Source organism: Kluyvera genomosp. 3, from assembly GCF_011765685.1.
In the GTDB taxonomy this organism is placed as follows: domain Bacteria; phylum Pseudomonadota; class Gammaproteobacteria; order Enterobacterales; family Enterobacteriaceae; genus Kluyvera; species Kluyvera georgiana_A.
The window spans coordinates 4,562,637-4,620,307 of sequence record NZ_CP050321.1; the positions used below are offsets into that span (position 1 = coordinate 4,562,637).

The following is a 57,671-nucleotide window of genomic DNA, read 5'->3' on the forward strand; positions in this document are numbered from 1 at the left end:
GTGAAGCGTAAACCCGGTTAATCTCGCTGCGGTCCAGTAGCAGTAGCTGATCCAGCAAATGAACGCCCCAGTCAAGCACCATCCCTCCGCCCTGCGCCGGGCTGTGCCGCCAGTCTCCAGGAATGCCGTTAGCGCCCTGCACCCGAGATTCAAGATGAAAAATCTCGCCGATCGATTTGTCCTGCTGTAGGCGGCGGACGATCAGGTAGTCATCGTCCCAGCGACGGTTCTGATGCACCATAAAAACACGTCCGACTTTTTCCGCAACGGCCAGCACCTCCTGGAACTCCAATGTCGTCAGGGTCACGGGCTTTTCGCATATCACATGCTTACCGGCTTCCAGCGCTCGAATGGCCAGCGCTTTGTGCACGTCGTTAGGTGTGGCAATCAGGACCAACGCGACATCTTTATCGTCAAGCAGCGCATCAAAACTCGGATACGCGACCAGGCCATGTGATAGAGCCAATCGCAGACGGGAAGCGTTAATATCAAACGCGCCTTTTACCCGTATCCGTTCGCTGGCATGCGCCAGATTGACGTGATACGCCCCCATACCGCCATAGCCGACAATCGCCATCTGTAGAAAGTTACCGTCCATCGCTATACCCACCACATATTCAACGGCTGTTCACGAATCAATATCGATTGCAAATGAGTGACCGCCCGCGCAAACCCTTCCTCCACCGACATCAACGGGTCTTCATGCTCAATGCTGACCACGTAGTCATAACCCCATGTGCGCAGCGCGCTCATGATATCCGCCCATTGCTGGATGCTGTGACCATAACCCACCGTGCGGAAATTCCACGCGCGCGTGCGGACATCGCCGTAGGGCTGCATATCAGTCAGGCCATACATGTTGATATTGTCCTGATCCAACCAGGTATCTTTGGCATGGAAGTGATGAATCGCCCCCTTTTCACCCAGGATCTTAATGGCCGCGACCGGATCGATACCCTGCCACCACAGATGACTGGGGTCTAGGTTGGCGCCAATAGCGTCGCAGGTTGCTTCACGCAGTTTCAGTAGGGTATACGGCGTGTGGCACAGAAAACCGCCATGCAGCTCAATGCCAATTTTCACCTGATGCGCCTGCGCCAGCAGGCCAATTTCCCGCCAGTAGGGGATAAGCCTGTTTTCCCATTGCCAGGTCTTAATATCGCTGTACACCGTCGGCCAGGCCACTACCGGCCAGTTGGGCGCCGTTGCATGCTCATCGCTTCCTGCTGTTCCGGAAAATGTATTCACTACCGGCACACCCAGCAGCGACGCCAGCTTAATCGTTTTGCGTAACAGGGCATCGGCCGCTTCGCGCTCAGCTTTTACCGGCGAAATAGGATTATCGTGACAGCTCAAGGCGCTGATAATGATTCCCCGGGATTGGAATTTTGCTAAATACGCTGCCCGGCTGGTTTCGCTGGCTAATAGCTCATCGATAGGGCAGTGGTGGTTTCCCGGGCAGCCGCCAGTGCCCACCTCCACAGCATCCAGTCCCGCTTGCTGGACTTTATCCAACATTTCATCCAGAGAGAGGTCGGCAAATAATGGAGTAAATACACCAAGTTTCATTTTTCCGCTCCTGAAATCGGGTAGTGGTTTTTATCTTTACCATACACGGGATAGCGGTTACCGCGTGGCGCACAATATTCCACGCCATTACAGATAATTTTCTGGATATGCGTGTTGTAATAGGTAGGATAGCTTTCATGGCCGGGCTGAAAATAAAATATTCGCCCGTTACCGCGCTTATAAGTAATACCACTGCGAAAAACGTTCCCGCCCTCAAACCAGCTTAAAAGCAGCGTTTCATCCGGGACAGGAATATCAAAATGTTCACCGTACATTTCTTCTTTTTCGAGCACAAAGCTTTCAGGAATTCCTTTTACAATATCATGCGTGGGATCAATAACAAAAATACGCTCCTGTTCATCGGCTTCACGCCATTTCAGGTCGCAGCTGGTTCCCATGAGTCTCATGAATATTTTTGACATATGCCCGGAGTGCAGGACAATCAACCCCATTCCTTTCAGCACCCGTTGCTGAATACGTGCCACGACGCTATCGTCGACTTCATTATGGGCAATATGCCCCCACCAGATTAAAACATCCGTCTCATTCAGCACCGCGTCGGTTAAACCATGTTCGGGTTCATCCAGCGTTGCCGTTCGGGTCGTAAACCCCGCTGCCTGCAAAAAAGAGGCGATTTGCCCGTGGATACCTTGCGGGTAAACGGCAGCAATCGCCGGGTCCTGCTGCTCATGACGATACTCATTCCAGACCGTAACGCGAGTCATTAGATCATCCCCTCTACGAAAAATAGACCGGCTGCCCCGTTTCGGCAGATTGGTAGATGGCTTCGAGAATTTGCGTCACCACCAGCGCCTGCTGCGGCGTCACCACTAACGGGCTGTCGTGACGTACGGCGTCAATCCAGGCCTGGGCCTCCAACAACGCGGGGTCATCATCGGCGGCATCGTAAAAGTCAACGCCATCGCTACCCAGTTGAATCTGTTTTTCAAACGTCGCGCCATAGGCTTCGCCATTAATCCGTAAACCGTCCTGCATATCCGCCCCCCCTCTGGTGCCTGAAAGTGAGGTTTTTGCTTCACCGGTATCCAACGTATTAAGCGCCCAGCTCGACTCCAGAACGATCGTCGCACCGTCTTCCATGGTGATAAAACCGAACGCCGAGTCTTCGACGGTGAATTTCTGCGGATCCCAGGGCCCCCAGGCATTAGCGGCATCTTTCATTGAGGACAATTTATGGTAGGTATTGCCCACGACATATTTGGGCCGGTAATTGTTCATCATCCACAGCGTCAGGTCCAACGCATGGGTGCCAATATCAATCAGCGGGCCGCCGCCCTGCGCTTCTTCGTCCAGAAAAACGCCCCATGTGGGTACCGCGCGGCGGCGAATAGCTTTGGCTTTCGCGTAGTAAATCTCTCCCAGTTCACCGTTTTCGCATACCCGATGCAAATAACGGGAGTCTTTACGAAAGCGGTTCTGGTAGCCCACGGTTAGCTTTTTTCCGGTACGCAACGCCGCATCCACCATTGCCTGAGCTTCGGCCGCGGTTTTTGCCATCGGCTTTTCGCACATCACGTGCTTACCGGCTTCCAGTGCGGCAATAGAAATAGATGAATGCGAAATATTTGGCGTGCAGACATGAATGACATCAATATTTTTATCGGCCAGCAGTTCACGATAGTCAATATAGACCTGAGCGCCCTCCGCGCCATATTCTTGTTGGGCTTTCTGCGCGCGTTCAATTTCAATATCACAAAACGCCACGATTTCAACATCGGGAAGCTGGGCGAGCGAGGGAAGATGTTTACCATTTGCAATACCGCCGCAGCCAATAATACCGATTCGGATCATACTCCGGTAACCTCCGTTTAATTTATGTACACTAACATGGTACAAAACAACGGAGACTAATTCGTCCCGGCTTTTAGCTCATTTTATCCCGGATATTGACTTTTTATATTGGCGCGGCGCGACCCCCGTATCCTGTTTAAAAACGTGATGAAAATTTTTAACGCTAGTAAAACCAACGCGTTCCGCCACTTCCGAGATAGAAATATCTTCATTGAGTAACAACCACTTGGCTCTATTCAGGCGGTAATTATGTAAAAAACGAATAAATGTGGTACCGGTATTGTTTTTAAAGAAACGGGTAAAATAGCAGACGTTAAATCCCATAAATTTGGCTATATCATCCAAAGTTAGAGATTCATGATAATGATGTTCAACGTAGGAGAATATGCGATCCAGCCGGGCCAGAGTCTTTTCTGATTTAAAGGCCGCTGCGGCATTCAGGGGGCGCGCTGGGTGATGCTGGCTTATCGGCACCTCCCGGTAAATCAAAGCAATCATCTCCAACAGCCGGGCCTTAATCACATACTTGTAGCCAACGGTCCGTTCTTCATCCTCCCGATTAATCGCCAGCAGTAGATTCTGCATCGCCAACGTTGTCGCGGATGGCCATTGCTGGCTGTGGGTACACATTGTTGATAACCGATGTCGCAGACCTGGCTGGCCGTCGAGTTGCAGGGCTTCATCACCATGAAAAAGAAAGGCGTCAAACTGGACAACAATTCTCTCGCTATTGGGTGATGCCAGAAAGTAATGCGTGTCTCCGGCATTGATAAACTGAATCTCGCCTGCACGCATCACGATCGGAATATCGTTGACGCCAAGATGAAGCACACCGCGGGTGACATAGATTATCTCCACCATTTTATGCCAGTGGGGATAAGCCAGTACTTCACCTTTATGGACAAAGCGCCGAAACGGAAACTCACGCGCAAGATGGGGTATCTCAAGGTAGTGACTCACTGTCATTGTCTCCCTGACGTATCCTTACTTACTGCTCGCTAATAAAATACCCCTCACCAAAGGAGAGGGGTATTGAAAGCATTACTCTGCTATTTTCTTCTTCGCCGCCCGCTTCGCTTTAGTGGCGGCAGCTATCTTCTGCGTCTTCGCCGAAGGCTTTTTGGCCTTCTTCGCCGCCCCCTTTTCGCTGGAAGCAGGTTTCGCTTTCGCCTTACCTTTCTTCTCGCCGCGGAAGGCGCTGTCCGGTTCGAAGTTCACGCGCTTGCCAACCTGACGGCGTTTACCGCCCGGTTTGCCACCCGCTTCTTTCTTCGATTTTTCGCGTGCGGTTTTACCAACGTTGCGCGGGCCGCGCTCGCTGGAGATCAGCGAGAAGTCGATTTTGCGCTCGTCCATATTCACCGCTTCGACGCGAACTTCTACACGGTCGCCAAGGCGATAAGTCTGGCCGCCGGATTCACCGATCAGACGCTGGCCAACCTGGTCAAAGCGATAGTAGTCGTTATCGAGCGAGGAGACATGCACCAGGCCATCGATAAACAGCTCATCCAGACGGACGAAGAAGCCAAAGCCGGTGACGCTGGCAATCACGCCGTTAAAGACATTGCCCACCTGATCCTGCATAAAGTCGCATTTCAGCCAGTCGGAAACGTCACGGGTCGCTTCATCAGCGCGGCGTTCGGTCATCGAACAGTGCTGACCGAGTTGCAGCATCTCCTCCATGGAATAGTGGTAGCCGCCGGTCTCGGTGCTGTTGCCTTTATGCCCCTGCTCTTTCGCCAGCAGATACTTGATGGCGCGGTGCAGCGACAGGTCAGGATAACGACGAATCGGTGAGGTAAAGTGCGCATAGGATTGCAGCGCCAGACCGAAGTGACCGCGGTTTTCCGGATCGTAAATCGCCTGCTTCATCGAACGCAGCAGCATGGTTTGCAGCATTTCGGCATCCGGTCTGTCGGCAACGGATTCCAGCAGCTCAGCGTAGTCGCGCGGCTCCGGTTTGTTGCCGCCCGGCAATTCCAGGCCCAGTTCCGACAGCACGGAACGGAACGCGGTGATCGCTTCAGTCGTTGGCTTGTCGTGAATACGGAACAGCGCAGGCTCTTTGGCTTTCTCAACGAAACGCGCCGCCGAGATGTTGGCCAGGATCATGCACTCTTCAATCAGCTTGTGCGCGTCGTTACGCTGGGTCTGTTCAATACGCTCGATGCGGCGATCGGCGTTGAAGATAAACTTCGCTTCTTCGCTTTCAAACGAGATCCCGCCGCGCTCGGCACGCGCCTGATCCAGCACTTTGTAGAGGTTATGCAGCTCTTCAATGTGTTTTACCAGCGGCGCGTACTGTTCGCGCAGTTCCTGATCGCCCTGCAGCATGTGCCAGACTTTGGTATAAGTCAGACGCGCATGCGAGCTCATCACCGCTTCATAGAATTTAAAGCCCGTTAAACGCCCTTTGTTTGAGACGGTCATTTCACAGACCATACATAAACGGTCAACCTGCGGGTTCAGCGAACACAGGCCGTTGGAGAGCACTTCCGGCAGCATCGGGACGACCTGCGTGGGGAAGTACACCGACGTCCCGCGGCTGCGGGCTTCGTTGTCCAGCGGTGTCGGAGGACGAACGTAGTAGCTTACGTCAGCAATCGCGACCCACAAACGCCAGCCGCCGCCGCGTTTTTTCTCACAGTAGACCGCATCATCAAAGTCGCGGGCGTCTTCGCCATCGATGGTGACCAGCGGTAAATCGCGCAGATCAACGCGGCCAATTTTGGCCTCTTCCGGCACTTCTTCTTTTAATCCAGCTACCTGCGCTTCTACCGCTGGCGGCCAGACATAAGGAATTTCATGGGTGCGCAGCGCCATTTCAACGGCCACGCCGGTCCCCATGTTATCGCCAAGCACTTCGACGATTTTGCCGATCGCTTTGGTACGACGGGTTGGGCGCTGGGTCAGTTCGACCACCACCACAAAGCCCATACGCGCCCCCATCAGCGACTCTGGCGGGATAAGAATATCAAAGCTCAGACGGCTGTCGTCCGGGACCACAAAGCCGACGCCCGCATCGGTAAAGTAACGGCCAACAATCTGTGCGTTACGCGGCACCAGCACGCGAACGATGCGCGCTTCGCGACGGCCTTTACGGTCCGCACCCAGCGGCTGCGCCAGCACTTCATCGCCGTGCATGCACATCTTCATCTGCTCACTGGACAGGTACAGGTCATCCTTGCGTCCTTCGACGCGCAGGAAGCCATAACCATCGCGATGGCCGATAACCATGCCTTTTAGCAGATCCAGGCGTTCCGGCAGCGCGTAGCACTGGCGGCGGGTGAAGACCAGTTGCCCGTCACGCTCCATCGCGCGCAGGCGGCGGCGAAGCGCTTCGATTTGCTCTTCGCCTTCAATATTCAGCTCAGCGGCCAGTTCTTCACGATTAGCCGGTTTTTCACGTTTTGTTAAATGTTCGAGGATAAATTCCCGGCTAGGGATAGGATTAGCGTATTTTTCAGCTTCGCGTTGCTGGAAAGGATCTTGTGACATCTCGGTTCCTCCGTTGTCATCTCTGGTGAAGATATTCGTCACTCCACCAGCAATAATTTGTATAGCGGTTGATTGTGTTCAACCAAATCGGCCAGTGTGTAGTTATCCAGCTCCTTGAGAAAACTTTGCACGGCTTGAGATAACGCCTGTTTCAAACGGCAGGCAGGCGTAATGTGGCAAAACTCACTACTGCAGTTCACCAACGACAGTGGTTCGAGTTCGCGCACCACGTCCCCCACGCGAATATCCTTAGCCGGTTTACCCAGTCGGATACCGCCATTTTTCCCGCGCACCGCCGTCACGTACCCGGCGCGGCTCAGCTGATTGATAATTTTAACCATATGGTTACGCGACACGCCGTAGACCTCGGTTACCTCCGAGATGCTGGTCATATTGCCTTCCGGCAGCGATGCCATGTAAATCAGCGCGCGTAGTCCATAATCGGTAAAACTTGTTAACTGCACATCAACCTCAGGGAAAAGGGGAAAAACAGGATGAGCCTGTTGATATTAATTATATTGATGATAAACCAGCCAGCCTGTGAGCCGCTAATTTATTTCTTTCGGGAAGGAAAAAAGCGAGGGTTTAACGCACGATTAAGCCGGATGACGACGCTTTGCGTCTTATCCGGCCTACAAAGCGAGTAGGCCTGATAAGCGCAGCGCCATCAGGCGCTGCACCATGAACCAAAATTACGCGTCGAACGGGTCGCGCAGAATCATGGTTTCAGTACGGTCTGGGCCAGTTGAAATAATATCAATCGGCACGCCGGTCAGTTCTTCAATACGCTTGATGTAGTTCAGCGCTGCCTGCGGCAGGCCACTACGTTCCTTCACACCAAAGGTGGTTTCAGACCAGCCCGGCATGGTTTCGTAGATTGGCTCGATACCTTCCCAATCATCCGCCGCCAGCGGGGTGGTGGTCACTTCGCGGCCATCCGGCATGCGGTAGCCCACGCAGATCTTCACTTCTTTCAGGCCGTCCAGAACATCCAGCTTGGTCAGGCAGAAGCCAGACAGGGAGTTGATCTGCACAGCACGACGTACGGCAACCGCGTCCAGCCAGCCGGTACGACGACGACGGCCGGTGGTAGCGCCGAATTCGTTACCCTGCTTGCACAGGAATTCACCGGTTTCATCAAACAGTTCGGTCGGGAACGGACCGGCACCCACGCGAGTGGAGTACGCTTTGATGATACCCAGTACGTAGTCAACATAGCGCGGGCCAAGGCCAGAACCGGTTGCTACGCCACCTGCGGTGGTGTTGGAAGAGGTTACGTACGGATAGGTACCGTGGTCGATATCCAGCAGCGTACCCTGCGCGCCTTCGAACATCACGAAGTCACCGCGTTTACGCGCCTGGTCCAGCAGGTCAGAAACGTCAACCACCATGCTGGTCAGGATGTCGGCAACCGCCATCACGTCGTCCAGTACTTTCTGGTAGTCAACTGCGTCAACTTTATAGAAGTTCACCAGCTGGAAGTTGTGATATTCCATCACTTCTTTCAGTTTGTCGGCGAAAGTCGCTTTATCGAAGAGATCGCCCACGCGCAGACCGCGACGAGCCACTTTATCTTCGTAAGCCGGGCCGATACCACGACCGGTCGTACCGATAGCTTTGGAGCCACGCGCTTTTTCGCGAGCGTTATCCAGTGCGACGTGATAGTCGAGGATTAACGGGCATGCTTCGGAAAGCAGCAGACGTTCGCGAACCGGGATACCACGGTCTTCCAGGCCTTTCATCTCTTTCATCAGCGCAGCCGGAGACAGCACAACACCGTTACCGATGATGCTGGTTACATTCTCGCGGAGAATACCTGATGGAATAAGATGGAGGACGGTTTTTTCACCGTTGATTACGAGAGTATGGCCTGCGTTGTGGCCACCCTGATAGCGAACAACATATTTTGCACGCTCAGTCAGAAGATCGACGATCTTCCCTTTACCTTCGTCACCCCATTGGGTGCCCAGTACGACGACGTTGTTACCCATTTTTCAAAATCACCCATTGCTTAAAAATGGATTCTACCATCGCTTTTTCAGATATACAGCACTTTTTCACCACAAAATGGCACTTTGGCGCTGGCTTTTTAATCAGCCAATCGTTTTCGTCAACATGTAGTAGATCACCACGCCAGCAACCACAAGACCGCCGCCAAATCGACGTAACATCGTATCCGGTAATTGGGTCATCGTAGAAATCATCTTACGCCACGCTTTCGGATAGAGCATCGGACCGAGGCCCTCGAGAACTAACACCAGCGCAAGGGCCAGCCAGATTGTGGAATTCATTTTTCATCCTTATAAAAGAAAACCACCGGCTCCCGAAGGAGGCGGTGGTTTTATTCAGGCGACCGCGCGCTTAGCGAGCGGTGGTACCCGGGTTTTTCATATAGCGGAAGAAATCGCTATCCGGGCTCAGCACCATCACGTCCTGATTGCTGTCGAAGCTCTTCTCGTAAGCACGCAGGCTACGGATAAAGGCGTAGAAGTCCGGGTCCTGGCTGAAGGCATCAGCGAACAGCTTAGCCGCTTCGGCATCGCCTTCACCGCGCAGGATACGACCCTGACGCTCCGCTTCTGCCAGCGTCTTCGTCACTTCATAGTCGGCGGTAGCGCGCAGTTTTTCTGCCTCTTCCTGACCCTGAGAACGGTGACGACGAGCAACGGCTTCACGCTCGGCACGCATACGGTTGTAGATAGCTTCAGACACTTCGGTCGGCAGGTTGATCTGCTTGATACGCACATCGACCACTTCAATACCTAACGCCGCCATACTGTTCGGGTTAATGGTTGGCCCTTTGATGTTCGCCTGCTGCTCAACGCGCTCTGCGGCTTCCGCAATCGCGCTATCGGCTGCCGGAGTCGCCACTTCATCTTCCGCACCGGAAGAACCGGAGTTCAGGGCATCGCGAACTTCCAGGGTCAGACGACCGCGGGAGTCGGTAACGATGTCTTTCACGTCCAGACGACCAATTTCAGAACGCAGACGGTCAGAGAACTTACGCTTCAGCAGCACTTCGGCCTGGGAGACGTCGCCGCCGCCGGTCGCCAGGAAGTAACGGCTAAAGTCGCTGATGCGCCACTTGATGTAGGAATCGACGATCAGGTCTTTCTTCTCTTTGGTCACGAAACGATCGGCCTGGTTATCCATGGTCTGGATACGCGCGTCCAGCATTTTCACCGACTGAATGAACGGCACCTTAAAGTGCAGGCCCGGCTCATAAATCAACGGTTTCTTATCGCTGTCGCGCACCACGCTGCTGAACTGGAACTTAATTCCGCGCTCGCCTTCTTTAACCACGAAGATAGAGGTGTACAGCACTACCAGCACGATGATGATAATCGCAATAACTGACTTACGCATCGTTATTCCCCCTGACGCTGGTAGTCGTTACGCTGCGCGTTGGCGCGGCGTTGGTCCATGATATTGCCCTGACTGGCAGACGAGGTGTTGCTCGCGCTACTGCTGGAAGAGGACGCAGGCGGCAGGCGCAACAGGTTATTCGCACCACTGCTATCGCTCTTTGCTGCCGGGGCGTTGCCGCCTTTCAGCATCTGATCCAGCGGCAGCACCATCAGGTTGCCGTTCTTGTTGTCGCTAACCAGCACTTTGCGGGTATGGCTCAGCACTTTCTCCATGGTCTCGATATACAGACGCTCGCGGGTAATCTGCGGAGCAGCTTTATATTCCGGCAGGATCTTGGCAAAGCGAGCCACTTCACCCTGTGCTTCCAGCACGGTCTGAGTCTTATACGCACGCGCTTCTTCCAGAATACGCTGCGCCTGACCGTTAGCACGCGGCTGAACTTCGTTGGTGTACGCTTCAGCTTCACGGATGTACTGCTGCTCGTTCTCACGTGCGGCAATCGCATCATCGAAGGAAGACTTCACTTCTTCCGGCGGACGAGCGGCCTGGAAGTTGACGTCCAGCAGGGTAATACCCATGTTGTACGGACGAATGGTCTCTTCCAGCTCGCGCTGGGTATCGCTACGAATAACGGTACGACCTTCGGTCAGGATACGGTCCATGGTGTATTTACCGATGACGCCACGCAGGGCGCTGTCGGTGGCCTGGCGCAGACTGTCGTCGGCGCTGGTCACGCTAAACAGATAGCGCTGCGGATCGGTCACACGGTACTGCACGTTCATTTCGACGCGCACGACGTTTTCATCGGAAGTCAGCATCACGCCAGACGCGGCCAGTTCGCGTACGGCTTCCACGTTCACCGGTGTCACTTCATCGATGAAGGTCGGCTTCCAGTTCAGACCCGGCTCAACCAGGTGGCTGAACTTACCAAAGCGCGTCACAACACCGCGCTCGGCTTCTTTAATGGTATAGAACCCGCTGGCCGCCCAAATGACGACCACGGCAGCTGCCGCGATACCGACAATGCGTCCGCCCATCGGGCTGCGTGGCCCCTGAGACGAGCCGCTGCCGGAACCGCCCTTACCGCCCCCAAAACCACCGAGCTTCTTGCTCAGCTTACGGAAGATATCATCCAAATCCGGCGGCCCCTGATCGCGACCGCCTTTATTTCCATTCCCCCCGGAGTTGCCGCCTTGGTTATTGCTGCTTCCCCACGGGTCGCGGTCTTGTCCGTTATTACCGGGCTGATTCCACGCCATGTTTATGCTCCATATTTGTTATGCGGTGATATACCTTTTCCCAGTCCAGATCATTTGGCTGATAACCGCGACGCCGTCCTGGTTGTCGCGGTCGCGCTGAGGCGACCTGAACCGCTGGGTGCCCAAAGGGCTAATGTTTTCAGGCAAGCTGCACGGTCAGACGACGTAGTCTGCCAGTGTCGGTTCTTGTTTACAGAGGCGACGCCAGTCGACAATCGGCATACGAACCTGCAGATTGACGCAGCCATCTTCCTCCATCCACTCTTTTTCGATTGCCTGAAGCTGATAAAAGCGACTACGCAAACGCCCTTCCTGCGGAGGTAAACGCAACGTATGCTGCGCCACTTCGCCGGCCAGTCGTTCGGTCAACGCCTGAAAAAGGAGTGGTATCCCTACCCCGGTTTGTGCAGACAGCCACACCCGGATAGGTTTGTTCTCTTCATCACGGTCGATACGCGGCTCAAAATCGTCGAGCATATCGATCTTATTCATCACCAGCAGGGTCGGAATCTCGTGCGCGTCGATCTCTTCGAGAACGGTATTTACCGCATCGATGTTTTCCTGCACACGAACGTCCGCGGCGTCAATCACATGCAGCAGCAGCGTGGCTTCGCGCGTTTCCTGCAATGTGGCCTTAAATGCCGCCACCAGGTCATGTGGCAGGTGGCGAATAAAGCCTACGGTATCGGCCAGCACCGTTTCACCCACATCCGTCACGTCTATACGACGCAGCGTCGGATCAAGGGTGGCAAACAGCTGGTCAGCGGCGTAGACCTCTGCCTGCGTGATGTGGTTAAACAGCGTCGATTTCCCGGCGTTGGTGTATCCCACCAGCGATACCGTCGGAACATCGGCCTTCACGCGCGAGCGTCGCCCCTGCTCGCGCTGTTTCTCCACGCGCTCAATGCGCGAGAGGATTTGCATAATGCGGTTACGCAGCAAACGACGGTCGGTTTCGAGCTGGGTTTCACCCGGGCCGCGCAAACCGATACCGCCTTTTTGTCTTTCAAGGTGCGTCCAGCCGCGCACCAGGCGCGTGGCCAGATGGCGCAGCTGCGCCAGCTCAACCTGCAGCTTACCTTCATGGGTACGCGCACGCTGAGCAAAAATATCTAAGATCAGACCGGTACGGTCGATAACCCGGCATTGACACAGGGCCTCAAGGTTACGCTCCTGTGCTGGGCTAAGTGCGTGATCGAACAGCACAACGGAAGCACCTGTCGCTTTGACGGCTTCCGCAATCTCGACAGCCTTACCTTCACCAACAAAATATTTTGGGTGCGGCGCTTTACGGCTACCAGTAATCACCTGCATTGCTTCGACACCGGCGGAAGAGACCAGAGATTCAAACTCCTGGAGGTCTTCCATATCTTTGTCTTGCGTAAAATAGATGTGTACCAGCACCGCCTGCTCACCGGCGTCATAACGGTCAAACAAGCGTTATATCTCCTGAAATACCAGCGGGGAACCCAGACATGCTGGCTCCCCGACATGGATTAACAGCCATCAACCTTATTCGGTTTCTTCGCTGTCTTGCTGTGCAGAACCCTGCGCGTTGCTACCGTGATGGTAGTTGCTACCGGTGCCGCCGCCAGCATTGTTGCTGTGATGGGAAACCGGACGGGACGGAACAACGGTAGAAATTGCGTGCTTATAGACCATCTGGCTGACCGTGTTTTTCAACAGGATCACGAACTGATCGAAAGACTCAATTTGCCCTTGCAGCTTAATACCATTCACCAAATAAATAGAAACTGGAACACGTTCCCGACGCAGTGCGTTCAGGAACGGATCTTGTAAAGATTGCCCCTTAGCCATTCTCTCTTTTCCTTATATGCTTATTTGTACTTATACACGCCATCCCTCAAGCCGCTTCTGCGTTATCTGCTTTGATACAGCCCGAACGATGTTGCGTATGAACCTTACGATTCCGAAAATTGCGCACGATACGACTCAATTGTACACATTCAGTCTACACTAGCACCCACTACCTGTAATAGTTGGTTAAACGCCTGCTCCGGCTGTTCACTATCTAACCAGTGAACCCCTTCCCAACCGCGTAACCACGTCACCTGGCGCTTGGCTAGCTGTCTCGTGGCACAAACTCCTCTATAAACCATTTCATCATAGGTAATTTCGCCTTCAAGGTATGACCACATCTGGCGATATCCCACACAACGAATGGAAGGCATGTCCGTATGCAAATCTCCACGGGCAAATAGCGCCCGCACTTCTGCTTCAAAACCCGAAGCCAACATCTGATGAAAACGCTGCTCAATGCGCTGATGGAGCAGTTCACGGCTCGCCGGGGCGATGGCGAACTGATGCACCTTGTAGGGCAGAGCGTCTCCTGACGTTTGCGTCAGCTCCGTTAAAGTTTTACCCGAAATGAAAAAAACTTCCAGTGCTCGGGAAAGTCTTTGCGGATCATTCGGATGAATGCGCTCGGCGGCAACGGGGTCAATTTCCCGTAGCTGCTGGTGCAGCGCTCCCCATCCTCGCTCTGCTGCCTGCTGCTCAATGCGGGCCCGGACTTCCGGGTCAGCCGAGGGCAGCGGTGATAAACCTTCAAGCAACGCCTTGAAATACAACATTGTTCCACCGACCAGCAGCGGAATTTTCCCTGCGGCAGTGATCTCGGCCATCTGCGCCAGCGCATCACGACGAAAATCCGCCGCCGAATAGGCCTGCGCAGGGTCAAGGATATCCATCAACCGATGCGGGGCAGCAAGCTGCTCTTCCGCGCTCGGCTTTGCAGTACCGATATCCATCCCTCGATAGATGAGGGCGGAATCCACACTAATCAACTCTACTGGCAAAACTTTACGCAGCTCAATGGCTAACGCCGTTTTGCCCGAGGCAGTCGGCCCCATCAAAAAAATTGCCTTAGGCAGGCTCGCCTCGGTTACGTCACTCATGTCTCAGGGCGTTCATCGCAGAATCTAAATCAACGGGTTGTAACAAACCACCCGGCGGAGCTTTGACCAGCTGCGGGCAAAGACGTTCAACGTCAGCCAGCATCGCGATGGCCTGCGCGGTATTCCACTGCGCGTGGTCGCTTGCCAGATGACGGGCCAACCACTGCGCCACGTTACCGGCATCAACCTGAGTTTTCTCCACCAGGTAGCCTATCAGTTCAGGAATCAAGATTTGTAAATTTTGTTGTCGTAAGGGTAAAGGCACGGCGCGAATCGTGACGTGCTGCCCTTCCAGCAGGATTTCGATGCCCAACTGGCCCAGCATTTCCCGCGCATTTTCCAGGGTTTTCCGCTCGTTCTCTGACGCTTTCAGGCGCAGAGGAATGAGCAGCGGCTGGGCGCAAATGGTGGTTCCGCTGGGGGTCAGTTGCGCCTGACGCAGCCAGCGTTCTGCGACCGGTAACGACAGCAGATTAAGCTTACCGTCACGCTCCAGCAGCGCGCAGCGCTCATCGATGATAGCCAGCACACGGCCAAAACTTTGGCTGTGCCCCGCCAGGTTTTCAGCCACGGGTTTCGCTGGTTCCGGGCGACTTACCGGCGTATCCAGCAGTTGGCGATAGAGTGCCCCCTGCTGTTTCTGGTAGCCCGGCTGCGCGTTCGGCCAGCTGGCGCCGCCGCTACGGCTACCACCGGAAGCGGGTTGATAGCGCGGCGCTTCCGGCTCGCGCGCCACCGCCGGTTCGGCAAACTGATTACGCCCAGCCGCGACGCGGTTTTCCGGCAGCGCGCGCGGGGCAGGTTCATCGTCTTCCGCTAAGGGCAACGGCGCGTCCAGCTGTTGTTGCAGCACGCTCAACACGCCTTGATAGATAAAGTCATGCACCAGACGCGACTGGTGGAAACGCACCTCGTGTTTAGCCGGATGGACGTTCACATCCACCTGGTGCGGATCAATCTCCAGATACAGCACAAACGCCGGCTGCTGATCTGCGCCGAGCTTGTCTTCACAAGCCTGTCGAATAGCGTGGTTAATCAGCCGGTCGCGCATCATGCGACCGTTAACGTAGCAATACTGAATCTCAGCCAGCGCAGCGGTAGTGTGTTTCGGGTCGGCCACCCAGCCGTGCATCGCCAGGTCGCCGTGCTGCCACTCAATCGCCAGCGCCTGTTCCAGGAACGGTACGCCGCAAATGGCTCCCAGACGGCGTTCTTTCGGCGCCCCTTCTGTTACCGCGCGATACTGGCGAATCATTTTGCCATTGTGGGTCAGGTTGAAGCTCACATCGAAGCGCGCCAGCGCAATGCGGCGAATGATCTCATCGATATGATTGAATTCGGTTTTTTCGGTGCGCATAAACTTGCGCCGCGCGGGTGTGTTGTAGAAGAGATCCAGCACTTCCAGCGTCGTGCCGACCGGATGGGCAGCCGGTTTAACGGTGACGTCCTGGTCGCGGCCTTCCGCGTACGCCTGCCAGGCTTCCTGCTGCTGTTCAGTGCGCGAGGTCAGCGTCAGCCGCGAGACTGAACTGATACTCGCCAGCGCTTCGCCGCGAAAACCGAGGCTGATGATCGCTTCCAGATCGTCAAGCGAGGCAATTTTGCTGGTCGCATGACGCGCCAGCGCCAGCGCCAGCTCATCTTTCTTAATACCGCAGCCGTTATCGCGGATGCGGATAAGCTTTGCCCCACCGCGTTCGATATCAATATCGATGCGGGTTGCCCCCGCATCGAGACTGTTCTCCACCAGTTCTTTCACTACCGAGGCAGGCCGCTCAACCACTTCACCCGCGGCAATCTGGTTCGCAAGCTGCGGCGGTAAAACCTGAATCGGCATGAAAACTCCTTAGTTAACAAGCGTCCTGTTGGATGATGCGGCGCTGGCGGTCTGCGACTGTTCGTCACGAGGGCCGGATTGTATCGGATGCGCCGTAAAATAGTTACGTAAACCGTTATAAATGGCTTCAGCAATTTTCTGCTGATAGTCATCGCTGTCCAGCAGGCGCTCTTCGCTGCTGTTACTGATAAAGCCGGTCTCAACCAGGATCGACGGGATATCCGGCGAACGCAGCACACCGAGGCTGGCGTGTTCAGGACGACGCTTATGCAGATTACCGACGCGCTGCAGCTGGCTGATGACGTTGGTCGCCACATCATACCCTACACGCTGGGAATGGCCGAATTGCAGATCCAGCACCGCCTGGCTCAGATACGGATCGGCCTGGCTGTTTGCCAGCACGTCGCCCGCGCCGCCCAGCAGCTCAGACTGTTTCTCATGCTGTTCGAGCCAGCCCGCCATCTCGCTGTTGGCGCGACGGTTAGAGAGCACCCAGACCGACGCGCCGGTAGCGTCGCGGTTTGGCGCGGCGTCCGCGTGAATGGATACCAGGAATGAGGCGTTCTGTTTACGTGCCACATCGGAGCGGCCCATCACCGAAATAAAATAGTCGCCGTCGCGAGTCAACACGCCTTTAAACATCGGATCGTCGTTGAGCAACGCTCTGAGTTTTCGGGCAATAGCGATGGTGACATTCTTCTCGCGCGTACCGCTTGGGCCAATCGCCCCCGGATCCTGGCCGCCGTGACCGGCGTCGATCGCGATGATCACTTTATCACCGGAAACACTGCGCGCACGGGCCGCCGGACGCGGTGCCGGCGTGGTATTGCTGGCAATCGCCGGCTGGCGTTCCGTGCTGAAGCTGCTGCCGCTATTACCATTGCTACTGTTGCCGCTAAACGGGTTGCGCGCGGGCTGGCTTGGTACCGGTGCCGGCGTGACGACTGGCGTTTCCACGCGCTTCGCGACGACAGGCGGCGGTGGAGGCGGTGGAACGTCGGCGTTGATGGTAAACACCACGGTGTAATTCGCGCCGTTTTGCTGCTTCACCGCGCGGGTTTTGCCGTTTTCGGTGAGATCGACCACCAGCCGCAGCGACTGATCGTCTTTCGGCGTGCCGGAACGGATCGCCTTCACCAGGTTGTTGCCGCTAAAGCGCAGCGGCAAGCCTTGAATCACGCCCGTTTGCTTGATATCAAGCACCACGCTGCGTTTGTCATCCTGGCTAAAGTTATATTCCGGATCGCCCATAAAGCTGAAGGTGATCCGCGCCTGCGTTTCACTATTCGCTACCTGAATATCGGACAAGCTCGCCGCCATTGCCGGTGCGCCCACCAGCATCAGCGCCGCCATCAACCACCCTTTTGCGCGAAAAATCATCCTGGGATCCCTTAAATTAACCGGCCAACCGCGCCAGCAGAGACTCACCTAATGAGGAGACCGCGGCAATGCGCGCCTCACGCCCTTGCGCCTGGTAATCTAAGTGTATTTCGATATCCGGCTCGGGCAGAACACCTGCGCCCTGTTGCGGCCATTCCACCAGGCAGATGGCATCGTTAGCAAAATAATCGCGGATCCCCATAAATTCGAGCTCCTCGGGATCCGCAAGGCGGTAAAGATCAAAATGGTAAACCATCAGGTTATCGAGCTGGTACGGTTCAACCAGCGTATAGGTCGGGCTTTTGACGTTGCCGTTATGCCCCAACGCCTGCAGGAATCCGCGGCTGAAGGTGGTTTTCCCCGCGCCTAAATCGCCGTACAGATAGATGACCGTTGCGCCGACGCAGGCCTGCGCCACTCGGTTGCCAAGGTCCAGGGTTGCCTGCTCGTCAGGTAAAGGAATCACTCGATTAATCATGGTCTACGTCAATCACATCCGGGTTAACAACACGCCGTAGCGTGGAAAAGAGATCGGTCGCCAGCATTCCGCGGGTACCATAGCGCGCAGCCAGCTTGTCTGCCGCCGCGCCGTGGGCGATACACCCCGCGCACGCAGCATCATACGGCGATAAGGCCTGCCCCAGCAATGCGCCAATAATGCCCGAAAGCACATCGCCCATGCCACCGCTGGCCATACCGGCATTTCCGGCGTCAATAATACTGAGCGAGCCGTGTTCATCAGCCACCACCGTCCCCGCGCCTTTCAGCACCACGACGCCACCGTACCGTTGTACCAGACGTTGCGCAGAAAGTAAGCGATCGCTCTCAATTTCTGCCACCCGGCAGTTGAGCAAACGCGCGGCCTCGCCGGGGTGCGGCGTGATCACGCGATTGTGACGTTTATCCGGATTGAATGCCAGCAGGTTCAAAGCGTCGGCGTCCCAAAGCGTCGGTTTACGGATGTTTTCCACTTTGCGCAGCGCCTGTTTGCCCCACTCAGCCTGACCCAAGCCGGGGCCAATCACCACCACATCAGCCCATTCCAGGCTTTCATCAAGCAGCTGCGGCGTCAGCTCATGCACCATCAGTTCTGGGCGAGCGGTGATAATCGGCGCGACGTTTTCCGCACGGGTGAGTACACGCACCAGGCCAGCCCCCGCCCGCAGCGCCGCCTCACCGGCCATGCGGATGGCCCCGGCGGTGCCGTGGTCGCCGCCGATCAGCACCAGACGACCGTGATCGCCTTTGTGCGAAGTAGGACGACGCGGCGTCAGCCACTGCGCCAGTTGCGAGGCATCCAGGCGGCGAATGGTGGTGGGGTGCTCAGCCAGCCAGGAGTCTAATCCCAGCGCATGATGGTGCAGCGTGCCGACCACATCGCGCGCTTTACCGGTCAACAGCCCCGGTTTCAGAGCAATAAACGTGATGGTGTGCGCAGCATTAATCACCACACCCGGCGTCGCGCCGGTCTGGGCGTTAAGCCCGGAGGGAATATCCAGCGCGATAATCGGCGCCGGGAAACAATTCGCTTGCGCTATCAGGCCTACAATGGGGTCACGTGGCGCATTTTGCAGCCCGGTACCCAGTAAGCCATCGATAATCAGATCGGTATCCTCTGGCCACGGGATATCCGTCGCGTGGATAACGCCGCCCGCTTCCAGCCAGGCCTCGCGGGCGGCGTGCGCCTCGTCCGGCAGCGGTTTTTCGCTATCCTGCGCCAGCAGCGTGACACGAATCCCCGCCGCCTGTGCCAGGCGCGCGACCACGTAGCCGTCGCCGCCGTTATTGCCATGGCCGCAAAGCATCAGCCAGCGGCGAGAGTCGGGATACGCCGCGCGGGCCACCTCAAACGCCGCCTGACCGGCGCGTTGCATGAGTTCATAAAGGGAGATGCCGAGATCCGCTGCCGCCGTTTTTTCGGCGCGACGCAGCCCATCCGCAGGCCAAATGGAGTGTGGTATACTTTGGGGGTTTCTTGTCAATGTATGGTCCGTCATGTCACAGCCCCTCGATCTCAATCAATTAGCGCAACAAATCAAACTGTGGGGCACTGAACTGGGCTTTCAGCAGGTCGGCATCACCGATACCGATCTCAGCGCCTCCGAGCCCAAACTGCAGGCATGGCTGGATAAACAATACCACGGCGAGATGGAATGGATGGCGCGGCACGGAATGATGCGCGCTCGCCCGCACGAACTGCAACCCGGAACGCTCCGGGTAATTAGCGTTCGCATGAACTACCTTCCCGCCAATGCAGCCTTTGCCCGCACGCTGAAAAACCCCGAACTCGGTTACGTCAGCCGTTATGCCCTGGGGCGTGATTATCATAAGCTGTTGCGTAACCGCCTTAAAAAGCTCGGCGAAATGATTCAGGAACAGTGCGTCTCGCTGAATTTTAGACCGTTTGTCGACTCGGCGCCTGTTCTTGAGCGCCCATTAGCGGAAAAAGCGGGCATCGGCTGGACAGGTAAGCACTCACTTATCCTCAACCGCGACGCCGGATCGTTCTTTTTCCTTGGTGAGCTGTTGGTGGATATTCCGCTGCCCGTCGACCAGCCGGTGGCCGAAGAGTGCGGGCGCTGCGTGGCCTGCATGACCATCTGCCCCACCGGGGCGATCGTTGAGCCTTATACCGTCGACGCTCGCCGCTGCATCTCTTACCTGACCATTGAACTGGAAGGCGCGATCCCGGAAGAATTTCGTCCACTATTGGGCAATCGTATCTACGGCTGTGACGACTGTCAGCTAATCTGCCCATGGAACCGCTTCTCACAGCTTACCGACGAAGCTGACTTCAGCCCGCGCAAAGCGCTTCACGCCCCTGAGCTGGTTGAACTGTTCGCCTGGAGTGAAGCCCATTTTCTGAAAGTGACCGAAGGTTCCGCTATTCGGCGTATCGGCCACCTGCGCTGGCTGCGAAATATTGCCGTCGCACTGGGCAACGCACCGTGGAGCGAAGCCGCGCTTAACGCGCTGGAGAGTCGCCGAGGTGAGCACCCACTTCTCGATGAGCACATAACATGGGCGATTGCGCAGCAAATTGCGCGTCGTAATGAGGGAGCGATAGAGGTCCAGCTACCGAAGAAACAGCGTCTGGTAAGGGTGGTGGAAAAAGGTCTGCCGCGCGACGCGTAATCTATTCACAGCCTGTGAGTAAAAATAAAAAGACATTGCGTTTCAACACGCCAAAGTTCGTCAAGCGATCTCGCTAACATTTTGAAATGATATATTTCCATATATATCAATGAGATAATTTTATTTGTAAAAATCTTAATAACATCAGCGGGCGAAGAAGCTGATGACAGCCTGTGGATAAGTCTGTTTACAAGAGTATTTCGGAAATGAAAAAAACAACCTCAACGGCTGATTGCGTTGTGGAAGTGATTTTATTCTGGAAGAAAATTTGGAGCGGGAAACGAGACTCGAACTCGCGACCCCGACCTTGGCAAGGTCGTGCTCTACCAACTGAGCTATTCCCGCAAAATCTGGCAATTTTTGTTGCTGTCGTAATTCGCATTTCTGCTTCGTTACGGGAGGCGCATTATACGAGAATTCTTTCCCCCTGCAACCCCCCCTGAAGCGATTTTTTAAAAAATTCGTTCAACTGCTGGATAAATCGGCAGGTTGATTACTTTAACGCCGATTCACCCCGTTTTCACCTTAAAGTTGAATAAAATGCTCACGATAGTAGGCCAGCTCCGCCACCGACTCGCGAATATCATCCATCGCCTGGTGAGTGCCCTGCTTTTTAAAGCCCGGCAGAATTTCTGGCTTCCAGCGACGCGCCAGCTCTTTGAGCGTGCTCACGTCCAGATAGCGGTAGTGGAAGTAGGCCTCCAGCTCCGGCATGTATTTAAACAGGAAGCGACGGTCCTGCCCGATGCTGTTGCCGCAGATGGGCGATTTACCTTCCGGCACCCACTGCTTCAGGAACTCCAGCGTCGCCAGTTCGGCTTCACGGTCGCCCATAGTGCTCGCCTTCACGCGATCCACCAGGCCGCTGCCGGTATGGGTACGCACGTTCCAGTCATCCATCAGCGCCAGTTGAGCATCAGACTGATGGACAGCGATGGTTGGCCCTTCCGCCAGGATATTGAGCTGCGCGTCGGTCACCAGCGTAGCGATTTCAATAATGCGATCGCGCTCGGGATCCAGGCCAGTCATCTCCAGATCGATCCAAATCAGGTTGTTTTCATCTGCACTCATGCTATTTTCCACCCTTCTTGTCATACCTGCCGCGGTAGGTTAACTAGTATTAATTAGCGTGTATCATAGAGGTTTTGCCCGATATGGGCGACCAGGAGTCAGCACGATTGAGTAAAAATAAACTCTCCAAAGGTCAGCAGCGCCGCGTTAAGGCTAACCACCAGCGCCGCCTGACAACAGCCGCGGAGAAGCCCGATTACGACGATAATCTGTTTGGCGAAGCCGCCGAAGGCATCGTCATCAGCCGCTTTGGGATGCACGCCGACGTGGAGTCCGCCGATGGCGAAACCCACCGCTGCAACATCCGCCGCACTATCCGTTCGCTGGTCACCGGTGACCGCGTCGTCTGGCGTCCGGGGAAAGCCGCTGCTGAAGGCGTCAACGTAAAAGGGATCGTCGAAGCGGTTCACGAGCGTACTTCGGTACTCACCCGCCCGGACTTTTACGACGGCGTGAAGCCGATCGCCGCCAATATCAATCAGATCGTCATCGTCTCCGCCATTTTGCCGGAGCTGTCGCTGAATATTATCGACCGTTATCTGGTGGCCTGCGAAACGCTCAACGTCGAGCCGCTGCTGGTGCTGAATAAAATCGATCTACTGGACGATGAAGGCATGGCGTTCGTCAACGAGCAGATGGATATCTACCGCAAGATTGGCTATACCGTTCTGATGGCGTCCAGCCATACTCAGGATGGCCTGAAACCGTTGGAAGAAGCGCTGACTAACCGCATCAGTATTTTTGCCGGGCAGTCTGGCGTCGGAAAATCGAGCCTGCTGAACGCTCTGCTGGGACTGAACGACGACCGCATTCTGACCAATGACGTATCCGACGTCTCAGGTCTGGGCCAGCACACCACCACCGCGGCGCGCCTGTATCACTTCCCGCACGGCGGCGACGTGATTGACTCCCCCGGCGTACGTGAATTTGGCCTATGGCACCTCGATCCGGAACAAATCACCAACGGGTTTGTCGAATTCCATGACTATCTCGGCCACTGTAAATACCGCGACTGTAAACACGACACCGACCCAGGCTGCGCCATCCGCGAAGCCGTAGAGGAAGGGAAGATCGCCGAGACCCGTTTTGAAAATTATCACCGCATTCTGGAAACCATGGCGCAGGTAAAAACGCGTAAAAACTTTTCAGACATCGATAATTGAGAACTATGATTTTGCCGACTGACATTTGCGTCAACTCTCGCTAGAATCGGCCGCTTTTCTTTAAAGATCCAACGCCTGGCGTTGGATCAGGATCGACACATAATGGCCTGGAGGCTACCTTGTTAAACTCGTTTAAACTTTCACTGCAATACATTCTGCCTAAACTGTGGCTTACGCGTCTCGCAGGCTGGGGTGCGAGCAAACGAGCGGGATGGCTGACCAAACTGGTTATCGATCTGTTCGTGAAGTTCTACAAGGTCGATATGAAAGAGGCGCAGAAGCCGGATACCGCCAGCTACCGCACCTTTAACGATTTCTTCGTTCGTCCGCTGCGTGAAGACGTCCGCACGGTCAACACCGACCCAAGCGTACTGGTGATGCCCGCCGACGGCGCGATCAGCCAGCTTGGCGCCATTGAAGACGACAAAATTTTGCAGGCGAAGGGCCACAACTATTCGCTGGAAGCGCTGCTGGCCGGCAACTACATCATGGCCGACCTGTTCCGCAACGGCACCTTCGCCACCACCTATCTGTCGCCGCGCGACTATCACCGCGTCCACATGCCGTGCAACGGTATCCTGCGCGAAATGATCTACGTGCCGGGCGATCTGTTCTCCGTCAACCACCTGACCGCGCAGAACGTGCCGAACCTGTTTGCCCGTAACGAACGCGTTATCTGCCTGTTCGACACCGAATTCGGCCCGATGGCCCAGATTCTGGTGGGTGCGACCATCGTTGGCAGCATCGAAACCGTGTGGGCCGGCACCGTCACCCCGCCGCGCGAAGGCATCATCAAACGCTGGACCTACCCGGCGGGCGATCAGGAAGGCTCCGTTGCGCTGCTGAAGGGTCAGGAAATGGGCCGCTTTAAGCTGGGCTCAACGGTCATCAACCTGTTTGCGCCGGGCAAAGTGACGCTGGTTGAGCATCTGCAAAACCTCTCCGTCACCCGTTTGGGCGAGCCGCTGGCCGTCTCTACCGAAGCGGTAGCCGAACCGGAAGCGGTTGTTGAAGCTGTTGCAGAAACCGTGGTAGAGCAGGACGTCGCCCCACAGGCTGACGACACGCAAGAAAAAAGCTAATAACCAAATAAGGGTCTGACGTGCGCCTGATTATCACTTTACTGATGGCCTGGTGCCTCAGCCAGGGGGCGTTCGCAGCGACCGTCCCCAACGCCCGGCAAATTGCCCAGGAATTAGAACAGGCGAAAGCGGCGAAGCCCGCTCAGCCTGATACCGTCGAGGCGCTGCAAAGCGCCCTCACCGCGCTGGAGGAGCAGAAAGGCTCGCTCGAACGTGCCGCGCAGTACCAGCAGGTTATCGACAACTTCCCCAAACTTTCCCAGACGCTGCGCAATCAGCTCAACAATCTGCGTGATGAACCACGTCAGGTGCCGGACGGCATGACCACCGACGCGCTGAACCAGGAGATTTTGCAGGTCAGCAGCCAGCTACTGGAAAAAAGTCGCCAGGCTCAGCAGGAGCAGGAACGCGCCCGCGATATTGCCGACTCCCTCAACCAGCTTCCGCAGCAGCAGACCGACGCCCGCCGCCAGCTCAACGACGTTGAACGCCGTATCGGCACCCAGACCGGCAATACGCCGCTGGCGCAGGCGCAAAATCTGAGCCTGCAGGCCGACGCCAGCAAGCTGAAGGCGCTGGTTGATGAGCTGGAGCTGGCGCAGCTTTCCGCCAACAATCGCCAGGAGCTGGCGCGCATGCGCTCAGAGCTGGCGCAAAAGCAGGGCGAACAGCTCGACGCCTACCTGCAAGCTTTACGCAATCAGCTTAACAGTCAGCGCCAGCGCGAAGCGGAACGCGCACTGGAAAGCACCGAATTGCTGGCGGAAAACAGCGAAAACCTGCCGGCCAGTATCGTGGAACAGTTCAGAATCAACCGTGAGCTTTCCCAGGCGTTAAACCAGCAGGCGCAGCGCATGGATCTGGTCGCTTCCCAGCAGCGGCAGGCGGCAAACCAGACGTTGCAGGTACGCCAGGCGCTGAACACCCTGCGCGAACAGTCGCAGTGGCTCGGTTCCTCCAATCTGCTGGGCGAAGCCCTGCGCGCGCAGGTTGCACGTCTGCCGGAGATGCCGAAGCCGCAGCAGCTCGATACCGAAATGGCGCAGCTGCGCGTTCATCGTTTACGTTATGAAGATCTGCTCAATAAGCAGCCGCAGCTGCGACAAATTCGCCAGGCCGACGGCCAGCCGCTGACCAGTGAAGAAAACCGCATTCTGGAAGCCCAACTGCGCACCCAACGCGAGTTGCTGAACTCGCTGCTGCAGGGCGGTGACACGCTGATCCTCGAGCTGACGAAACTGAAAGTCTCCAACAGCCAGCTGGAAGACGCGCTCAAAGAGGTGAACGAAGCCACTCACCGCTATCTGTTCTGGACCTCCGACGTGCGGCCTATCGACTTCAGCTGGCCGATTGAAATTGTGCAGGACCTGCGCCGGCTGATTTCGCTCGACACCTTCAGCCAGCTCGGCAAGGCCACCATGATGATGCTCACCAGCCGTCAGACGCTGTTCCCGCTCTTCGGAGCGCTGCTGTTGGTGGGCTTCAGCATCAGCTCCCGTAAACACTTCACGCGCTTCCTGGAGCGTTCCAGCGCCCGCGTCGGTAAAGTCACCCAGGATCACTTCTGGCTGACCATGCGCACGGTGTTCTGGTCAATTCTGGTGGCGTCTCCGTTGCCGGTGCTGTGGGCAACGCTGGGCTATGGTCTGCAGGAGGCGTGGCCCTACCCGCTTGCCGTGGCGATAGGCGACGGCGTCACCGCCACCGTGCCGCTCCTGTGGGTGGTGATGATTTGCGCCGCCTTCGCCCGTACCAACGGCCTGTTTATTGTTCACTTTGGCTGGCCGCAGCTCCGCGTGGCGCGCGCCATGCGCTATTACCTGATGAGCATCGGGCTTATCGTGCCGCTGATTATGGCGCTGATCATGTTCGATAATCTCAACGACCGTGAGTTCTCCGCATCGCTCGGTAGACTGTGCTTTATCCTGATCTGCGGCGCGCTAGCGGTGGTCACGCTCAGCCTGAAGCGCGCCGGAATTCCGCTCTATCTCGACAAAGAAGGCAACGGTGAAAACCGCATCAACCTGCTGCTGTGGAACCTGATGACCGGCGCGCCGCTGATCGCCATTTTCGCCGCCGCCGTGGGCTACCTCGCCACCGCGCAGGCTCTGCTGGCGCGCCTGGAGACCTCGGTAGCCATCTGGTTCCTGCTGCTGGTGATTTACCACGTCATCCGCCGCTGGATGCTGATCCAACGCCGCCGTCTGGCCTTTGACCGCGCGAAACACAAGCGTGCCGAAATGCTGGCGCACCGCGCCCGCGGCGAGGAAGAAACGCATGCCACCAGCCTGGAAGGGTCTGCCGAGCAGGAGGTGAGCGAAGTGAACCTCGATACCATCAGCGAGCAGTCGCTGCGTCTGGTACGCTCCATTCTGATGCTGATCGCGCTGGTGTCGGTGATCATCCTGTGGTCGGAAATCCACTCGGCGTTTGGCTTCCTCGAAAACATCTCCCTGTGGGACGTGACCTCAACGGTGCAGGGCGTGGAGAGCATTGAACCGATTACCCTCGGCGCCGTGCTCATCGCCATTCTGGTGCTGATTATCACCACCCAACTGGTGCGTAACCTCCCCGCGCTGCTGGAGCTGGCGATTCTGCAGCACCTGTCGCTGACACCGGGCACTGGCTATGCCATTACCACCATCACCAAATATCTGCTGCTGCTGATAGGCGGGCTGGTTGGGTTCTCGATGATTGGCATTGAGTGGTCGAAGCTGCAGTGGCTGGTCGCCGCGCTCGGTGTCGGTCTCGGCTTTGGCTTACAGGAGATTTTCGCCAACTTTATCTCCGGCCTGATCATCCTGTTTGAGAAGCCGATTCGTATTGGCGATACGGTCACCATTCGCGACCTGACCGGCAGCGTGACCAAAATCAACACCCGCGCCACCACCATCAGCGACTGGGACCGCAAAGAGATTATCGTGCCGAACAAGGCCTTTATCACCGAGCAGTTCATCAACTGGTCGCTGTCGGATTCGGTGACCCGCGTGGTGCTGAGTATTCCGGCCCCGTCGGATGCCAACAGCGAAGAGGTGGCGCAAATCCTGTTAACCGCCGCGCACCGCTGCTCGCTGGTGATTGACACACCTGCGCCGGAAGCATTCCTTGTGGATTTACAGCAGGGGATTCAGATTTTCGAGCTGCGTATCTACGCCGCCGAGATGGGCCACCGTATGCCGCTGCGCCACGAGCTGCACCAGCTGATTCTGGCGGGCTTTCGCGAGCACGGTATTGATATGCCGTTCCCACCGTTCCAGATGCGTCTGGAAAGTTTGAACGGTAAGAAATCCGCCACTACGCTGACCTCAACGGGCCGCGCCAGCCGCACGCCAGGCAGCCTGTAACAAAGGGGCTCGGTGCGCACCCTCTCCCTTGCAAAGGGAGAGGGCTGGGGTGAGGGTTTAGCTCTGTGCCGGAATGCCTCTCCCCAGCACCGTTAGATGCTGATTGTTTATTGAGTGCTCTTTCTGACTTTTCCTGTGCTGCCTCTCACCACCAGCGTCACCGGTAGCATCTCATCCGCCGCCGTGGCCTCTTCCAACAGCAGCCCTACCGCCCGGTAGCCCAACTGATGTTTATCTACCGCGATGGTAGTTAGCGCCGGACGGCTCCAGGCGGCGGGCTCAATATCGTCAAAGCCGACAATCGCAATATCCTGCGGTACACGGAACCCGCGCTGTTCGCAGATATTCATCGCGGCAATCGCTGTCACGTCGTTGTAGGCAAAAATGGCGTCCGGCGGCTCCGTCAGCGACAGTAGCTCATTCATCGCCGCGATCAGCGACTGGCTGGTATCCACCAGCGGCGAGGCGATCACTTCATACTCCGGCGGCATTATCATTTGCGACTCGTACAGCGCCTGACGGTAACCCTTCTCACGCTGGCGAATACTGTAGTGCGTGGCCGTGCTGGCGAGGAAAGCAATCCTCCTGCGGCCCGTGTCTATCAGGTGACGCGTCGCCAGATAACCACCACGCTGATTATCGACGTTAACGCACGGCAAGCCCGGCGCCCACAGATCAACCAGCACCATCGGCAGTTGGGTTTTCTGTACGGCCATAATCAGCGTGCTTTCAAAGTAACCTGCGCAGATCAGCGCGTCGGGATGATGTAGCGCGATCTGCTCCTCAACGTTATCGCCGGGGCCGATCGACAGAAAGCTCATCGCGATCCCTTTTTCGCGGCAGTGATCTTCCACGCCCAGCAGCAGCAGCGAGTAAAACGGCAGCGCGCGGGCGATATCATGCTGACGATGGAGCAAAAACAGCACGCGTTTTACCTTATCGCCGCGCAGACGAGAAAAGTCATACCCCATCTCCTGCGCCACCGCCATCACCCGCTGGCGGGTCTCCTCTTTAAGCCCCGGCTGCCCTTTTAGCGCCCGGGACACTGCAGCAACGGAAAGCCCGCACGCCTCGGCAATACTTCTGATCCTGACCGGCTTCGTCATGATACTCCCAAAAAGAAACAAATTTTTGTTCACTATAGTTTTATGCGCTTTTCACCGCAACGACCAATTTCCAGCCCCCCACGGCAACGCGCTGCCATGTATGGATAATGCCGCTATCTGCATGAAAAATATTGCTCAGATCGCGGCTAAACATGATCGTATTCACGCTTCGCCAACGGCTTTCTTTCCCTGAGCACGGGTTAATTTTTAAAGTAACAGCATCTTGTTTACTAAAAATGAGGTTTTATATGTTACTGGCAAAGGGTGTTAAGCAAGAGAACTACCTGCTCTCCAGCATCTGGTTTCTCTTTTTCTTCATCTGCTGGGGGGCCTGCTTCCCCTGGCTGTCGCTGTGGCTCACGGAAAAAATCGGCATCGATTCCACGGAAGTCGGCATGGTGTATACCTGCATCGCCATCGTGGCCGTGGTCTTCCAGCCGGTTTTCGGCATACTGGCCGACAAGCTCAATTTCCGTAAGCATCTGATGTGGATGCTGGCCGGTCTGATGATCGCCTTCGCTCCGTGGTGGATCTTCGTTTTCGCGCCGCTGCTGAAAATCAACATCATCGCCGGGGCCCTGGCGGGCGGCGCGTTTATCGGCCTGGCGTTTGGTTGCGGCTGCGGGATTTGCGAAGCGTGGATCGATAAAGTCTCGCGCCTCGAAGGCTTCGAATTTGGCCGCGCCAGAATGTGGGGCGGCATCGGCGCGGCGGTCGGAACGTTTATCTCCGGCAAGCTGTATGCCATCAATCCCGATTATATCTTTATCATGGCCAGCTGCGCGGGGCTGGTGCTGGCGGTACTACTGTGCTTCTTCCGTCCTGGCCAGCAGGGCGGCATGGACGCGCTGAATCCACAGCGTCTGAAGATCGATCGCGGCGACGTGTTCGCCCTGCTGAAAACCCGCCGCTTCTGGTTCCTGGTGCTCTACATGGTGGGCGTCGGCGCGGTGTATGAAACCTACGACCAGCAGTTTGCCGTTTACTACAGCAGCTTCTTCGAAACCCGTGAACGCGGCGCCGAAGTGTTTGGCTACCTCTACACGGTGCAAATCTTCCTCGACGCGTTAACCATGTTCTTCGCCCCGGCGATCGTCAACCGCATCGGGCCGAAGAACGCCCTGCTCTACTGCGGCTTTATCATGGCGTTCCGCATCATCGGCAGCGCGATGGCCACTGGCCCGATCCTGATATCCACCATGAAGCTGCTGCACGGCTTTGAAAGCTCAATTCTGATTATCGCCACGCTGAAATACATCTCAGCCAACTTCGACTGGCGGCTCTCCGCCACCGTCTACCTGATTGGCTTCCAGTTCGCCAAACAGTTCAGCCAGATTTTTATGAGCACTGCCATCGGCAACATGTACGACGTGATGGGTTTTAAAGAGTCCTACACCATCCTTGGCGCCATCGCCCTGTGCTTCACCGTTATTTCCGTCTTTACGCTTTCAGGCAACCGGGTGCTGCAACCCGCGCCTGCGGCTTAACTCTGTCATTCAGGAGTCGCTATGTCAGCCTTATTTACCGTGATTGAAAACGGCATCACCATGGTCTTTGATTTACAAGATCGGGCGCGCCTGCTGCACTTTTCCGCCCTACCGTTCGATGCTGAAACCCTCGGACACAACGCCGATGAACTGTCGCGTTTTAACCTGGTGGAGGTAAACATCTCCGGCCTTGATAAGCCGCTGGAGCGCCACGGCGCGGGCTTCACCGCCACCGCGCCTGGCTATACGCTTCGCTATCGCCAGCATCAAGATACCCGCAACGCCGATGGCCGCAAGCTGGTATTTACGCTGTTCGATAGGAATACCGCCGCCGAGGTAGAAGTACACTATCAGTTTTATACCCGGCTCTCACTGCTGCGAAGCTGGAGCGTCATCCGCAACCAGGGGAATGCGCCGTTTACCGTTGAGTACCTCTCCAGCTTTGTGATTAACGGCATCGAGAAAGAGAGCGCCAAAAACTGGGGCGACAATTTTAGCCTGCACATTCCCCACAACAGCTGGACCCGCGAGCTACAGTGGCGGCAATATACCTTCGACGAACTGGGCTTTATGCCATGCATCCAGAAGGGACTGCAGCGCTCATCCAAACCGTTGCACTACACCAACACCGGAGCGTGGTCGAGCAAAGAGTACCTGCCGATGGGCTATCTGGAAGATAAACACACTGGCGCAGGCCTGTTCTGGCAGATTGAGCACAACGGCTCCTGGCACTGGGAGATTGGCGATCAGGCCAACCATCTGTACCTGCAAATCGGCGGACCGAACGAGTTTTACCATCACTGGTTTAAACACCTACAGCCGGGCGATGAGTTCAGCTCGGTGCCGGTGGCGGTTGGCGTGACAAAATCGGGCTTTACCGACGCCATCGCGACTCTCACGCAGTACCGCCGCCGCACCCGTCGCGTTAACGACGATAACCAACGGCTGGGCGTCATCTTTAACGACTATATGAACTGCCTGTTCGGCGACCCCACCACCGCGAAATTGCTGCCGCTTATCGATGCCGCCGCCGAGGCGGGCGCGGAATACTTCTGCATCGACTGCGGCTGGTATGACAAAGGCGAATGGTGGAACGGCGTGGGTCAGTGGCAACCGAGCGCCGAGCGTTTCCCGGAAGGCATTCAGTACGTGATTGGCTACATCCGTGAGAAGGGATTGATTCCCGGCCTGTGGCTGGAGCTGGAGGTGATGGGTGTGAAGTCGCCGAAGCTGGCGGAAACCGACGACAGCTGGTTCTTTATGCGCCACGGTAAGAGAGTGTTTGACCGCAGCCGCTACCAGCTGGACTTCACCAGTCCGGCGGTACTGCGCCACGCCGACGAGGTTATTGACCGTCTGGTCACCGAATACGGCGTGGGCTACATCAAAATGGATTACAACATCGAACCGGGGATCGGTACCGAGCAACACGCCGACAGCGCCGGTGACGGCCTGCTTAAACACAACCGCGCGTATCTGGCGTGGCTCGATGCGGTCTTCGCCCGCTATCCGCAGCTGATTATTGAAAACTGTGGCAGCGGCGGTCTGCGCATGGACTACGCGATGCTGAGCCGCTGCTCGATTCAGTCCACCAGCGATCAGGAAGATTATCTCAAGTACGCCACCATTGCCGCCAACGCGCCAACGGCGGTGACACCTGAACAGGCCGCCATCTGGTCCTATCCGCTACGCGACGATGATGAGCAGGCGGTGATCTTTAACCAGGTGTCGGCGATGCTGCTGCGCATACACCAGAGCGGCCATCTGGCGGAGCTGTCCGGGCAAGGATTCCGTCAGGTACAGGATGCGATTCGCTACTACAAGACCCTACGCCAGCAGCTAAAAACGGCGCTGCCGTTCTGGCCGCTGGGGCTATCGAGCTTCACCGACGAGTGGGTAGCGCTGGGGATGCAGGCCGAGGATGGAAAAGTGTGGCTGGCGGTGTGGCGACGCGAAGGCGATCAGGCGAGCTGTGAACTCTCACTGACCGGGCTGAAAGGTAAGATAGTTCAGGGATATCCATCCACCGTGCAACACGCAACGGCCTGGGACAATGACGTATTAACGGTCACGATGCCGCCACGCTCGGCAGCGATTTTTGAGATTAGGCGTTAACAAACTGCCGGGTGGCGCTGCGCTTACCCGGCCTACCATTGCATCGTAGGCCCGATAAGCGTAGCGCCATCGGGCACTATTCCGTCGCCAGACTCGGCTGAACGTTGACGCGGCGATGATAGTTTTCATAAATCGCCATCGCCAGCAGCGAGAAGAAGATTGGCCCGCCGATCATCCACAGCGCGCTGCTCCAGTCTCCCGCCTCAATCACCGGCTGAATAACGGTAAAGATGTTGGCAAACGTCACCACCAGCACCACCACACTCGTCGCCAGCACGGTCGATATTTTGGTTTTGAAAATCACGAATGGGCGTTCAAGGCCTGCTTGCGCTTTAAAGAACGGGAAGGCCAGCGCGAGGAACAGGTACGGCAAAGTCATCGACACGTTCGCCATCAGCGTCAGTTTGTTGTAGAACGCCGATGCGGTATCGCCGCCAAACGACACCAGCAGGATAAACAGACTCACCAGCACGCACTGCATCCACATTGCCGTCGACGGCATGCCGTTTTCATTCAGCCGCGTCATGGAAGCGGGCCACAGCGCCTTCGGCGTGCCCTGAATAATCGCCTTCAGCGGCGAATAGCTGAGGGTAAAGAATGCGCCAGTATAGGCGAGGAACATCGACAACCCGGTAATACGCGCAAACCACACACCGACACTTGCCGCCGCTTCCGGCGACAGGTGCAGCGCGTTGCCCAATGTGGAACCGAGGCTGGTCATCAGCACGTAGGTAATATTGCCAAGGTTAACCGAACGGTCGCTGAGAATTTGCTGCCAGTTAGTGCTCACGCCCCACAGGAAAATCGCCAGTGAATAACCGATAGAAATAACAATTGCAGCGAATACAATCCCTTTGGCGAAGTTCTTTTCCGGCTTATCGGTTTTATCCACCAGACCGCCCACCGCTTCAATACCGCCGTAGGCAAAGATGGCGAAGACCACAAACGATAATACCGCCAGGCCAGATTGATAACCTGGGTTTGGTGAAGCGGTGAAATTAATCGGCTGGGCAAAGTGACCGCCGTTTAATAACAAAATCGCAATACTGACTAACAATAAAACTAAATTAAGACACATCACGGCGATACCGCCGACGGCGGTAATACGGGCGATTTTATTAATCCCTTTCGCCGCCACGGTGGTGACCAGTACCATCCAGATGACGGCCAGCAGGCCCACGACCTGGGTCGATTGCAGCCCCGCAACGCCCCAGTGCTGGGTCATATCCGAACCAAACAGGAACGTTGAAAACGGCACCCACACTTTCGCGGAAGTGCTGACCATCCAGATAACGTAAGACGAGAACCACATAAAGGTGCCAATAAACGCATAGCGTGGGCCTACGCTGTTATTCATCCAGGAATAGATCCCGCCCTCTTCTTTGCGGTAGGCCGATCCCATCTCAGCCATCATTAAGGCAAATGGAATAAAAAATAATAATGCTGAAAATATATACCAGGTGATGGCGCTATACCCCATCAGGTAAAACGCGGATGGACTATTGGCAAAACCAAAAACAGACGTAAATATCATTAGGATGAGACCGATCAGGCTCATCTTTTTTATTGATGGGGTCATTTGACCCTCCCTTAACTCTGGATCGTTTTTTTACACGTCGACAGGGCTACGCGCTGCAAACTTGTCAGAAACAAGGCAGTGGGGAATCGACGCGAGAATGTGCTGGCCGGATGATAGCAAATAACCAGAACTTTCTTGTGACCATAAAAGGGATTTAGGGATGATATGACTAGAAAATGGCGCATAAAGCGCCATTTTATTTTGTGAAAGAGAACGTTATCGAACTTATGCCCGATCCACGCTAAACGCCAGCACCTCAGACAAGGTCTCGACACCTAGCGCCAGCATAATCAGGCGATCGACGCCCAACGCCACGCCAGAGCAGTCCGGCAGACCGGCTGCCAGCGCGTCCAGCAGATTTTGATCGATCGGCTGCTGCGGCAGACCACGCGCGGCGCGTTTGCGGTTATCCTGCTCGAAACGCTGCTGCTGTTCGCGCGCGTCGGTCAGCTCATGGAAACCATTCGCCAGCTCCATCCCTTTAAAGTACACCTCGAAGCGCTCAGCGACGCGGTGATCTTCAGCGCTAATCTGCGCCAGCGATGCCTGGCTTGCCGGGAAGTGATAAACGAACGTCGGACGATCTTTACCAATGTGCGGTTCAACGCCGAAGGCAAACAGCAGTTGCAGTAACGTATCGCGATCTTCTTCGTTATCTGCGACGTTGCTGAGGTCGAGCTTCGCCGCCACTTCGCGCAGCAAGGTTTTATCAGCCGACAGCGGGTCAATTTCCAGATGGCGCTGGAACGCCTGCTGATAAGAAAGACTTTCCGCCGGTTGACACTCCAGCACCTGCTGCAGCAGATCGTCCACTTCGTTGATCAGGCGATACATATCGAAGTGCGGGCGATACCACTCCAGCATGGTGAATTCCGGGTTATGGTGACGGCCCATCTCTTCGTTACGAAAACTTCTGCACAGCTGAAATACCGGGCCACATCCCGCTGCCAACAGGCGCTTCATGTGGTACTCCGGGCTGGTCATCAGATAAAGGTTCATCCCCTGAGAATGACCCGGACCGACGAAACGCGTCTCAAACGGGACCAGATGTACGTCAGTCACCGTCGCCTGGCTCATGCATGGCGTCTCCACCTCCAGTACGCCGCGGTCAGCAAAGAAGCGACGGATTTCCGCCATCAACGCCGCGCGTTTTAACAGGTTAGGGATGGATGCGCTCGGCTGCCAGGTTGCCGTCTCGCTCATGGTTTTTTCTCCGATTTCAGACAAGGGCACGAAGTCTACCCGCAAGCGGCACATGACACAAATATTGCTCAGTAATTTCTCGCAGGGCAGAACAGAAGATTTCCTTAGGTAATTCCAGAACGTAATTCATCAGCTACAGTGATAAATAAAGCGCACATAACGACAAAAAAATCGAACACATCAAATTTCCCCATCAACCCGGCGGGTATACTGCTTTACCCATAAAGGAGCAGTGGAAACGTTTTTGCGCAGGCCACGTGATATCCCCCCACGTAGCGTGTTGTGAAATAACAATAATCTGGAGGAATGTCGTGCAAACCTTTCAAGCCGATCTTGCCATTATAGGCGCAGGCGGAGCGGGACTACGTGCTGCCATCGCAGCCGCTCAGGCCAACCCGCAAGCCAAAATTGCTTTGATCTCAAAAGTTTATCCTATGCGCAGCCACACCGTGGCCGCAGAAGGCGGTTCCGCCGCCGTCGCACAGGACCATGATAGCTTCGAGTACCATTTTCACGACACCGTCGCCGGCGGCGACTGGCTTTGCGAACAGGACGTTGTCGATTACTTCGTCCATCACTGCCCAACCGAAATGACCCAGCTAGAACAGTGGGGTTGCCCGTGGAGCCGCCGTCCTGATGGCAGCGTTAACGTCCGTCGCTTCGGCGGAATGAAGATTGAACGCACCTGGTTCGCCGCCGATAAAACCGGCTTCCACATGCTGCACACCCTGTTCCAGACCTCCTTACAGTTCCCGCAAATCCAGCGTTTTGATGAACACTTCGTCCTCGACATTCTGGTCGACGACGGTCAGGCCCGTGGCCTGGTGGCGATGAACATGATGGAAGGCACGCTGGTGCAGATTCGCGCCAACGCGGTGGTCATGGCGACCGGCGGCGCGGGCCGCGTGTATCGCTATAACACCAACGGCGGCATCGTTACCGGCGACGGCATGGGTATGGCGTTAAGCCACGGCGTCCCGCTGCGCGACATGGAATTCGTTCAGTATCACCCGACGGGTCTGCCGGGTTCCGGCATTCTGATGACTGAAGGCTGCCGCGGTGAAGGCGGTATTCTGGTCAACAAAAACGGCTACCGCTATCTGCAGGACTACGGCATGGGCCCGGAAACCCCGCTCGGCGAGCCGAAGAACAAATATATGGAGCTGGGCCCGCGCGACAAAGTCTCCCAGGCCTTCTGGCACGAATGGCGCAAAGGCAACACCATTCCGACGCCGCGCGGCGACGTGGTCTACCTCGACCTGCGCCACCTCGGCGAGAAAAAGCTTTTGGAGCGTCTGCCGTTTATCTGCGAGCTGGCGAAAGCCTACGTGGGCGTCGATCCGGTGAAAGAGCCGATTCCGGTGCGCCCGACCGCGCACTACACTATGGGCGGCATCGAAACCGACCAGCAGTGCGAAACCCGCATTAAAGGGCTGTTTGCCGTCGGCGAATGTTCCTCCGTGGGCCTGCACGGCGCTAACCGCCTCGGTTCCAACTCGCTGGCGGAACTGGTGGTCTTTGGCCGCATGGCCGGCGAACAGGCGATGGCCCGCGCGGCCACAGCCGGTGAAGCCAACGGCAGCGCGCTGGACGCGCAGGTCAGCGACATCGAAAACCGTCTGAAAGCGCTGGTGAACCAGGAAGGCAACGAAAACTGGTCGAAAATCCGCGATGAAATGGGCCTGTCGATGGAAGAAGGCTGCGGTATCTATCGTACGCCAGAGCTGATGCAGAAAACCATCGATAAACTGGCTGAACTGCAGGAGCGCTTCAAACGCGTACGCATTACCGACACCTCCAGCGTCTTCAACACCGACCTGCTCTACACCATTGAGCTGGGCCACGGTCTGAACGTCGCAGAATGTATGGCGCACTCGGCCATGGCGCGTAAAGAGTCGCGCGGCGCGCACCAGCGTCTGGATGAAGGCTGCACCGAACGTGATGACGTCAATTTCCTCAAGCATACCCTCGCCTTCCGCGACGCCGATGGCACCACCCGCCTCGACTACAGCGATGTGAAGATAACGACCCTGCCACCGGCAAAACGCGTGTACGGCGCGGAAGCTGAAGCGGCCGAGAAGAAGGAGACGGCGAATGGCTGAGATGCAGAATTTAAAAATTGAAATCGTGCGCTACAACCCGGAAGTGGACAGCGCGCCGCACAGCGCCTTCTATGAAGTGCCTTACGATGAGCAAACCTCACTGCTTGACGCGCTGGGCTACATCAAAGATAACCTCGCGCCTGACCTGAGCTATCGCTGGTCCTGCCGCATGGCAATCTGCGGCTCCTGCGGCATGATGGTCAACAAGGTGCCGAAACTCGCCTGTAAGACGTTCCTGCGCGAATACCCGAAAGGCATGAAGGTAGAAGCGCTGGCCAACTTCCCGATTGAGCGCGATCTGGTGGTCGATATGACCCACTTTATCGAGAGCCTGGAGGCCATCAAGCCGTATATTATCGGCAACCCACGCACGCCGGAGCAGGGTCCCAATAAGCAAACCCCGGCGCAGATGGCGAAATACCATCAGTTCTCCGGCTGCATCAACTGCGGTCTGTGTTACGCCGCCTGCCCGCAGTTTGGCCTGAACCCTGAGTTCATCGGCCCGGCGGCGATTACCCTGGCGCATCGCTACAACGAAGACAGTCGCGACCACGGCAAGAAGGAGCGTATGGCACAGTTGAACAGCCAGAATGGCGTGTGGACTTGTACCTTTGTCGGCTACTGCTCCGAAGTGTGCCCGAAACACGTCGACCCGGCCGCCGCTATTCAGCAGGGAAAAGTGGAAAGCTCGAAAGACTTTCTTATCGCTACCCTGAAACCACGCTAAGGAGTGCATGATGACGACTAAACGCAAACCCTATGTACGGCCAATGCCGTCCACCTGGTGGAAAAAGCTGCCGTTTTATCGCTTCTATATGCTGCGTGAAGGCACGGCGGTGCCAACGGTGTGGTTCAGCATCGTGCTGATCTACGGCCTGTTTGCACTGAAGCACGGCGCGGAAAGCTGGGCAGGTTACGTCGGTTTTCTGCAAAACCCGATCGTCGTGGTGTTGAACCTGATCACCCTGGCCGCCGCGCTACTGCACACCAAAACCTGGTTCGAACTGGCGCCGAAAGCCGCCAATATCATCGTGAAAAGCGAAAAAATGGGGCCGGAGCCAATCATCAAAGGGCTTTGGGTGGTGACCGCGGTGGTCAGCGTGGTGATTCTGTTTATCGCCCTGTTCTGGTAAGGAGACTGGCATGATTAACCCTAATCCAAAACGTTCCGATGAGCCGGTATTCTGGGGCCTGTTCGGCGCGGGCGGCATGTGGAGCGCAATCATCGCGCCGGTGATGGTGCTGTTAGTCGGCATCCTGTTGCCGCTGATGGCCTCCGGCGACGCGTTCAGCTACGAACGCGTACTGGGCTTCGCTCAGAGCCTGATTGGCCGCGCGTTTATCTTCCTGATGATCGTCCTGCCGCTGTGGTGCGGTTTACACCGTATTCACCACGCGATGCACGACCTGAAAATCCACGTGCCTAACGGCAAATGGGTGTTCTACGGTCTGGCAGCCATTCTGACGGTGGTGACGCTGGTCGGCGTGCTGTTTATTTAACCTAATTGGCGCTGTGCAAGGCCTGTAGGCCTGATAAGCGCAGCGCCATCAGGCGAATTGCCGGATGGCGGCTACGCCTTATCCGGCCTACAATGGCCGCCAAAACCTTAATGTGCGCTTATCTTTAAGCCAATAATCCCCACGACAATCAGCGCCAGGCTGGCGATACGCATCGGGCTGGCGGACTCGCCCAGCAGCAGAATACCGGTAATCGCTGCGCCTACTGCGCCAATCCCCGTCCACACCGCATAGGCCGTGCCCACTGGCAGGCTTTTCATCGCCCACGACAGCAGCGCCATACTAACGACCATCGCCACGATGGTAATAACGCTCGGCACCAGACGGCTAAAACCGTGAGTGTATTTCAGGCCAACGGCCCAGACCACTTCAAGAAGGCCGGCAATAAAGAGAATTAACCAGGACATGTTTGGCTCCATAACGATGGGGCCGTCCCCGGATGAGAGATACGCTTACAGGTCGTCCCGCAAGGTGTTAGAAAAAACACGGGCAGTATAGGACACGAAAAACGACGGTACAACAGCGTGTTGTACCGTCACTATGGATTTATTGCTGCGCCTTGGTTGCTGCCCCAGAAATCGCGCTACCACCGTCTGAAATATCTTCACCAATGCCTCGTGTCGTATTACAGGCGGTCAGGGCAGAGGAAAGAACCAGAACCGTAAAAAATGCTGCAATCGCTTTTTTCACCATAATGTCATCCTTAATAGCCAGTTTTCGTTATCTTGCTTCATAAGCATAGACAACTTCGCCCAGCATGTTGGATTTGAGCGATTTTTTTCAGACTAAGACGAAGCGGCAAAACGATAAGGGGAATGGCTGGCGCAGCAGGGCTGCTGCGCCGAACGGATCAAAGCATGAATTACTTCACGCGGGATACGTATTCGCCGGAGCGGGTATCCACTTTGATCACTTCGCCAATCTGGACGAACAGCGGAACTTTAACCACTGCGCCAGTAGACAGGGTAGCCGGCTTGCCGCCAGTACCTGCGGTGTCGCCTTTCAGACCTGGATCGGTTTCAACGATTTCCAGTTCTACGAAGTTCGGCGGGGTCACTGCGATCGGCTGGCCGTTCCACAGGGTCACGATGCACTCAGCCTGGTCCAGCAGCCACTTCGCGTTGTCACCGATCGCTTTCGCGTCAGCGGACAGCTGTTCGAAGGTTTCGTTGTTCATGAAGTGCCAGAACTCACCGTCGTTGTACAGGTAAGTCAGGTTCATATCGATAACGTCTGCGCCTTCAGCGGAATCGGTAGATTTGAAGGTTTTCTCTACGCGGGTGCCGGTCAGCAGACGACGCAGCTTAACGCGCGCGAACGCCTGACCTTTACCTGGTTTAACGAATTCGCTGGCTTCAACCGCGTACGGTTCGCCGTCCATCATGATTTTAAGACCAGCACGGAAATCGTTGCTATAGTAAGTCGCCATAAGGCCCTCTGAAATTGTTAAATGGTAGCTAAGCCACAAAATGGCGCATATTGTAACCCTAAATACCCCATCCAGAGAAGATTGGTTGATGCAACTTGCCGATGTTCTCACCGATCCGGATGAACTATTCCGTCTTTTGAATATAGACGCCGATGAAAATTTGCTTGCTGGCCGTGAGGCTAAGCGTCTTTTCGCCCTGCGCGTCCCGCGTGCGTTCGTCGCACGCATGGAGAAAGGCAACCCGAACGATCCTCTTTTACGTCAGGTACTTACTGCACAAGAAGAGTTTGTTACCGCGCCGGGATTCTCCACCGATCCGCTGGAAGAACAGCACAGCGTGGTACCCGGTTTGCTGCACAAGTACCACAACCGCGCCCTGCTGCTGGTGAAAGGCGGCTGTGCGGTAAATTGTCGCTATTGTTTCCGTCGCCACTTCCCGTATGCCGAAAACCAGGGCAATAAGCGTAACTGGCAGGCGGCGCTGGACTACGTGAGCGCGCATCCTGAGCTCGACGAAATCATCTTCTCCGGCGGCGACCCGCTGATGGCGAAGGACCACGAGCTGGACTGGCTGCTCACTCACTTAGAGGCGATCCCGCATATTAAGCGTCTGCGCATTCACAGCCGGCTGCCAATCGTCATCCCGGCGCGTATTACCGACGCGCTGGTCGAACGTTTTGCACGCTCGTCATTGCAGATCTTGCTGGTGAATCATATCAATCACGCCAATGAAATCGACGCTGAGTTCCGCGCCGCCATGTCGCGCCTGCGCCGTATCGGCGTCACGCTGCTTAACCAGAGCGTACTGCTGCGTGGCGTGAACGATAACGCTCAAACGCTGGCAAATCTCAGTAACGCGCTGTTTGACGCCGGCGTGATGCCCTATTACCTGCACGTGTTGGATAAAGTGCAGGGCGCGGCGCATTTCCTCGTCAGCGATGACGAAGCACGAGAGATTATGCGGGAGCTGTTAACGCTGGTCTCCGGCTATATGGTGCCGAAGCTGGCACGTGAAATTGGCGGTGAGCCAAGCAAAACGCCGCTGGATTTGCAGCTGCGCCAGCGGTAAGAGGATAGAGCCAACCCTCTCTTAATGACTAAGAGAGGGTGTACAGCGCATCAGTTCGGGCACTTATAAACCTGGCCGTTCATTTCGCTGTCGGTAGGAACAAAGCTGGAGAGCATGCCTTGCGTCGGGCTGCTGACACCGTAAATCACGTTGCCGCCCATTTCGGCCGCATGGTTGCGCAGCGCGTTTGCCGCCCCGCGCATTGAACCGCCTTCTGCGCCCTGCTGGCCGGAAAGCCAGTTGCTCTGCGCGCCGTTAGCAGTACCCAGCAGCTGGCATTCTGCCCCCGGCTTATCTTCGACAAAGCGCACGCTCTGGCCGGCTGAGGTCAGCTCGGTGGTAGAGCTACAGCCCGCTAACAGCAATGCCGCGCCGACAATCCCTGCTAAAAATTTTACCTGCATGTTATTCCCCACAATCAATGAGCTGGACGCATGTCGTCCGTGTGTAAACCTTATACTAAAAAGATGACCAAAAGAAAAACCCCCGCGCATTTCTGCTACCGATATTGCACATCATTCGCCTCATCCCCCTAAACAAATTCTGATATTACTCCCCGGGATATCGTCTTTTCACACTCAATCGTCTTTAGTGTTGCTGGCGTACAACTTTTGTTCGCTACACAGCACAATCAAAAAGGAGACGATATGAGTAAAACATCCTCAGGAGAGAGGAACGTCACATGGGTGGGTTATCTGGCTTTTTTTCTGACCATTATTTTCTTCTCCGGTTTTTTCGCCAAAAGCACAGAGTGGTGGCGGGTGTTTGATTTTACCGTACTGAACGGCAGTTTTGGCCAGGTTAACGCCGAAGGGCAAAACGCGCTGTCGTTCCGCGGCATCGGCGGCACTGGAGCCAAAGATGGCTTTTTATTCGTGCTGGAGCTGGCGCCCTCGGTGATTTTATCGCTTGGCATCATCGCGGTAACCGAAGGGCTTGGCGGGCTGCGCGCCGCGCAGCAGCTAATGACGCCGATACTGCGACCGCTATTAGGTATTCCGGGCATTTGCTCGTTGGCACTGATCGCCAACCTGCAAAATACCGACGCCGCGGCGGGCATGACCAAAGAGCTCACCGATGAAGGGGCCATCAGCGATCGGGAGCGGGCGATTTTCGCCACTTTCCAGACCAGCGGTAGCGCCATCATCACTAACTATTTCTCCTCCGGCGCCGCCCTGTTTACGGTGGTGACCGTTCCTGTCATCACACCGCTAGCCGTGATTCTGGTGTTTAAGTTCATCGGCGCTAATTTCTTACGTCTGTGGATCGCGCAAATGGAAAACCGTCATAACCAGGAGGATAAAAATGATCGCCCAGCCGCGTAAGAATGTGATGGATATGTTTATCGACGGTGCCCGCCGCGGTTTTACCATCGCCACCACCAGCCTGCTACCCAACGTCGTGATGGCGTTTGTCATTATTCAGGCGCTGAAGGTCACCGGGTTACTGGATATTGTCGGCAAAGTGTGTGAGCCGATTATGGCGCTGTGGGGGCTTCCCGGCGAAGCAGCGACCGTTCTACTGGCGTCGGTAATGAGTATGGGCGGCGGCGTAGGCGTCTGCGCCAGCCTGGTGGCGGCCGGTACGCTCAGTGGTCACGATGCTACCGTCCTGCTGCCCGCCATCTACCTGATGGGCAACCCGGTGCAAAATACTGGCCGCTGTCTTGGCACCGCCGGCGTTAACCCTAAATACTATCCGCATATTATTGCCATCTGCGTCATCAACGCCCTGCTCTCTATGTGGGTGATGCAGCTTCTTTTCTAAGGGAAAACCATGAACTTTTCATTACTGGAACCCCGCTTATTTCGCAATGCGCATCTCTATGACCCTGACGATCGGGGTATCTGCGATCTGCTGGTCGCTGGGGGAAAAATTGTCGCCATCACCAACGCAAACAGCGAAAGCGTCCCCGAAGCATGCCCGGTCAGCGATCTCAACGGGGCTATCGTCTGCCCAGGATTTATCGATCAGCACGTCCATCTGATTGGCGGCGGCGGAGAAGCGGGCCCACACACCCGGACGCCGGAGGTCAGGTTGTCAAAACTGGTTGAGGCGGGAGTCACCGCCGTCGTTGGCCTGCTCGGCACCGATGGAACAACACGTCATCCGGAGTCATTGCTGGCAAAAACACGCGCCCTGGAGTTCGAAGGAATCAGCGCCTGGATGCTCACCGGCGCTTACGGATTGCCTTCGCCAACCATTACCGATAGCGTGCAAAAAGACGTCGCGCTGATTGATAAAATCATCGGCGTGAAATGCGCCATCTCCGATCACCGTTCCTCAGCGCCCGATACCCATCAGCTTGCCAATATGGCAGCACAGTCTCGCGTAGGCGGGCTGCTTGGGGCGAAAGCAGGCATCTCCGTGTTCCACCTCGGCAATAGCCCCCGCCTGCTGGAACCACTATATGAAATATTGCGCACAGCCGACGTACCGATCACCAAACTACTGCCTACCCACGTCAATCGCGCACAGGCGTTGTTCCAGGCGGCGCTACGTTATGCCAGCGAAGGCGGCTATATTGATATTACCACCAGCATCAACGAGCCTATTGATCCGGCAAGCGCCATCGTGATGGCCCGTGAAGCGCAGGTCCCGCTCGCACGGCTAACGTTAAGCTCCGACGGCAACGGCAGTCAGCCAGAATTTGACCGCCACGGCAACCTGATCGGCTTTGGCGTCGCCGGGTTCGAGTCGCTGCTGGAGACGCTGCAACAGCTGGTTCAGCAGCATCATCTGCCGCTGGAAGAGGCGCTGCTGCCGCTGACCCGCAACGTCGCGGAGTTTCTCGGACTGACGCATAAAGGCCGGCTTATACCCGCTTGTGACGCGGATTTTCTGGTGTTGGAAGCAGATTTACGGATTCGGGAAGTATGGGCCAGGGGCCGCCAGATGGTCCGAGACGGTCACGCCTGTGTGAAAGGCACCTTTGAGTAACAAAACCGAGAGATAAAAAAACCCGAGCATCACTGCTCGGGTTTCTTGTCGCTAAAGCGGTTAGCGCACGATTACATCATGCCGCCCATACCACCCATGCCGCCCATACCGCCAGCAGCACCTAAATCAGGCGCGTCGCCTTTCGGCAGGTCGGTCACCATGCACTCGGTGGTGATCATCAGGCCAGCAACGGAAGCTGCGTACTGCAGAGCAGAACGGGTCACTTTAGTTGGGTCGAGGATACCGAAGTCGATCATGTTGCCGTATTCTTCAGTAGCTGCGTTGTAACCGTAGTTACCTTCGCCCGCTTTCACGTTGTTCGCCACAACAGACGGTTCTTCACCGGCGTTGGAAACGATCTGACGCAGCGGTGCTTCCATTGCGCGCAGCGCAACTTTGATACCGACGTTCTGATCTTCGTTCTGAGCAGTCAGGCCAGCCAGTTTAGCGGCAACGCGAACCAGCGCGACACCACCACCAGCAACCACGCCTTCTTCTACCGCAGCACGGGTCGCGTGCAGGGCGTCATCAACGCGTGCTTTCTTCTCTTTCATTTCAACTTCGGTCGCCGCACCGACTTTGATTACCGCAACGCCGCCAGCCAGTTTCGCTACGCGTTCCTGCAGTTTTTCACGGTCGTAGTCAGAAGTTGCTTCTTCAATCTGTTTGCGGATCTGAGCAACGCGGCCCTGGATCGCAGCTTCTTCACCCACGCCATCGATGATGGTGGTGGTGTCTTTGTTGATCACAACGCGTTTCGCCTGACCCAGGTCTTCCAGAGTCGCTTTTTCCAGCTCCATACCGATCTCTTCAGAGATAACGGTACCGCCGGTCAGGGTTGCGATGTCCTGCAGCATAGCTTTACGACGGTCGCCGAAGCCCGGTGCTTTAACAGCAGCGACTTTCACGATACCGCGCATGGTGTTGACCACCAGAGTAGCCAGCGCTTCGCCTTCAACGTCTTCAGCGATGATAACCAGCGGTTTGCCTGCTTTCGCAACGGCTTCCAGAACCGGCAGCATTTCGCGGATGTTGGAGACTTTTTTGTCAGCCAGCAGGATGAACGGGCTTTCCAGCTCAACAGCACCGGTTTCCGGTTTGTTGATGAAGTACGGGGACAGGTAGCCACGGTCGAACTGCATACCTTCTACTACGTCCAGTTCGTCTTCCAGGCCGGTACCGTCTTCAACGGTGATCACGCCTTCTTTACCGACTTTGTCCATCGCTTCAGCGATCAGTTTACCTACGGTTTCGTCGGAGTTAGCGGAGATAGTACCTACCTGAGCAATGGCTTTAGAGTCAGAGCACGGTACGGACAGCGCTTTCAGTTCTTCAACAGCGGAAGCGACAGCTTTGTCGATACCACGTTTCAGATCCATCGGGTTCATGCCCGCAGCAACAGCTTTCAGGCCTTCGGTGATGATAGCCTGCGCCAGTACGGTGGCGGTGGTGGTACCGTCGCCTGCAGCGTCGTTCGCTTTAGAGGCCACTTCTTTCACCATCTGCGCGCCCATGTTTTCGAACTTGTCTTCCAGCTCGATTTCACGTGCTACGGATACGCCATCTTTAGTGATGGTCGGTGCGCCGAAGGATTTGTCCAGCACTACGTTACGGCCTTTCGGGCCCAGGGTCACTTTAACTGCGTCTGCCAGTACGTTAACGCCGCGCAGCATTTTCACACGAGCGTCGTTACCAAATTTTACGTCTTTAGCTGCCATTTCTTCTATTCCTCAAATTCGTTCGCGCGTAGCTCTTACGCTTCAACAATTGCCAGGATGTCGCTTTCAGACATGATCAACACTTCTTCATTGTCGATCTTCTCAGATTTCACGCCGTAGCCATCGTTGAAAATCACGATGTCACCAACTTTAACGTCCAGCGGCTGCACGGTTCCGTTTTCCAGGATGCGGCCCTTACCGACAGCGATGATTTCGCCACGAGTTGATTTTGCTGCCGCAGAACCGGTCAGGACGATGCCGCCAGCAGATTTGGTTTCAACTTCTTTGCGTTTGACGATCACACGATCATGTAACGGACGAATACTCATTGATAGCTCTCCTTTGAGAAAGTCATTATCAGTTATGGGTGACGCCGGGCCGTACACGGTTTTCCGGCTAGTGCCAGAGAGATGGGGGTGGTTATTTTGGCCTTCAAGGGGTCACCCTAAAAAAAATTTCGTACCCGATACGAATCGCGATAAATCGCTGAAATACCGGCTTAGAACAGCACAATGCCGCGGGGTCATAAGAAGAGGTGATGTGTTAAAATTTTGCCCTTTGCCAGGGTATGGAAACAAGTCATGTCAGGTCTGAAACAGGAGTTGGGTTTCGCTCAGGGAGTGGGGTTATTGTCGACGTCGCTGCTGGGCACCGGCGTGTTCGCCGTTCCGGCGCTGGGCGCCATCGTCGCCGGGGAGACCAGCCTGTGGGCCTGGCCGGCGCTAATCGTACTGGTTTTCCCGGTGGCGATCGTCTTCGCGCTGCTTGGCCGGCACTTCCCCAGCGCAGGCGGCGTCGCGCACTTTGTGGAGATGGCCTTTGGCCCGCGCCTGGCACGCGTCACCGGCTGGTTGTTCCTGTCGGTGATCCCCGTCGGTCTGCCCGCCGCGCTGCACATCGCCTCGGGCTTTACCCAGGCGCTATTTGGCTGGCACGGCTGGCAACTGCTGATGGCTGAAATGGCTACGCTCGGCCTCGTCTGGTGGCTGGGCCTGCGCGGCGCCAGTTCGAGCGCGAACCTGCAAACGCTGGTTGCGATATTAATTGTCGCCCTGCTGGCCGCAATCTGGGTCTATGGCGATATCTCATTGAAAGCCATCCCTTTCCCGGCGCTTCCGGATGTCGAAATATCGCCGCTATTCGCCGCGCTGTCGGTCATGTTCTGGTGCTTTGTCGGCCTGGAGGCGTTTGCCCATATGGCCTCGGAGTTCCGCCATCCGGAGCGTGACTTCCCGCGTGCGCTGATCGTCGGCCTGCTGCTAGCGGGTATCGTCTACTGGGCTTGTACGGTGCTGGTACTGCACTTCCACGCTTACGGGGCCGCCAACACCGCCGCTGCGTCGCTGCCGACCATCGTGGTACAGCTGTTCGGCGTGCAGGCGCTGTGGGTGGCAAGCGTGGTCGGGTTCCTCGCCTGCTTCGCCAGCCTTAACATCTATATCCAAAGCTTTGCCCGGCTGGTGTGGTCGCAGGCGCAGCATAAGCCAGAGAGCTATCTGGCTCGCCTCTCCCCCGGCCTGGTGCCGCGCAACGCGTTAAGCGTGGTGATTGGCAGCTGCATGGTGAGCACGCTGGCCAGCTACTGGCTTAACATCAATCTGGATGCGCTCATCATTTACGCCAACGGCATTTTTATCATGATTTATCTGCTGTGCATGCTGGCAGGCTGCAAGCTGCTCAGCGGGCGTTACCGGGTATTGTCGGTGATGGGCGTGGCGCTGTGCCTGCTACTGCTGGCGATGGTGGGGTGGAAGAGCCTGTACGCGGTGATAATGCTGGCTGCGCTGTGGGTGCTGCTGCCGAAAAGGAAGGCATAGACTTAAAAAGCCGGAGTGCATAACGCGCTCCGGCTTTTATCATTACGATGGCTTAAGGACGGCTATCGTCTTTATGGTCCAGTTGGTCAGGGCGCTCGTCTTTACGCTGATACTCCCCGTCAAAGGTCTGCCCGCCGTTGGTGCCACCGGCAAAACCGCCACCCGGCATGCGCCCAAAATGCAGGTGCGGCATCAGCTTCACGGTCAGGTGCTTCTGCACCGGCGGCAACAACAGTACCAGCCCCAGGAAGTCGGTAAAGAAGCCCGGCAGAAGCAGCAGAAGGCCCGCGAGGATCAGCGATACGCTTTTGATCATCTCCGCCGCCGGGCTTTCGCCCGCCTGCATTTTTTCCTGCATCAGCATCAGGTTTTTGAAGCCCTGGTTACGGACCAGCGACATGCCGATCACCGAGGTAAAAATAACCAGAATCAACGTCATCAGGACGCCAAACACATGGGCGACCTGGATAAAAATAGAGATCTCAATGTAAACATAGAGAAATATGGCAATTAACGGTATCCAGCGCACTGGCATCTCCTGTGAAGTCAACAACGCGTATCACGCGCTTGCAGCGAGTCATCATTCTCTGCACTAAATTGAAATGGTGGTGAATCGCCGCATTTCAATCAGCGGCGGCCCATATTTTTGTCAACAATCGTCAAGCGGTGATTCATTTCACAAATCAATAATTCTTATCAGTTACGTCTGATAATAAGTGATCCAGATTACTGCAATCCGCTATCATCAGCATATGATCATGGACACCGGGCCGTTTAAGGAAATAATCTGCGGTCAGAAAAACGCATGACCACAAAAATCCTGCGTATTTGGTGAAATCATTGGCAGCTCGCAAAAGAAGGTTCACATGCTAAACAACATTCGTATCGAAGAAGATCTGTTAGGTACCAGGGAAGTTCCTGCTGACGCTTACTACGGCGTTCATACTCTGAGAGCGATTGAAAACTTTTACATCAGTAATAGTAAAATCAGCGACATCCCGGAGTTCGTTCGCGGGATGGTCATGGTGAAGAAAGCGGCGGCCCTGGCGAACAAAGAGCTACAAACCATTCCTAAGGGTGTGGCGAATGCCATCATTGCGGCCTGTGATGAAGTTCTGAATAACGGCAAATGCATGGATCAGTTCCCGGTAGACGTCTATCAGGGCGGCGCGGGCACCTCTGTCAACATGAACACCAACGAAGTACTGGCGAACATCGGCCTGGAGCTGATGGGCCACCAGAAAGGTGAATACCAGTACCTGAACCCGAATGACCACGTCAACAAATGCCAGTCCACTAACGATGCCTACCCGACCGGTTTCCGCATCGCGGTGTACGCCTCTATTGTGAAGCTGGTTGACGCCATTCATCAGTTAGGTGAAGGCTTCCAGCGTAAAGCCGTTGAGTTCCAGGACGTGCTGAAAATGGGCCGTACCCAGCTGCAGGACGCGGTACCAATGACCCTGGGCCAGGAATTCCACGCCTTCAGCGTGCTGCTGAACGAAGAGACCAAAAACCTGCTGCGCACCGCGGAGCTGCTGCTGGAAGTAAACCTTGGCGCCACCGCCATCGGTACCCGTCTGAACACCCCGGATGGCTACCAGCAGTTAGCGGTACAGAAACTGGCGGAAGTCAGTAATCTGCCGGTCGTTCCGGCAGAAGATCTGATTGAAGCGACCTCCGACTGCGGCGCATACGTCATGGTCCACAGCTCGCTGAAACGCCTGGCGGTGAAAATGTCGAAGATCTGCAACGACCTTCGCCTGCTCTCCTCCGGCCCGCGCGCAGGCCTGAATGAAATCAACCTGCCGGAGCTGCAGGCCGGTTCTTCTATCATGCCAGCCAAAGTGAACCCGGTCGTTCCAGAAGTCGTGAACCAGGTGTGCTTCAAGGTTATCGGCAACGACACCACCGTCACCATGGCGTCTGAAGCGGGCCAGCTGCAGCTGAACGTGATGGAGCCGGTGATTGGCCAGGCGCTGTTTGAGTCTATCCACATCCTGACTAACGCCTGCTACAACCTGCTGGAAAAATGCGTCGACGGCATCACCGCGAACAAAGAAGTGTGCGAAAGCTACGTCTACAACTCTATTGGTATCGTCACCTACCTGAACCCGTTCATCGGCCACCACAACGGCGATATCGTCGGGAAAATCTGTGCCGAAACCGGAAAGAGCGTGCGTGAAGTGGTACTGGAGCGCGGCCTGCTGACGGAAGCGGAGCTGGACGACATCTTCTCGCCGCAGAACCTGATGCACCCGGCCTACAAAGCGAAGCGTTATACCGATGAAAGCGAACAATAGTCTTTCTGACTAATAAACTGAGGCATGTCATGATGACATGCCTTTTTTGTTTCTACAATTCACGAAAACACAACAATTACATATCAACTTGGTAAACAAGGAAGGCTAATATGTTTGGAGCAGAACTGGTCATTGTGCTTCTTGCCATCTACCTGGGGGCAAGACTCGGGGGGATAGGCATCGGCTTTGCCGGCGGCTTCGGCGTGCTGGTGCTGACGCTGATTTTTCAAATAAAACCCGGCGCCATACCGTTTGACGTCATTGAAATCATTATGGCGGTTATCGCCGCGATTGCCGCCATGCAAATCGCCGGCGGGATGGATTATCTTGTCAGCCTCGCCGAACGACTGCTGCGTCGGCACCCCAAATACATCACTTTCCTCGCTCCGCTGGTCACCTGGTTTATGACCATCCTCGCGGGGACCGGACACACCGCGTTCTCCACGCTACCGGTGATTACCGAAGTGGCGAAAGAACAGGGCATCCGCCCTTCCCGCCCGCTCTCCATCGCCGTGGTGGCCTCGCAGATTGCGATTACCGCCTCGCCGATTTCGGCGGCGGTGGTGTTCTTCGCCGGTATCCTTGAACCGATGGGCGTGAGCTACCTGACGCTGCTGGCTATCTGTATTCCGGTAACGCTGATAGCCGTCCTGCTGACCTCCATCGTTTGTAACTTCCTCGGCTGCGAACTGAAGGACGACCCGGTGTACCAGGAGCGTCTGGCCAAAGGGGAAGTACGCCTGCGCGGCAGCAAGGTCTTTGAGCTGAAGCCGCACGCTAAGCGCTCGGTGCTGCTGTTCCTGGTCGGCATTGTCGCGGTGATGTTCTACGCCACCGCCATCAGCGATACGGTAGGGTTGATTCAAAACCCGGTACTACCGCGTAACGAAGCGATTGTGGTGTTTATGCTGACCATCGCCACGCTGATCTGCATCACCTGTAAAGTCGATACCGGTGAAATCCTCAACGCCAGCACCTTTAAGTCCGGGATGAGCGCCTGCGTGTGCGTGCTGGGCGTCGCGTGGCTGGGTGATACCTTCGTGAAAGCGCACATCGCCGATATTCAGGCGGTAGCGGGCGATCTGCTGCACAACTACCCGTGGCTGCTGGCGGTGGTGCTGTTCTTTGCCGCAACGCTGCTCTACTCCCAGGCGGCGACCACGAAAGCGCTGATGCCTGCGGCGCTGATGCTTGGCGTCACCCCGCTGACGGCAATTGCGTCTTTCGCCGCCGTCTCCGCGCTGTTCGTATTGCCGACCTACCCAACGCTGCTGGCGGCGGTAGAGATGGACGACACCGGCTCCACTCGGATCGGCAAATACGTGTTTAACCACGCGTTTCTGATCCCGGGGGTGATTGCCATTGCCCTCTGTGTCATCCTCGGCTTCATCTTCGGCGGGTTAATGCTCTAACCCTGTGACGCTGTGTAAAAATCGTTAAGGTCGGGCCGCTCTGCGGCCCGATTCACTCAACCCTCTCCAGGTGCCGTGCTATAGTGCCTCTTTTCATCGATAACGAGGTTTACAATGAGCACTCCCGACGCTGTAGTGGTCCTCTGTACTGCTCCGGATGAAGCCACCGCCCAGGACCTGGCAGCCAAAGTGCTGGCAGAGAAATTAGCGGCCTGCGCCACCCTGCTACCCGGCGCGACCTCGCTATACTATTGGGAGGGGAAGCTCGAGCAGGAGTATGAAGTACAGATGCTGCTAAAAACCGATCTTGCCCACCAGCAGGCGTTGCTGGACTGCCTGAAGGCGCATCACCCGTACCAAACGCCAGAATTGTTAGTGTTACCCGTTACTCACGCAGATGTTGATTATCTCTCATGGCTCAACGCATCCTTACGCTGATCCTGCTGCTGTGCAGCACCTCAGCCTTCGCCGCCGGGTTATTTGATGGACCCGGCCGCAGCAATTTTATTCCTGCTGATCAAGCCTTTGCCTTTGATTTTCAGCAGAACCAGCATGACGTAAACCTGAGCTGGCAGGTGAAAGAGGGCTACTACCTCTATCGCCAGCAGATCAAAATTAGCCCGGCCAACGCCAGCATTGCTCCGCTACAGCTCCCCAAAGGCGAACCGCATAACGACGAGTTCTACGGCAAAAGCGAAATCTACCGCCAACGCCTGGTGGTGCCAGTGACGTTGACACAGGCCAGCCACGGCGCGACGCTGACGGTGACCTATCAGGGCTGCGCCGACGCGGGGTTCTGCTACCCGCCGGAAACCCGAACCGTGCCGCTGAACGCGGTCTCTGCCCTTTCCCCCTCCGGGGAGAGTGGCGACACCAGCGCGGACTTACCATTCTCCGCCCTCTGGGCCCTATTAATCGGCATCGGCATCGCCTTCACCCCCTGCGTGCTGCCGATGTATCCGCTGATCTCCGGCATCGTCCTCGGCGGTAAACAGCGCCTCTCTACCGCTCGCGCGCTGCTGCTGGCCTTTATCTACGTGCAGGGGATGGCGCTGACCTACACCGCCCTCGGCCTGGTGGTGGCCGCCGCCGGGATGCAGTTCCAGGCCGCGTTGCAACATCCGTATGTGCTGATCGGCCTGTCGGCGGTGTTTATCCTGCTGGCGCTGTCGATGTTTGGCGCCTTCTCGCTCCAACTGCCATCTTCCTTGCAGACCCGCCTCACCCTGATGAGCAACCGCCAGCAGGGCGGCTCCCTCGGTGGCGTGTTCACCATGGGGGCGATTGCCGGGCTGATTTGCTCGCCGTGCACCACCGCGCCGCTGAGCGCCATTCTGCTGTATATCGCCCAGAGCGGTAACCTGTGGCTTGGCGGTGGTACGCTGTACCTGTACGCGCTGGGCATGGGGCTGCCGCTGATTCTGGTCACCGTATTCGGCAACCGCCTGCTGCCAAAAAGCGGGCCGTGGATGGCGCATGTTAAAACCGCCTTTGGCTTTGTGATCCTCGCGCTGCCGGTGTTCCTGCTGGAACGGATTATCGGCGACGTATGGGGGCTGCGGCTGTGGTCGATGCTCGGCGTGGCGTTCTTCGGCTGGGCATTTATCACCAGCCTCGGGCTGAACAAACCGTGGCAGCGCATTGGGCAAATCATCCTGCTGGCCGCGGCGCTTATCAGCGTGCGCCCGCTTCAGGATTGGGTCTTTGGCCAGACGGCCACGCAGAGTCAGGCGCATCTCAACTTTACCCGCATCAGCAACGTCGAGTCGCTGAACGCCGCGCTGGCTAACGCTCGCGGTAAACCGGTGATGCTCGACCTGTACGCCGACTGGTGCGTGGCCTGCAAAGAGTTTGAGAAGTACACCTTCAGCGACCCGCAGGTGCAGCAGGCACTGCAAAATACGGTACTGCTACAGGCGGACGTAACGGCTAACAGCGCGCAGGACGTAGCGCTGCTAAAACATTTACAGGTACTGGGCCTGCCGACCATCCTCTTCTTTGATGAAGACGGCAACGAGCAGCCCGCCCTACGGGTAACCGGCTTTATGGACGCCGCCGCATTTCGCGCGCATTTGCGCGATCGCCAACCGTAGACAACACTTTGAGACGGATAGCCGTCGGGAACGGAGGAGAATACCGTGCAACGCGAAGATGTATTGGGAGAAGCCCTACAGCTCCTGGAGCAAGAAGGGATTGCAAGCACCACGCTGGAAATGGTGGCCGAGCGCGTGGACCGTCCGCTCGATGAACTGCGCCGCTTCTGGCCGGACAGCGAAGCGCTGCTGTATGACGCGCTGCGCTATTTAAGCCAGCAGGTAGAGACCTGGCGTCGCCAGTTGATGCTCAACGAAGAGATGACAGCCGAAGAGAAATTGCTGGCTCGCTATCCGGCATTGACCAACTGCGTGACCAAAAACCGCTACCCCGGCTGCCTGTTTATCGCCGCCTGCACCTTCTACCCGGACGCCGAGCACCCGATTCATCAGCTCGCCAACCAGCAGAAGCAGGACGCGTTCCACTTCACTCATGAGCTGCTGACCCAACTGGAAGTGGATGACCCCACGATGGTCGCGAAACAGATGGAGCTGGTGCTGGAAGGCTGCCTCAGCCGCATGCTGGTCAATCGCAGCCAGGTTGATGTAGACACCGCGTACCGCCTGGCCGAAGACATTCTGCGCTTCGCCCAGTGCAGGCAGAACGGCGCGCTGACCTAGGCCAGCATCCCTGCCCACGCAGATGACCGACCAGTGGCAGCGCGATTTGTGCAAACGCGCGGCGTAAACGCGTAGATTGCCGCAATAGTAAGCAGTTGAACAGCTTTTCGCTGATTTTGGTTGACGCGAGTGAGCGACTACGGTTTAATGCGCTCCGTTGCCCGGATAGCTCAGTCGGTAGAGCAGGGGATTGAAAATCCCCGTGTCCTTGGTTCGATTCCGAGTCCGGGCACCACTTATTCAGAAAACCCAGCCTATGGCTGGGTTTTTGCTTTTTGGAACCATGCTACCTTTCAAGCCTTATCAAACGTCCGCCGCAGAATCCGCCCCTCCCCCCATTTTCACCTCAACTGGTTTCCGTTACCCTATAGCCGCAGGCATCGCGACAACCGCCTTGCCACGCATCCTCAGGGTTTCCCATGACCTTCAAACAAAAAATCCTCCTCAGCGCCTGCCTGGCCGGGCACCGCGTGCGTTACAACGGCACCGATAAATCCTGCACCGCAAACCTGCTGCAACAATGGCACGATGAAGACCGTCTGGTTATTCACTGCCCGGAGCTGGCGGCGGGACTAGAGACGCCGCGACTGTCGGCGGAGATGATTAATGGTCAAGGTATCGACGTGTTAAACGGACGGGCGCGGGTGGTGGAGAGCGACGGGCGCAATGTTACACAACCCTACGTGCTGGCCGCCTGGCTGGCGCTGCAAACCGCGCAGCAACACGGCTGTCGGTTTGCGATTATGACCGACGGCAGCCCCACCTGCGGCAGCCTGCACGTTTACGACGGCTCGTTTCGCGGCATGAAGGTACCGGGCGAAGGGGTAGCGGCGGCGCTGTTGCGCGAGCATGGGGTTGAGGTGTTCAGCGAGTTTCAGTTGGAGGCGCTGCAGCAGCGGCTTGATGAGGTTGAGGGAGCATAGATCCCTCCCGCCCGCCCGGCATCGGTGCAATGCGCCTCATCCGGGCGACCTGATACTTTACGCCTTCCTACTTCAGAGAAAGTCCCCTCATGGAAATTTATAATCCAGATCACGGAAATTAATTTCTAAATCATAAAACCTATTTCCGTCCTCCCCTTGTTAAGATCCCTCCCGAGAGCCACTGCGGCCTCAGCGCCGCATAATAAGAGGTGCACTCCATGCGTAAAGATTTAACCAGTAACGAGCTGAGAATTTATAAATTCTGCCAGGAGCACCCGGCCGACGTTTATAAAATGAAAATTCATGAACTGGCCGAGCGCGTTTATACCACCGCACCGTCTATTTCGAAACTGGTTAAGAAATTAGGCTTTAATAATTTTCAGGAGTTTAAGGTCGATGTTCGCGACGTATTCTCCATGTCGCAAAACTCACAGCATCATAATGCCTTCGTGAGCGAGTATCTCCAGGAAATGCAGGATGCCTTAACTAAGGTTTCCGAGAGTAAAATAAAAGCCTTTTGTGATTTTTTATCCACATGTAACACGATTATTACCTGGGGATATGGAACTTCGGATAGCGTGGCAAATTATGTCAGCTATAACCTGATGGTGCTGGGCTTTAATATCCTCAATGAAACAGACTATACCAACTGTAATGTGCGTAGCCGCTTTCTGACCGCCGATGACTGCGTGTTGATTGTATCCAACAGCGGCGAGTCGGAAATGCTGGAAGAAATCATCACCAATGCGCGGAAAAACGGCATCAAAGTTGCCGCCATCACCAGCCGGGAAAATTCGACGCTGGCGCTTAAGGCCGATGCCGCCCTGATCTATAAAAACGCCATTATTAAAAACACGGCATTTGAAAATATTAGCTATCCGATTCAGATAGCCATCATCGACATCATGCTTTTTCATTTATCCAATGTCAGAAAAGTATCACTGAAATTTAATTCAAAGGTAGAAGACTCATGACCCAACTTAAACTCGTTGTGATTGGCGCTGGCAGCAGCTATACCCCTGAACTGATTGAAGGGGTAATTATTAATCATCATCAGCTGCCGATATCCCATATTGCTTTTGTCGACATCGAAATGGGCAAAGAGAAAATGAACATCATTTTCGAGCTCACCAAAAGAATGCTGGCCAAAGCAGGCTTACCGATTGATGTCAGCCAAACCTTCGACCGAAAAACAGCGCTACAGGAGGCGGATTTCGTAGTGACGCAGCTGCGTGTCGGCGGTATTGACGCTCGTATCGTCGATGAGAAACTGCCAAAATCATACGGTTTTATTGGCCAGGAAACCAACGGCGCGGGCGGGATGTTTAAAGCATTGCGCACCATTCCGGTGATTATCGACATTGCCAATGAAATGAAAGAGATTTGCCCTAACGCGTGGCTGATCAACTTCACCAACCCGGCTTCCATGGTGACCGAAGCGGTTCTCAAATACAGCAGTAACAACCGGGTGATTGGCCTGTGCAATGGCCCGATCAATATGACCCATCAGGTTGCCGGCCTGCTAAATGTTGACGTTGCCGATTTGTACGTTGAGTTCAAAGGCTCCAACCACATGAACTTTATTACCAAAATTCTGCACAACGGCGTAGACCGCACCCGGGAAACCATCGAGATAATCAACGCAGCGGATGTCGACCAACTGAGCTTTAAAAACGTCAGCAACGAGCAGTTTAATAAAGAGCTGCTGGCCGCCACCAACCTGATCCCATCCTCGTATTTAAAGTACTACCTTAAAACCACCGAGATGCTGGCAGAGCAGGAGGCCGCCGAGCTATCACGTGGTGAAATCGTCAAAAATATCGAAGCCGAGCTGTTTAAAAAATACAGCGACGTCACGCTTCAGGATAAGCCTAAAGAGCTGGAGGCCCGCGGCGGCGCGCTCTATTCCACTGCGGCGCTGAACGTCATTCGTGCCATATACCTCGATGATAAGAGCATTCAAACCGTCAACGTTCGCAACGGCGGCGCGATTACCAATTTACCGGAAGATGCGGTAGTGGAAGTGAACTGCGTCCTCACCCGTAATGGCCCAATGCCAATTTGCACCGGCGAAATTCCGTCTCCCGCCAAAGGTATTGTGTCGATGATGAAGGACTATGAAGCGCAGATCGTCAAAGCCGCCGCCACCGGCGACTATCAGGCACTGATCGCAGGCTTCCTCTTCAATCCATTATGTTCAAGCGACAATAAGGGCGTTGAGCTGGTGAAAGAGATGCTGCGGGCCAATAAAAAGTATCTGCCGCAGTTCGCCAACAAGATTGAATCACTCTAATCGCGGGAAGACACCGATGAAATGTAAAGCTTTTGATACCAACGCCGCGCTGGCCGAGCAGGTGGTTAGCGAACTCTCAGCGCTTAAGCCGCATTCCCGCGTGTTAATCCCTTCGGGGAGCACACCGCGCTGGGTTTACGACCTGCTGGCGACAACGAAGGTTGCCGAACATCTCACCTTCTTTGCGCTGGATGAATGGGTTAACGTGCCCAGCGAGTCCGATGGCAGCTGCCTGAGTATGATTAATCAGGACTTTGTGCATAAATGCGCGCATCCGGTGCAGTTAATCCATTTTGATCCTTACGCCTCGACGGCGCAGAACATTGCCCATTACAACGCCGCGCTCAACGGCGCAGAGTTTGATTATGTGATTCTGGGTGTCGGGATGAATGGACATATCGGCTTAAACGAACCGGGCGTTTCTTTTGCTGAGGATTATCTGCAAACCAAACTGGATGACGTCACCATTAACGTCGCCAGCCACAAATACTTTTCCGGCGATGTCA

The 57,671-nt window shown here is 55.9% G+C and carries 53 protein-coding genes and 2 tRNA genes (2 of these 55 cut by a window edge); 25 read left to right on the top strand and 30 right to left on the bottom strand.

The features are described 5' to 3' along the window. The 18 genes from GY169_RS21305 to nnr all read right to left on the bottom strand — a co-directional run. A protein-coding gene (locus GY169_RS21305; RefSeq protein WP_167577056.1) for a Gfo/Idh/MocA family protein crosses the window boundary here: on the bottom strand, positions 1-598 show its 5' portion. The gene continues 470 nt to the left of window position 1, outside the view; the window shows 598 of its 1,068 coding nt (coding positions 1-598); it begins with the start codon at positions 596-598; the stop codon falls past the left edge of the window. 2 nt (positions 599-600) lie between these two features. Further along, on the bottom strand, positions 601-1,569 hold the full coding sequence (locus GY169_RS21310; protein WP_167577057.1) for a sugar phosphate isomerase/epimerase family protein: 969 nt from the start codon (positions 1,567-1,569) through the stop codon (positions 601-603). Next, a complete protein-coding gene (locus GY169_RS21315) occupies positions 1,566-2,294 on the bottom strand; it encodes a ThuA domain-containing protein (RefSeq protein WP_167577058.1) in 729 nt (242 codons plus the stop codon). Before GY169_RS21315 ends, GY169_RS21310 begins: the two co-directional genes overlap by 4 nt. Before the next feature lie 13 nt (positions 2,295-2,307). After that, positions 2,308-3,381, bottom strand: a complete 1,074-nt coding sequence (locus GY169_RS21320; RefSeq protein WP_167577059.1) for a Gfo/Idh/MocA family protein — start codon at positions 3,379-3,381, stop codon at positions 2,308-2,310. Positions 3,382-3,459: 78 nt separating this feature from the next. Beyond that, the gene (locus tag GY169_RS21325) at positions 3,460-4,341 is read right to left on the bottom strand and encodes a helix-turn-helix domain-containing protein (RefSeq protein ID WP_167577060.1); all 882 of its coding nucleotides are present in this window, start codon (positions 4,339-4,341) and stop codon (positions 3,460-3,462) included. An 81-nt stretch (positions 4,342-4,422) separates the two neighbouring features. Beyond that, positions 4,423-6,879 carry a ribonuclease R gene (gene rnr, locus GY169_RS21330; protein WP_167577061.1) on the bottom strand — a complete coding sequence of 819 codons (2,457 nt, stop codon included), beginning with the start codon at positions 6,877-6,879 and terminating at the stop codon, positions 4,423-4,425. A 38-nt stretch (positions 6,880-6,917) separates the two neighbouring features. Further along, positions 6,918-7,343, bottom strand: a complete 426-nt coding sequence (gene nsrR / locus GY169_RS21335) for a nitric oxide-sensing transcriptional repressor NsrR (RefSeq protein WP_064546863.1) — start codon at positions 7,341-7,343, stop codon at positions 6,918-6,920. A gap of 228 nt (positions 7,344-7,571) precedes the next feature. Beyond that, positions 7,572-8,870: an adenylosuccinate synthase gene (locus GY169_RS21340; protein ID WP_163445863.1), complete on the bottom strand. Its 1,299-nt coding sequence runs from the start codon at positions 8,868-8,870 to the stop codon at positions 7,572-7,574. 102 nt (positions 8,871-8,972) lie between these two features. Further along, positions 8,973-9,170: a DUF2065 domain-containing protein gene (locus GY169_RS21345; protein WP_064546860.1), complete on the bottom strand. Its 198-nt coding sequence runs from the start codon at positions 9,168-9,170 to the stop codon at positions 8,973-8,975. 70 nt (positions 9,171-9,240) lie between these two features. Beyond that, entirely contained in the window at positions 9,241-10,245 is a 1,005-nt protein-coding gene (gene hflC, locus GY169_RS21350; RefSeq protein ID WP_064546859.1) for a protease modulator HflC, read from the bottom strand. Positions 10,246-10,247: 2 nt separating this feature from the next. Further along, complete coding sequence (gene hflK / locus GY169_RS21355; protein ID WP_163445864.1) at positions 10,248-11,507, bottom strand: FtsH protease activity modulator HflK; 1,260 nt, start codon at positions 11,505-11,507, stop codon at positions 10,248-10,250. A gap of 156 nt (positions 11,508-11,663) precedes the next feature. Continuing rightward, entirely contained in the window at positions 11,664-12,944 is a 1,281-nt protein-coding gene (hflX, locus tag GY169_RS21360) for a ribosome rescue GTPase HflX (protein WP_163445865.1), read from the bottom strand. Positions 12,945-13,019: 75 nt separating this feature from the next. Next, the gene (gene hfq / locus GY169_RS21365) at positions 13,020-13,325 is read right to left on the bottom strand and encodes an RNA chaperone Hfq (protein ID WP_052284691.1); all 306 of its coding nucleotides are present in this window, start codon (positions 13,323-13,325) and stop codon (positions 13,020-13,022) included. 149 nt (positions 13,326-13,474) lie between these two features. Beyond that, on the bottom strand, positions 13,475-14,425 hold the full coding sequence (miaA, locus tag GY169_RS21370; RefSeq protein WP_064546853.1) for a tRNA (adenosine(37)-N6)-dimethylallyltransferase MiaA: 951 nt from the start codon (positions 14,423-14,425) through the stop codon (positions 13,475-13,477). After that, positions 14,418-16,262, bottom strand: a complete 1,845-nt coding sequence (gene mutL, locus GY169_RS21375; protein ID WP_167577062.1) for a DNA mismatch repair endonuclease MutL — start codon at positions 16,260-16,262, stop codon at positions 14,418-14,420. The genes miaA and mutL overlap by 8 nt, the downstream gene beginning before the upstream one ends. Before the next feature lie 9 nt (positions 16,263-16,271). Next, positions 16,272-17,642, bottom strand: coding sequence for an N-acetylmuramoyl-L-alanine amidase AmiB (gene amiB / locus GY169_RS21380; protein WP_167577063.1), 1,371 nt, complete (start codon positions 17,640-17,642; stop codon positions 16,272-16,274). Positions 17,643-17,658: 16 nt separating this feature from the next. After that, positions 17,659-18,120: a tRNA (adenosine(37)-N6)-threonylcarbamoyltransferase complex ATPase subunit type 1 TsaE gene (gene tsaE, locus GY169_RS21385; RefSeq protein ID WP_163445868.1), complete on the bottom strand. Its 462-nt coding sequence runs from the start codon at positions 18,118-18,120 to the stop codon at positions 17,659-17,661. Further along, a complete protein-coding gene (gene nnr / locus GY169_RS21390; RefSeq protein ID WP_167577064.1) occupies positions 18,113-19,639 on the bottom strand; it encodes a bifunctional ADP-dependent NAD(P)H-hydrate dehydratase/NAD(P)H-hydrate epimerase in 1,527 nt (508 codons plus the stop codon). The genes tsaE and nnr overlap by 8 nt, the downstream gene beginning before the upstream one ends. Here nnr and queG point away from each other — a divergent pair. Beyond that, complete coding sequence (queG, locus tag GY169_RS21395; protein ID WP_163445870.1) at positions 19,638-20,777, top strand: tRNA epoxyqueuosine(34) reductase QueG; 1,140 nt, start codon at positions 19,638-19,640, stop codon at positions 20,775-20,777. The two genes, nnr and queG, sit on opposite strands and share 2 nt — an antisense overlap. A 269-nt stretch (positions 20,778-21,046) precedes the next feature. Here queG and GY169_RS21400 read toward each other — a convergent pair. Both GY169_RS21400 and orn read right to left on the bottom strand, forming a co-directional pair. Further along, positions 21,047-21,122 (bottom strand) — tRNA-Gly (locus GY169_RS21400). Positions 21,123-21,302: 180 nt separating this feature from the next. Next, complete coding sequence (gene orn / locus GY169_RS21405) at positions 21,303-21,848, bottom strand: oligoribonuclease (RefSeq protein ID WP_163447361.1); 546 nt, start codon at positions 21,846-21,848, stop codon at positions 21,303-21,305. Between the two features lie 107 nt (positions 21,849-21,955). Between orn and rsgA the strand changes: the two genes are divergently transcribed. From rsgA to mscM, 3 genes are all read left to right on the top strand, one after another. Further along, positions 21,956-23,011, top strand: coding sequence for a small ribosomal subunit biogenesis GTPase RsgA (rsgA, locus tag GY169_RS21410; protein WP_191091013.1), 1,056 nt, complete (start codon positions 21,956-21,958; stop codon positions 23,009-23,011). Between the two features lie 119 nt (positions 23,012-23,130). Beyond that, on the top strand, positions 23,131-24,093 hold the full coding sequence (asd, locus tag GY169_RS21415; RefSeq protein WP_167577065.1) for an archaetidylserine decarboxylase: 963 nt from the start codon (positions 23,131-23,133) through the stop codon (positions 24,091-24,093). A 20-nt stretch (positions 24,094-24,113) separates the two neighbouring features. Beyond that, positions 24,114-27,437 carry a miniconductance mechanosensitive channel MscM gene (mscM, locus tag GY169_RS21420; protein WP_167577066.1) on the top strand — a complete coding sequence of 1,108 codons (3,324 nt, stop codon included), beginning with the start codon at positions 24,114-24,116 and terminating at the stop codon, positions 27,435-27,437. Between the two features lie 107 nt (positions 27,438-27,544). On the opposite strand, the gene GY169_RS21425 is transcribed toward mscM, so the two are convergent. Further along, positions 27,545-28,543: a LacI family DNA-binding transcriptional regulator gene (locus tag GY169_RS21425; RefSeq protein WP_167577067.1), complete on the bottom strand. Its 999-nt coding sequence runs from the start codon at positions 28,541-28,543 to the stop codon at positions 27,545-27,547. A 248-nt stretch (positions 28,544-28,791) separates the two neighbouring features. Between GY169_RS21425 and GY169_RS21430 the strand changes: the two genes are divergently transcribed. After that, complete coding sequence (locus tag GY169_RS21430; RefSeq protein WP_167577068.1) at positions 28,792-30,030, top strand: oligosaccharide MFS transporter; 1,239 nt, start codon at positions 28,792-28,794, stop codon at positions 30,028-30,030. Positions 30,031-30,051: 21 nt separating this feature from the next. Further along, on the top strand, positions 30,052-32,145 hold the full coding sequence (locus GY169_RS21435; RefSeq protein WP_167577069.1) for a glycoside hydrolase family 36 protein: 2,094 nt from the start codon (positions 30,052-30,054) through the stop codon (positions 32,143-32,145). A 76-nt stretch (positions 32,146-32,221) separates the two neighbouring features. Here GY169_RS21435 and yjeM read toward each other — a convergent pair whose 3' ends face one another. Further along, complete coding sequence (yjeM, locus tag GY169_RS21440) at positions 32,222-33,724, bottom strand: glutamate/gamma-aminobutyrate family transporter YjeM (protein ID WP_167577070.1); 1,503 nt, start codon at positions 33,722-33,724, stop codon at positions 32,222-32,224. 225 nt (positions 33,725-33,949) lie between these two features. Continuing rightward, complete coding sequence (gene epmA, locus GY169_RS21445; protein ID WP_065356629.1) at positions 33,950-34,927, bottom strand: elongation factor P--(R)-beta-lysine ligase; 978 nt, start codon at positions 34,925-34,927, stop codon at positions 33,950-33,952. Between the two features lie 311 nt (positions 34,928-35,238). Between epmA and frdA the strand changes: the two genes are divergently transcribed. The 4 genes from frdA to frdD are packed head-to-tail and all read left to right on the top strand — an operon-like array spanning position 35,239 to position 38,529. After that, the gene (frdA, locus tag GY169_RS21450; RefSeq protein ID WP_163447353.1) at positions 35,239-37,029 is read left to right on the top strand and encodes a fumarate reductase (quinol) flavoprotein subunit; all 1,791 of its coding nucleotides are present in this window, start codon (positions 35,239-35,241) and stop codon (positions 37,027-37,029) included. Further along, on the top strand, positions 37,022-37,756 hold the full coding sequence (locus GY169_RS21455) for a succinate dehydrogenase/fumarate reductase iron-sulfur subunit (protein ID WP_167577071.1): 735 nt from the start codon (positions 37,022-37,024) through the stop codon (positions 37,754-37,756). Before frdA ends, GY169_RS21455 begins: the two co-directional genes overlap by 8 nt. Before the next feature lie 10 nt (positions 37,757-37,766). Next, on the top strand, positions 37,767-38,162 hold the full coding sequence (gene frdC, locus GY169_RS21460; protein ID WP_064546818.1) for a fumarate reductase subunit FrdC: 396 nt from the start codon (positions 37,767-37,769) through the stop codon (positions 38,160-38,162). Positions 38,163-38,172: 10 nt separating this feature from the next. Then, a complete protein-coding gene (frdD, locus tag GY169_RS21465; protein WP_064546815.1) occupies positions 38,173-38,529 on the top strand; it encodes a fumarate reductase subunit FrdD in 357 nt (118 codons plus the stop codon). A 107-nt stretch (positions 38,530-38,636) separates the two neighbouring features. Here the strand turns inward: frdD and sugE are convergent, their stop codons facing one another. The 3 genes from sugE to efp form a co-directional block, all read right to left on the bottom strand. After that, positions 38,637-38,954, bottom strand: coding sequence for a quaternary ammonium compound efflux SMR transporter SugE (gene sugE / locus GY169_RS21470; RefSeq protein WP_167577072.1), 318 nt, complete (start codon positions 38,952-38,954; stop codon positions 38,637-38,639). Positions 38,955-39,093: 139 nt separating this feature from the next. Further along, on the bottom strand, positions 39,094-39,240 hold the full coding sequence (ecnB, locus tag GY169_RS21475; RefSeq protein ID WP_035894229.1) for a lipoprotein toxin entericidin B: 147 nt from the start codon (positions 39,238-39,240) through the stop codon (positions 39,094-39,096). Positions 39,241-39,409: 169 nt separating this feature from the next. Beyond that, entirely contained in the window at positions 39,410-39,976 is a 567-nt protein-coding gene (gene efp / locus GY169_RS21480; protein ID WP_163447350.1) for an elongation factor P, read from the bottom strand. A 40-nt stretch (positions 39,977-40,016) separates the two neighbouring features. Between efp and epmB the strand changes: the two genes are divergently transcribed. After that, positions 40,017-41,045 carry an EF-P beta-lysylation protein EpmB gene (epmB, locus tag GY169_RS21485; RefSeq protein ID WP_167577073.1) on the top strand — a complete coding sequence of 343 codons (1,029 nt, stop codon included), beginning with the start codon at positions 40,017-40,019 and terminating at the stop codon, positions 41,043-41,045. 50 nt (positions 41,046-41,095) lie between these two features. Here epmB and GY169_RS21490 read toward each other — a convergent pair whose 3' ends face one another. Then, the gene (locus GY169_RS21490; RefSeq protein ID WP_163447348.1) at positions 41,096-41,449 is read right to left on the bottom strand and encodes a DUF4156 domain-containing protein; all 354 of its coding nucleotides are present in this window, start codon (positions 41,447-41,449) and stop codon (positions 41,096-41,098) included. A 243-nt stretch (positions 41,450-41,692) separates the two neighbouring features. On the opposite strand from GY169_RS21490, the gene GY169_RS21495 reads away from it, so the two are divergent. Genes GY169_RS21495 through iadA form a run of 3 tightly spaced genes read left to right on the top strand, consistent with a single transcriptional unit; the run spans position 41,693 to position 43,985 of the window. After that, a complete protein-coding gene (locus GY169_RS21495; protein WP_167577074.1) occupies positions 41,693-42,370 on the top strand; it encodes a nucleoside recognition domain-containing protein in 678 nt (225 codons plus the stop codon). After that, positions 42,351-42,812, top strand: a complete 462-nt coding sequence (locus GY169_RS21500) for a YjiG family protein (RefSeq protein WP_163447346.1) — start codon at positions 42,351-42,353, stop codon at positions 42,810-42,812. Before GY169_RS21495 ends, GY169_RS21500 begins: the two co-directional genes overlap by 20 nt. Positions 42,813-42,821: 9 nt before the next feature. Then, complete coding sequence (gene iadA, locus GY169_RS21505) at positions 42,822-43,985, top strand: beta-aspartyl-peptidase (RefSeq protein ID WP_167577075.1); 1,164 nt, start codon at positions 42,822-42,824, stop codon at positions 43,983-43,985. Positions 43,986-44,056: 71 nt separating this feature from the next. Here the strand turns inward: iadA and groL are convergent, their stop codons facing one another. Next, positions 44,057-45,703, bottom strand: coding sequence for a chaperonin GroEL (groL, locus tag GY169_RS21510; protein WP_064546803.1), 1,647 nt, complete (start codon positions 45,701-45,703; stop codon positions 44,057-44,059). 35 nt (positions 45,704-45,738) lie between these two features. Next, positions 45,739-46,032: a co-chaperone GroES gene (locus tag GY169_RS21515; RefSeq protein ID WP_003855929.1), complete on the bottom strand. Its 294-nt coding sequence runs from the start codon at positions 46,030-46,032 to the stop codon at positions 45,739-45,741. Positions 46,033-46,284: 252 nt separating this feature from the next. Here GY169_RS21515 and yjeH point away from each other — a divergent pair, with 252 nt between their 5' ends. After that, the gene (yjeH, locus tag GY169_RS21520; protein ID WP_167577076.1) at positions 46,285-47,520 is read left to right on the top strand and encodes an L-methionine/branched-chain amino acid transporter; all 1,236 of its coding nucleotides are present in this window, start codon (positions 46,285-46,287) and stop codon (positions 47,518-47,520) included. A gap of 52 nt (positions 47,521-47,572) precedes the next feature. Here the strand turns inward: yjeH and GY169_RS21525 are convergent, their stop codons facing one another. Continuing rightward, on the bottom strand, positions 47,573-48,049 hold the full coding sequence (locus GY169_RS21525) for an FxsA family protein (RefSeq protein ID WP_167577077.1): 477 nt from the start codon (positions 48,047-48,049) through the stop codon (positions 47,573-47,575). Positions 48,050-48,386: 337 nt separating this feature from the next. Between GY169_RS21525 and aspA the strand changes: the two genes are divergently transcribed. From aspA to GY169_RS21575, 10 genes are all read left to right on the top strand, one after another. Beyond that, positions 48,387-49,823 (top strand): aspartate ammonia-lyase, encoded by a 1,437-nt coding sequence (gene aspA / locus GY169_RS21530; protein WP_163447343.1) that lies wholly within the window; start codon positions 48,387-48,389, stop codon positions 49,821-49,823. Between the two features lie 110 nt (positions 49,824-49,933). Continuing rightward, a complete protein-coding gene (locus tag GY169_RS21535) occupies positions 49,934-51,235 on the top strand; it encodes an anaerobic C4-dicarboxylate transporter (protein ID WP_163447342.1) in 1,302 nt (433 codons plus the stop codon). Between the two features lie 114 nt (positions 51,236-51,349). Then, positions 51,350-51,673 carry a divalent cation tolerance protein CutA gene (cutA, locus tag GY169_RS21540; protein WP_064546792.1) on the top strand — a complete coding sequence of 108 codons (324 nt, stop codon included), beginning with the start codon at positions 51,350-51,352 and terminating at the stop codon, positions 51,671-51,673. Continuing rightward, positions 51,649-53,328 carry a protein-disulfide reductase DsbD gene (locus tag GY169_RS21545; protein ID WP_167577078.1) on the top strand — a complete coding sequence of 560 codons (1,680 nt, stop codon included), beginning with the start codon at positions 51,649-51,651 and terminating at the stop codon, positions 53,326-53,328. The genes cutA and GY169_RS21545 overlap by 25 nt, the downstream gene beginning before the upstream one ends. 45 nt (positions 53,329-53,373) lie before the next feature. After that, positions 53,374-53,949 (top strand): transcriptional regulator, encoded by a 576-nt coding sequence (locus GY169_RS21550; protein WP_163447339.1) that lies wholly within the window; start codon positions 53,374-53,376, stop codon positions 53,947-53,949. 159 nt (positions 53,950-54,108) lie between these two features. Beyond that, positions 54,109-54,184 (top strand) — tRNA-Phe (locus tag GY169_RS21555). 184 nt (positions 54,185-54,368) lie between these two features. Then, a complete protein-coding gene (locus tag GY169_RS21560; RefSeq protein ID WP_167577079.1) occupies positions 54,369-54,872 on the top strand; it encodes a DUF523 domain-containing protein in 504 nt (167 codons plus the stop codon). 218 nt (positions 54,873-55,090) lie between these two features. Beyond that, on the top strand, positions 55,091-55,846 hold the full coding sequence (locus GY169_RS21565) for a MurR/RpiR family transcriptional regulator (RefSeq protein ID WP_163448683.1): 756 nt from the start codon (positions 55,091-55,093) through the stop codon (positions 55,844-55,846). Continuing rightward, on the top strand, positions 55,843-57,165 hold the full coding sequence (locus GY169_RS21570) for a 6-phospho-beta-glucosidase (protein WP_167577080.1): 1,323 nt from the start codon (positions 55,843-55,845) through the stop codon (positions 57,163-57,165). Before GY169_RS21565 ends, GY169_RS21570 begins: the two co-directional genes overlap by 4 nt. A gap of 16 nt (positions 57,166-57,181) precedes the next feature. After that, positions 57,182-57,671 carry the 5' portion of a 6-phosphogluconolactonase gene (locus GY169_RS21575; protein WP_167577081.1) on the top strand. Its footprint extends 200 nt past the window's final position, so 490 of the gene's 690 nt are visible here — the first part of the coding sequence; it begins with the start codon at positions 57,182-57,184; its stop codon lies beyond the right edge, outside the window.

Excerpts from the sequence above, each read along its gene's own strand:
- GY169_RS21315 (WP_167577058.1), bottom strand. The coding sequence starts at position 2,294 with ATGACTCGCGTTACGGTCTGGAATGAGTATCGTCATGAGCAGCAGGAC.
- GY169_RS21535 (WP_163447342.1), top strand. The coding sequence starts at position 49,934 with ATGTTTGGAGCAGAACTGGTCATTGTGCTTCTTGCCATCTACCTGGGG.
- GY169_RS21515 (WP_003855929.1), bottom strand. The coding sequence starts at position 46,032 with ATGAGTATTCGTCCGTTACATGATCGTGTGATCGTCAAACGCAAAGAA.
- cutA (WP_064546792.1), top strand. The coding sequence starts at position 51,350 with ATGAGCACTCCCGACGCTGTAGTGGTCCTCTGTACTGCTCCGGATGAA.
- amiB (WP_167577063.1), bottom strand. The coding sequence starts at position 17,642 with ATGATTTTTCGCGCAAAAGGGTGGTTGATGGCGGCGCTGATGCTGGTG.
- GY169_RS21500 (WP_163447346.1), top strand. The coding sequence starts at position 42,351 with ATGATCGCCCAGCCGCGTAAGAATGTGATGGATATGTTTATCGACGGT.
- hflC (WP_064546859.1), bottom strand. The coding sequence starts at position 10,245 with ATGCGTAAGTCAGTTATTGCGATTATCATCATCGTGCTGGTAGTGCTG.
- groL (WP_064546803.1), bottom strand. The coding sequence starts at position 45,703 with ATGGCAGCTAAAGACGTAAAATTTGGTAACGACGCTCGTGTGAAAATG.
- orn (WP_163447361.1), bottom strand. The coding sequence starts at position 21,848 with ATGAGTGCAGATGAAAACAACCTGATTTGGATCGATCTGGAGATGACT.
- hfq (WP_052284691.1), bottom strand. The coding sequence starts at position 13,325 with ATGGCTAAGGGGCAATCTTTACAAGATCCGTTCCTGAACGCACTGCGT.
- yjeM (WP_167577070.1), bottom strand. The coding sequence starts at position 33,724 with ATGACCCCATCAATAAAAAAGATGAGCCTGATCGGTCTCATCCTAATG.
- GY169_RS21435 (WP_167577069.1), top strand. The coding sequence starts at position 30,052 with ATGTCAGCCTTATTTACCGTGATTGAAAACGGCATCACCATGGTCTTT.
- GY169_RS21570 (WP_167577080.1), top strand. The coding sequence starts at position 55,843 with ATGACCCAACTTAAACTCGTTGTGATTGGCGCTGGCAGCAGCTATACC.
- GY169_RS21425 (WP_167577067.1), bottom strand. The coding sequence starts at position 28,543 with ATGACGAAGCCGGTCAGGATCAGAAGTATTGCCGAGGCGTGCGGGCTT.
- frdC (WP_064546818.1), top strand. The coding sequence starts at position 37,767 with ATGACGACTAAACGCAAACCCTATGTACGGCCAATGCCGTCCACCTGG.
- GY169_RS21430 (WP_167577068.1), top strand. The coding sequence starts at position 28,792 with ATGTTACTGGCAAAGGGTGTTAAGCAAGAGAACTACCTGCTCTCCAGC.
- GY169_RS21490 (WP_163447348.1), bottom strand. The coding sequence starts at position 41,449 with ATGCAGGTAAAATTTTTAGCAGGGATTGTCGGCGCGGCATTGCTGTTA.
- aspA (WP_163447343.1), top strand. The coding sequence starts at position 48,387 with ATGCTAAACAACATTCGTATCGAAGAAGATCTGTTAGGTACCAGGGAA.
- GY169_RS21565 (WP_163448683.1), top strand. The coding sequence starts at position 55,091 with ATGCGTAAAGATTTAACCAGTAACGAGCTGAGAATTTATAAATTCTGC.
- rnr (WP_167577061.1), bottom strand. The coding sequence starts at position 6,879 with ATGTCACAAGATCCTTTCCAGCAACGCGAAGCTGAAAAATACGCTAAT.
- mutL (WP_167577062.1), bottom strand. The coding sequence starts at position 16,262 with ATGCCGATTCAGGTTTTACCGCCGCAGCTTGCGAACCAGATTGCCGCG.
- GY169_RS21455 (WP_167577071.1), top strand. The coding sequence starts at position 37,022 with ATGGCTGAGATGCAGAATTTAAAAATTGAAATCGTGCGCTACAACCCG.
- GY169_RS21310 (WP_167577057.1), bottom strand. The coding sequence starts at position 1,569 with ATGAAACTTGGTGTATTTACTCCATTATTTGCCGACCTCTCTCTGGAT.
- epmA (WP_065356629.1), bottom strand. The coding sequence starts at position 34,927 with ATGAGCGAGACGGCAACCTGGCAGCCGAGCGCATCCATCCCTAACCTG.
- hflK (WP_163445864.1), bottom strand. The coding sequence starts at position 11,507 with ATGGCGTGGAATCAGCCCGGTAATAACGGACAAGACCGCGACCCGTGG.
- iadA (WP_167577075.1), top strand. The coding sequence starts at position 42,822 with ATGAACTTTTCATTACTGGAACCCCGCTTATTTCGCAATGCGCATCTC.
- frdD (WP_064546815.1), top strand. The coding sequence starts at position 38,173 with ATGATTAACCCTAATCCAAAACGTTCCGATGAGCCGGTATTCTGGGGC.
- GY169_RS21560 (WP_167577079.1), top strand. The coding sequence starts at position 54,369 with ATGACCTTCAAACAAAAAATCCTCCTCAGCGCCTGCCTGGCCGGGCAC.
- yjeH (WP_167577076.1), top strand. The coding sequence starts at position 46,285 with ATGTCAGGTCTGAAACAGGAGTTGGGTTTCGCTCAGGGAGTGGGGTTA.
- nnr (WP_167577064.1), bottom strand. The coding sequence starts at position 19,639 with ATGACGGACCATACATTGACAAGAAACCCCCAAAGTATACCACACTCC.
- tsaE (WP_163445868.1), bottom strand. The coding sequence starts at position 18,120 with ATGATTAATCGAGTGATTCCTTTACCTGACGAGCAGGCAACCCTGGAC.
- sugE (WP_167577072.1), bottom strand. The coding sequence starts at position 38,954 with ATGTCCTGGTTAATTCTCTTTATTGCCGGCCTTCTTGAAGTGGTCTGG.
- GY169_RS21320 (WP_167577059.1), bottom strand. The coding sequence starts at position 3,381 with ATGATCCGAATCGGTATTATTGGCTGCGGCGGTATTGCAAATGGTAAA.
- GY169_RS21340 (WP_163445863.1), bottom strand. The coding sequence starts at position 8,870 with ATGGGTAACAACGTCGTCGTACTGGGCACCCAATGGGGTGACGAAGGT.
- miaA (WP_064546853.1), bottom strand. The coding sequence starts at position 14,425 with ATGAGTGACGTAACCGAGGCGAGCCTGCCTAAGGCAATTTTTTTGATG.
- epmB (WP_167577073.1), top strand. The coding sequence starts at position 40,017 with ATGGCGCATATTGTAACCCTAAATACCCCATCCAGAGAAGATTGGTTG.
- efp (WP_163447350.1), bottom strand. The coding sequence starts at position 39,976 with ATGGCGACTTACTATAGCAACGATTTCCGTGCTGGTCTTAAAATCATG.
- GY169_RS21345 (WP_064546860.1), bottom strand. The coding sequence starts at position 9,170 with ATGAATTCCACAATCTGGCTGGCCCTTGCGCTGGTGTTAGTTCTCGAG.
- ecnB (WP_035894229.1), bottom strand. The coding sequence starts at position 39,240 with ATGGTGAAAAAAGCGATTGCAGCATTTTTTACGGTTCTGGTTCTTTCC.
- GY169_RS21545 (WP_167577078.1), top strand. The coding sequence starts at position 51,649 with ATGGCTCAACGCATCCTTACGCTGATCCTGCTGCTGTGCAGCACCTCA.
- GY169_RS21495 (WP_167577074.1), top strand. The coding sequence starts at position 41,693 with ATGAGTAAAACATCCTCAGGAGAGAGGAACGTCACATGGGTGGGTTAT.
- queG (WP_163445870.1), top strand. The coding sequence starts at position 19,638 with ATGTCACAGCCCCTCGATCTCAATCAATTAGCGCAACAAATCAAACTG.